Raw genomic sequence first — 57,671 nt, forward strand, 5'->3', positions numbered from 1 at the left:
ACTTCTAAACACTCCCCAAATCGGATTTTCGAGGGGCTTTACCATTACAGTCACCGGAGCAGACTCTATTTCGCTTCTTGTAACTGCATAAAGTTTTACTTCATGCTCATCTGTATCCCCAAAACCTTCCACTTTTAAAGTATTTCCGTAATAAGAAGCTTTTACTTCCATTACGCGCCCTGAGGCCAGGGCATAAACAGCTTTTACATAAAGTAGATTATTATTGTTGGGCAGTGCATAAGTTAAAGTTGCATTACCTGGCCCGGCAACCCATTTCACATTAGAAACGACACCTGGTACATCAGTATTTTTTTCAAGGGGTTCGAGTTCATCAACCTTACAACCTGCTACCAAAACTATCACCATTGATAATAGTAGTGCAAAATTTAATTTCATAGTGTTCATATTTGAAAATGCTATTTGATTCATAAATTACCATCCTGGATTTTGAACCAGCTTGGGGTTTACAGTAATATCATAATTTCTAATTGGTGCCAAATAATCGCGTGGAGCAACAAAATTTTGTGTATAAATCGTCCTTACTCTATAATAATCTAAGGTATTGGCTTGAAAAACGCTCCAACCTGTTATGGTCTGATTGAATACTTCACCTGCTTTCTTCCACCTTTTCATATCCCAATAGCGACTGCCTTCGAAAGCGAGTTCAATCCCTCTTTCCTGATGGATAATTTCTCTCAAACCGTCTTTAGTTGTTGGTTTATTGGGGTTATTGGAAAAACTATTCCACGATTCTACCACACCTGCCAAACCTGCCCGTTTTCTGATCCGATCTACATATTCGAAAACATCATTTACAGGTCCCTGACTTTCGTTTAAGGCTTCTGCATACATGAGATATAAATCTGCCAGTCGTATTTGCGGCCAAGGATAGTCACGATAGGAAACACCATTGGTACTGTTCGTCATGTTCCAGTCTACCAATTTTTTAATATAATAACCCGTTTCATTATAAAAGCCAACGTGTGTAGCGCCTGCTAACTGCGTGTACTTTCCTTCAACAACCCATGTATTTTCATCAGAGTTAGAAGGGCTATCGTATTTGTACCAAACGCCACCATCAAAACCAAGGGCAGCATAAAAGCGTGGTTCGCGATCAAAATTTACACGGGCTGTTTCATAACCTACTTTTATATAAAAGCGTTCTTTATTTACGGCAGTTCTTAAACTGTATCTATTCGAAAAGTTTAATACTTTATCTTCATTAATAGGCACACCATTGCTTGAATAAAACATTTCAGCGATTTTAAGTGGTGCGGCCAACTGCATTCTTGCATCACCGCTTGCCCCACCTGAAGCAAGTTTAGGCATAGCTACCCGCTGTAGCATATTTGCCCTAGTGTTTGGGTCAGCCCAAACATGTTCGGTATTCCATCGTTCTGTAATTGAACTTCTTAATGTTAATTGCAAGTTCGTTGTATCGGAAAGTTTAAAGGTTGATCCCGGGAATTTGTATAATGCGGCACCTGCTTGTTCAGCAGCATCAATAGCTACCTTAGCAGCATCAGCAGCACTTTTCCATTTCGTAGCATTATAAACGGTTGAAATTAGATTTACACCATCATGGTCTTTGAAATTGGTATAATCCTGATTACCGTTAAACAATGGACTTGCTGCAAGTAATAATAATTTTGCCTTTACCGCCAAAGCTATAGGTCTGGTTATCCTTCCCAACTCGGTAGTCCTATCAGTAATAATAGGTGGCAGATTCGTTGTAGATTCATCTATCAAACCAGAAATATAAGCCACACATTCATCAAACGGTTTGCGTTTAATCCGCACATCATCTTCTGGAGCACTGATATCTATATTCTGATCTACTAACGGAATCGGCCCATACATCCGTAACAGGTAATAGTGGTAATACGCTTTTAAGAAAGTAACTTCAGCTATCCAACGGGCACGCTCGTCAGGTCTTAAGTCTCTTACTTTACTTTCATCTTTTACATTTTCTAAAAAGATATTACAATTTCTTATCCCTTTCCATAAACCAAAGTTATCACCTGGTCCTCCGCCTTGATAATTACCATTCCATGCGTTCATATAGGGATTGGCAGCATTTTGCCCTCCCCTTGCACCGCGCCATGCATAAGATACAAAATCCCATTCCTGAGTTGGAACCCAAAGTTCATCGCCAGAGAGTAAACCTACGTTATAGAACGGGTCGCCGTCTTTTGGCAAAAAAGAATAGCAGGTAAACAGGTATTTTTCTGCTTCCGTTCTCATGGTGAAAGCATTATCTATTGTAGCAACGTTATCGGGCACTATATCTAAATATTTTTTACATGCTGGCATGGTGCATATAGCACTTACAAAACACAAAGTGACAACTATACTCCGAACGCTATCTTTAATTTTATTTATCGTTATATTTTTCATTTTACTATCGTTTAAAACCATGTGTTTCTATTTAAAATGAGGCCCTGACACCTAGATTATAAGTTCCCTGAATTGGATATCCCAATCCTCTGCCCCCCATCTCCGGATCCCATGTTTTAAAGCTGCTGATATAACCTAAATTGGTTGCACTTACATATAAACGGAGTGCTGTTAATCCGATTCTTTGCGTTAATTTTTTATTGGCATTGTAAGCGAATTCAACACTTCTCAACCTTAAAAAGTTCCCACTTCTCATCCACCAGGTTGAGGTTTGATTAAGACCGTTGCCTTCCCGGCTGTTATTTCTTACAAAGTTTGGACTTAATCTTGGCCACATGGCGTAAATATTTCTGTTTTCTTCTGACCAATAGCTATCTGAAATGGCTGACAATAATCCATTCTGGCTGCCACCGTTTAAGACAAATGGGGCAATATTTTCAGAATTGATAAAAAATGAAGAGCGGGCAGACCCCTGAAAGAAGAAACTAAAATCGAAGCTTTTATAACCTATTGTACCACCAAAACCGTAAATAATTTCGGGAGAAGTTGGAAGACCAATCGGCACTTGATCCTGATCATTAATCAATCCATCGCCATTTACATCCCGGTATTTGATATCGCCACCTCCGTAGTTTAAGCCAGGAGTTCCATCAAATTGCAAAGGAGAGTTTTTGGCCTCATTATCATCAATAAATAAGCGCTCTGCGATGTATCCAAATCTTTGAGTGGTAGGAAGGCCTACACTTGTTCTGTAATATTCGTTAGCTGGGTACGTTGGCTCATCGTTAATCAGTATTTTACTTTTCGCATATGTAAAATTACCTCTCATCTGAACTGACCATCCATTACCAAAAGATTTATTAAAGGCTGCTGCAAAATCTACCCCTTCATTCTGGGCTTTATTGGTATTGGCCCTAACGGCGGCCTGCAAACCCATTGTGGTAGGAATATAAGTACGTGATGTTAAAATATTAGAACGTGTATTTCGGTAAACATCAATATTGATATCCAGCGCATTAAAAAACCTAAAGTCTACCCCAAGATTAAGTTGTTCTGATCTTTCCCAGGTAATTAATGGGTTAGCATATCTACTCACCAATATCCCATCTTTATAATAGCCATATTGTTCGCCAAAAGTGGCACCATAATTAAAGTTGTTCATATTAACTTCAGACATGTAAAAGAAACGATCATCGTCATTTCCAATCTGATCGTTTCCAACAAAACCATAGGTAGCCCTTAGCTTCATGCTATTGATTACTTTAGTTAATGGCTTGAAAAATTCTTCATTAGACAATACATAACCTAAGCCGAATGAAGGAAAGAAACCAAAACGGTTATTATCTGCAAAACGTTCTGACCCATTGTAACCAAAATTGAATTCGGCTAAATATTTATCGTCGTAACCATATGTTGCTCTACCAGACAAGCCTTGGTTGCGGGCAGGAAGCGATAACTGCAAACTTCCGGCATTACCAGACAGGTAGTTCCGCATGGTTGTTATGAGCATGCCACTTACTGCATGTTTACCTCCAAATGTTCTCGCATAATTCAAGGCCAATTCTGCATAAAAAGTTGAATTTAAGACCTTTCTGCCTTCCGAATAACCCAAATACTCTGTACCTGTTGCACCTATAGAACCTTGTCCACCCGGATTTAGAACCTGTAAACCAACACCTCCGTTTGGCTGTTCGCTGGCTACATAATAAAAAGGATTATAACTTCTGGATACATCGAAATAAGAATATCTTCTGGCATAGGTCATTAAGCGCGCATTTAAACCCTGGGTAAACACCTTTAAATCTTGCTTTAATTCAATCTGGGTTTGTAGGGTTGATGCATTGTATTCAGAATATCCCTTTACCATTTCGGCGTAAGGGTTTACATATAACCCGTTGTTTGGTGTAATTGCATTTCCGAATAAGGCATGGGTAGCAAAAGGAGATAATTCTGCAGGATAAACTGATGGAAACAGCACTGGATTAGACCAGATGGTTTGATTAAAAATACGTTCTCCTCCGTTTTGTCCATTGGCACCTAGTAATGGACCTGAATAATCATCAAATTGCCCATAAACGCGAATTGCAGCTTTCGTTGTTTTGGTTAAATCAAGATCTACGTTAGAGCGAACCGAATAATTTTTCAACTTTACGTTATTGTTGAAATTGTTAAGTCCCTCAACTTTTAGCACGCCATTATCTATATTATATGTTCCTGCAACATAAAACCGGGCTTTCTCACCACCGCCCTGTAAACTAATATTGTTACGGGTATTGATCGTGTAGTCTTTAATTAATTGATCGATCCAATTGTTGCTTGGATATAATAAAGGATTATCTCCCCTGGCTGTACCATCGATTTTGGTTTGAAGATAAGGTAAAGCGGCCTGAGGATTTCGTGTTAGTGCGGCCTCATTTGCCATTCTCATATAAGTAATATTATCTGCAAATTGAAAATTCTTTGTATTTGATGAAACAGCCGTTTCTGATCTGACCGTAAAATTTGTATTACCGGCTTCTCCAGATTTTGTTGTAATTAACACCACACCATTAGCACCGCGGGCACCATAAACTGCTGATGCAGTGGCATCTTTTAAAACACTGAATGAGGCGATATCATCTGCCTGCAAGCGGGCCATATCATTCTGTGTAGATTCTATACCATCAATTAAAATCAATGGATCTTGCTTACCTGTACCGAAAGTACCTAAGCCACGAATAAAAAACTGTGCATTATCTGCCCCTGGCTCTCCACTACGCTGATAGGCGATCATACCTGCTACACGCCCTTGCATCATCGTAGTTAGATTACTTGTTGGGCCTTTCAGTTCTTTTGGATTAATGGTCGTGATAGAACTGACCATACTTGCCTTTTTCTGAGTACCAAACCCCACTACAGCTACTTCATCTAAAGAGCCTACATCACTCACTAGCGTTACGTTAATAATATAAACGCCATCTTTATTTGGTAAATAATCTGCCACGATAACCGTTTTAGGTTTGTAACTAATTCCCGTAAACAGCAATTTACCTGACCTTGCCATTTTAATACTATATTTCCCGTCACCATCTGTAGAAATTCCTTTTAGTGTACCAGATACTTTAACGTTTACTCCGGGTATCCCTCCAGATTCGTCTTTAACTATACCGGTTACGGTTACCTCGGTTTGTGCTGTTGCAGTTAAGCAAGAAGTTATAATTACAAAACAGAATAAAAATTTTAAAATTGACCTAAAGGCAATACTGCGTGGATGGAGCAGTATTTTATTTGGTAGTTTTTTCTTCATAAAAGTGGTTAAAATTGGTTAAGTACTTCAATAAGTGAGATCGTAGCTTACCCCTGCTCAAGACTTGTTGAGCCATTAGGAGTTCGATCGAAAATGTTTCGTCGGTAATGTTTAGGAAATTGCACATGTGGCGCCGTATCCCCTCACATTTCGATTGTTCTACCCTTACCAGCAGTATGGGCTTCCTATTTTTGTTTAGGAGTTTAAAAGAGTGGGGTAGATTTATATTGCTTCATAATTTTGGTTTAGGGATGAATAATTTGTTAAGGGTAATACTGATTTCAGGCAAATCAGCATTTAGTTCGACAGTAATGGGGTATTTTGTTTGTTTGTTTCAATCTTTTCATGATCGGTTAAAGGTTTAGGTTTTACTTCTAAAAAACAGGATGCAGCCGCTCTAAATTTGCTGCATCCATTAATTATTCTAGGTAGTTAATCTCGAATAATCTGGATCGATCTTATATTCTTATACTTGGTTGAAACAAATTAACTATAAAAAATGCCCTCATAGTGAGGGGTAATACGGTAATAAGTAGGGGTTAAATTGTTATTTTCGGGCCTTTTTTGATGTTTTTACACTTTTTAGTCAAACATTAAACGTCAATGCAACGATTATTAAGAAAAATATTTTTAAGCCTTGTTCTAAATACCCGTAGTTTTTACATCTATTACATTCGGGTTCTGAGTAATTTTATTTCTCTAGGAAGTAGCGATATTGTTTGTTGCCTCACATTAAAAAGGCTGTAAACAAAAAACTCTCCGAACCTTTCTTTGCAGAAAGATCCGAAGAGCGGTATTAATCATACTAACCAAAATATGCTAATAGCCTGGGTTTTGCTCTAAGAGCGCATCTTTATTTAATTGAATCTCTGTTAATGGAATAGGTAATAATAAGTTTTTTGCAGTTAAACCTTTTAAAGGTTTCGCAGCATCATTACTGTTTAAATTAATAGCCCGATCAACCAAAGTACCTGTACGCATTAAGGTCATTCTTCTGTTTTCTTCACCAATAAGTTCGCGGGCACGTTCATCCAGTATAAAGTTTAAGTTAATATCCGAAGATTGTACCTGTCCTCGGGTAGGATAGTCGGCAAATGCCCGCTTCCTTAATTCATTTATCGAAGCTGCTGCATCACTCAGTTTCCCTTGTTTAAACTGGGCTTCCGCAAGTAATAAATAGGTTTCTCCAAGGCGCATCAGAATAAAATCTTTAATCATGGCGAAGCCAAAAGTATCGTTAGGATCGAATTGATTCCATTTGGTAATAGAAGGATTAATCTTAAATAAAGTATCTGGTCCTGTGTAAGGGATAATCTGCCCGAATTTGGCATTTGCAGGGTCATTGTAATAAAATCTTCTCTTTACATTGTACTGAGAGTTACGTATATCGCCAGGTTTATATAAGCTGTATAAAAACCAGTTGCTTAATCTTAGTCTCGATAATCCTCTACCACCTAAAGAATCGGCTAACACCATCCCCTGAATGGCATAATATCCTGTTCCCCACACCCTTCTTTGCTGAGGATTATTGGTGATACCCCCTACAACACTGGAAGGATTTTCTTGTTCTAATGTCCAAATAACTTCTTTATTACTTTGAGAGCGGCGCTGATTGCCATAAACAAACAAATCTGAATAGTAATCTCCCGGAAGGCTGGCTTTAACCCCAAACCTGGCTTTGTTTAAACTAAACTTACCGCTGTTTATAATACCTAATGCCTGTTGTTCGGCCAAATCATTTTTACCTGTTCTCAGGTAAACCTCTGCAAGCAATTGCATTGCCATAAACCTGTTTGCCCTGCCATACATTTTGCCTTTTGTATTTGATTTAACAGATTCAATATCTGGTAAATTTGCCACGGCAAACAGCAGATCGTTTATTATAAAATCGTTAACCTCATTTAAAGGAGCTCGAACAAAATCAGTTTTGGGCGCAGTAAGGGCATTTTTAATTAAAGGAACTCTGCCATAAAGTGTAGCCAGCGTATTATAAGCATAAGCCCTAAAAAATTTAGCTTCAGCATTTATTGAAGCTTTACCCTTTGCACTAATTGCACTTACAGATGGGTTTTCTATACCATCGATAATTACATTAGAAAGGTTAATTAGGATGTAATTCCTGTTCCACATGTATGCGGCAGCCCCATCTGTAGGTGTTAACTGGGTATAATCGTAATAAGGCACTTCAACACCTTGCTGGTTTGTTGTTGCGTTGGCTACATCAGTACCTACCTGCCAAACACTTGGCCAGCCCTGCTGATCAGCATAAGAGTAAATAGTACTTACATGATTGTACAAACCAATTAGAGAGGCTTCAAAACCTAACGAATCATTCAAAGTAATTGGAGTATAACTTGAATATGGTTTTTCATCCAAAAATGCTTTTTTGCAGGAAGAATAAAACATTAATGCAACTGCAAGACAAGAAAATAGTATATATTTTAATTTTTTCATGATCTTTTTTTTAGAGATAAATTATTTTAATGAAATATTTGCTCCAAACACAAAAGAGCGTGTTAACGGATAATTATTGGTCCAATCTCCCGATCCGCGGGTTGCATAATCGTTTTCAGGATCCCATCCTATCCAATCGGTAAAGGTATATAGGTTTCTACCACTTGCATAAAGTGTTAAACTGCCAAGATGTAATTTTTCCATAATTTTTGGAGAAAAAACATAACTCACCGTTACATCTTTTATCCGTGTATAACTTGCATCTGATGCATAGCCATACCCTCTGGTATTGTTATAAGATAAAGCTGGGCGTGTTGTACTTGGGTTACTTGCTGTCCAATAGCCAATTTCGGCAGGTGTATTTCTTCTGCCTGTTTCATCTCCATAATTTAAATCAGTGTTATTTCTGGTGATGCCTTGTGCTGTTTGAATAAACACATTTAAATTCCAGTTTTTATAGTGGAAAGTATTGGTTAAACCACCTGTCCATTTTGGTGCACGTTGACCAATTATTTCGCGGTCTTTATCTGCAGTAATTACACCATCACCATTAAGATCTGCAAATTTTAAATCACCAGCTTTTGCTCCTGGATCTTGTTTTGATGCATCTTCGCCAGTTTGCCAAACACCAGTCATTCTATAATCATAAACAACACTAATTGGTTTGCCGATAAACCATCTGTTACCTAAATCATCTTTTCCATCTCCATAGAGATCAACGATTTTATTTTTGTTAGCAGTAAAATTTGCAGAAGTTTCCCATTTAAAATCTCCATTTGTAATGTTTTTAGTATTTATGGTTAGCTCAATACCTTTATTTTCTACTTTACCGAGGTTATCGAGAATTCTTGAATAGCCGGTTATAATCGGTAGACTTCTGTTTAGCAATAAATCTTTTGTTTTGCCACTATAAACATCAATCGTACCACTTACACGACCCCTAAATAATGAGAAGTCTACGCCCAAATTAGCCGTTGTTGTGCTTTCCCAGTGCAGGTTAGCATTCCCTAAATTATTAGGCGCAACACCAATAGTACTTAAACCGTTAAACGGCGAACGCAATGCACCCTCTGTGGTAATGGTTTGATAAACACTAACAGCCTCATTACCCGTTTTACCATAAGAACCTCTTAGCTTAAGGCTGCTTATGAATGGAACGTTTTTCATGAAATTTTCGTTACTAATGTTCCACCCTGCAGCTACCGAAGGGAATATCCCATATTTGGTCGTGTTGGCACCAAATACTGATGAACCATCGCGCCGTGCTGTAGCTGTAAATAAATAACGGCTATCATATGAATAATTAACCCTTACCATCTGAGAATTTAAACGATACTGGTCTGCATAAGAATCACTTGTTTGTGTTGCTCCCGCACTTAATCTATTGTATGAAAGCTCATCATTTACAAAACCTACAGCACCAGCCGTTGTACTGGTGTATTTTCTTTGCTGGGCACTATATAAACCAGTAAAATCGAAATGATGCTTTTGAATATCTTTTGTATAAGTAAGTATATTTTCTAATGTGTAGCTATTGGTTTGGGCGTAAAAAGTTCTGGCAGTACCGAGCATATCATTTGCTTTTCTACCTGTATAACTTGCATTATTTTCAGGAAAGAAAGTATAACCACCATTTAAGCGGTATTTTAGGCCTTTTAAAACGCCAGAGAACTTAACTTCAGCATAACCATTTCCATTTAAGTTGGTATTTCTGCTAATGCGGTCGGTAACTAAACCAAGCAAAGGATTGGTGTAAAGCTGTTCAGGATCCATCGGGTAGATTTTATATTCTCCTTTATCATTGTAAACCGGCGAATACGGGCTCATTGCTGTAGCAAAGAGTAAATTTGCTCTCCCTCCATCATAATTATTTCCGGTGAAAAACAGGGATGTACCCACAGTTAAATAATCGGTGATATTAACATCTAAATTAGACCTTAAACTGGTTCTGTTATATTGGTAACCTTTTACCGGGCCTTTTTGATCCAGGTAGCCACCAGAAATAAAATATTTCACATCTTGACTACCGCCAGAAATACTTAAATTATGATCTTGCATCACTCCGGTTTGTGTAACTTCTTTTACCCAATCGGTAGTTGTGCCTGAATTATAATAAGCAAGCTCTCCAAAATTCGGAACCGGGCTTGTTTGTGGCTGGTTTGTTTGTTTTAAATAATCAGCATATTTTTGAAGGTATTCTGTACCAGTTCTCGGCTCTAAAATATGGGCAATATTTTCTACCCCTGCGTAAGCATTGTACCTAATGGTAGGTTTGCCCGTATTTCCTCTTTTAGTGGTAATAAGAATAACCCCATTAGAACCATTGGTACCATAAATTGCGGTAGATGATGCATCTTTTAATATTTCTACCGAGGCAATATCGTTAGGATTGATATCGTTTAAGGAGCCTCCTGTTTTGCTCAATGGCACTCCATCTACAACCACAAATGGGCCTGTACCTGCAGTAATGGAATTTTGACCACGGATAGAAGCTGCCGGCTGGCTACCTGGAACGGATGAACCACTGGTAATATTTACACCAGCTACAGCACCCTGGATGGCCTGCAAAACATTGGTAACCGGAAGTTGTGATAAACGTTCTTTTGGAACAGATGCCACAGCACCTGTAATATCAGAACGTTTTTGGGTACCATAACCTACCACCACTACATCTTCCAGATTTTTGTTTTTATCTTCTGCAAGGGTGATGCTCAGTTGCGTTTCATTAGCGACTAATATAGTACTCGTTACATATCCCACAAAAGTAATCACTAAACTTTCTCCTTTTTGGGCTGATATTTTAAAGTTTCCGTTGGCGTCGCTGGCTACTACCCTGTTAGTTCCTTTAACGCTAATAGAGGCACCTGGAATGGGGTTACCCTGGTTATCTTTTACTTTTCCTGAAATTGAGATTTGAGCAGTGGTTTGCGCAATGGCATTGTTTGATTTACCTAAGGACAGGATCAAAGCAAACAAAAACATTACCGCATACTTAGATGTGTCTAGTAGTTTTCTTTTCATTTTTTATGATTATTTGGTTAGTTATTTAATTGAATCATTAATGTGATTCAAGGGTAGCTTAGCAAAAAAATATTTGTTAAACATTAATCTGACCTGATGTAGAAATTGTGCATGAATAGGGATGGATTGATTACAACAAAGTAACCATTTAAAGCCCTACGGAGTGAGGGGTAATACGGTAATAAGTAGGGGTTAAATTGTTACTTTCTGTTAAAATTTGGCCTTTCAACCCCTATTTTGAAGTTTTTTAAACGTTTAGTCTACGTTTAATTTTTTTATTGTATTTAAGATTGGTTGATCTATTGCCTTTAAAATATTCTGATCTGGCTTAATCAGTTCTAAAACGGCGATATCATTCTTGCCTTTTTTTAACCATTCTTGAGGGATATATAACGTTTGTTGTGGACCGATTGCCCAATACTTACCTAGGTTGTGCCCGTTAACCCAAACTACTCCTTTTCCCCAATCGGTCATATCTAAATAGGTATCCGCAACGGTAGAAATTTGAAACGATCCTTTTTGTAATGTTGGTCCGTTTCCAGTTTGTTTTGAAGGGGCAGCCTTTGCATTATAGCCATTAATATTATTAAAAGGGAAGCCATACATCGACCAGTTTTTAACCTCGGCGCCATCAAAAGTTACCTGTTCGGTAATTCCTTTTTTGTTTTCTAACAGATACTTTCCAAAGTTTATCCTGCCCATGTTTTCAACAAAAATATCAAGTTGTACTTCGCCTGCCGGAAGATCTAATGCCAAAGTATTTTGGTTTAGCCTGCGATCTAAAATACCTGCCCTTTTCTGGTTGATAAAAATCATCGCATAATCCCGTAGTTGTTTAATCTGAAGTTCGCCTTTTTTACCGCCCTTAATGGTAGTACGGTAGAGCACATAACCATAATCCTGGCTAAGATCCTCGAAAGTTAAAGGTGTTGCATTTTTTACTGCTTTTGGCAGCGCATTAAACAAAGCTACTTTACTCCCCAGTTTAAACGGTGCAATTGCAATACTTGGTTTAGCAGCCGGGATTGGCGGTAAACTTTGTCCTGCAGGAAGATGTTTTTGGATCACACTTCTAAAAGCGCTGAATTTTTCAGTTGCGTTTCCAGCCTCATTTAAAGGCGCATCGTAATCATAGCTACTGGTTTGTGGCTCGTAAGGTGAAATATCTTTATAGTTTGCCCCGTTCATAAAATCGCGGGTTGTACCGCCATGAAACATGTACATATTGATAGAAATGCCTGCTGCTAAAACAGAATCTAACTTTTTGGTGTATTGCGCTGCAGGAACAGTATGATGAGGTGTTCCCCACCAATCGAACCATGCAGGGTACCACTCAGCTATAAAATATGGGCCTTTTCCATTGTGGTTCTCATTTACCAACTGCCTAATTTTTGCCGGGTTATCGATTCCGTTTACGGCTGGCAGTAATCCGTCTAAATGTCCATCTTTTACATCTGCAGCAGGATCGCAGGTATAAAGCAATCCATCAAAACCTGCTTCGATAAACATTTTTCGGTTGATATCTAAATAATTTTTATCAGCAGCGTAAGAGCCGTATTCGTTCTCTACCTGTACCATAATAATATTACCACCATGGTTAATCTGCAATGGTGCCAACTGTTTCCCTACTTCAATAATATACTTCTTATACTCATCTAAATATTGTTTTTCGGTACTTCTTACTACAAGGCCTTTTTCGTTCTGTAGCCAATAAGGATAACCACCAAATTCCCATTCGGCACAAACGTAAGGACTTGGTCTTAAGATAACCCATAGCCCTTCTTGTTGAGCGATTTTTACAAATTCGGCAATGTTATTATTGCCCGAAAAATCGAATTTCCCTTTTTGCGGTTCGTGCAGATTCCAGAATACGTAGGTACCGATCGTATTTAGCCCCATTGCTTTGGCCATTTTCATCCGGGCACGCCAGGCCTCTTTTGGTACCCGCGGATAATGTAACTCCCCAGAGATAATCTGAAATGGTTTTTCATCTAATAGAAAGTCTGTTTCTCCTAGCTTAAACGTATGTTTAGCTTGCTGGCCAAAAGCTGATAAGGAGAAACATATCGCCACCAACCACAATAATTTTGCTTTCATTTTTTTAAAGTTGTTTTAAGATGACCCGAATTTTGGGCAAAAAGAATCCCGCTTGCGCATTTTTACGCAATTCATCATCTAGATTTATATAAAAATTTTGTTTTTTCTCTACTTTTTAAACACGCTCAGATCCCATTCATCTGCCCAGTTTATCGAAATTTTATCGTTCTCAAATTTGATTGGCAACCATAAGTAACGGCCATCAATGGCGTTTTTCGGTTCCCATTTATCGGCCATAAAAATAAATCCTCCTTTTTTGCCTGGTGCTGGCAATACATGCGTACTCTGCCCACCATAGGTTAGCTTAGCCCCTTCGCCCTGGCATGGATTCCCCATATAAGTCCAAGGCCCCCAGATGGAGCTTGCTTTGAACCATCTTGCCGGATTTGGTGCCCAGCCTGTACAGCCCGAACCAACCATGTAGTAAATTCCGTTTTTCTTAAACAAAGCTGGCGCTTCTGTTTGCTGTCCTACATAAATTCTAATAAATTTTCCGGTATGCCCTAAATAATCGGGGGTTAACTCAGCCAAATGCAGCGTAAAATTTTCTTCTGAAGAGAATATATGATAGGCTTTTCCATCATCGTCTACAAAAACGGTCATATCTCTCGCCATTTGTCCGCCAGGTAAATCCCTACAGAAAAAGCCATCGCTTTTATTGGCCGGTGTTTCGCAGTTAACCTTTTCTTTATCAGGAGTTCCTTCTGCATAGAAAGGCATTTTACCTGGATTGGGGCGGTAGCTCTTGATAAAAGTATATGGCCCTGTGGGGCGATCGGCTACGGCAACTCCCGATCTTGCTGCTGCATAACCTTTACCCAAAAGCTCGAGGTGGAACCACATCACAAACTTTTTGGTTTTCTTGTTGTATACCACTTTTGGTCGTTCCAGGATCGATCCTTTAGCAATATCACTTTTCAAATCTTCGGAAACCGGAAGTGCAATGCCTTCATCTTTCCAATTGTATAAATCTTTTGATGAGTAGCAATGCACGCCTACCTGTGCTGTATTGCCTTTTTCACCTTCAATCTTATGCTCACCAAACCAATAATAAACGCCTTTGTATTCGACAATACCCCCGCCATGGGCGTTAATATGAACACCTTTATCATCCTTCCAAAGTTTACCGGGAGTAAAAGAAGTGTATGTTTGTTGTGCTGAAACATAACTATTTAGCCCTAGACTGAAGGCGATAAATCCTAAAACAAAACTGATTCTCTTATTCATCATTTTAATTAAATAATTTTTAACGTTGCAAATACGGTAATTTACTTACATCTTTTCAATTGTATAACAACCTGCTTTTATTTTAAACTGGCACTGTGATCGTTTTCAAAATTCTCCCCACTCCAGATCTTTTGCGCACTCCATTTCTCCGCTGGGTTAGCCCAGAATGGGTCTGCTTCTGGCAAACCTAATGGCAAAAAGATATTTGAAGCAATGTACGGGCTGCCCTGGTTGTTATAAAAATCGCCAAGATTGGGCTGATCGCCATATAAACCGATGGTTAACCAACCATTTTTGTAGGTAGTAGGGCTCTCTAAAGTTTTTTTGATTACGGCGGTTAAAGCGCAACGTACCTGAGCAGAACTTAACTGTTTTGGTAATGCTTTTCTCAAGGCCATATCGGCCAAATGATGAAATACTGCACCACGATAAATGATGGAGCGGCCAGTTGCTGGGTAAGTGCCGTCGGTGTTGATTAATCTTTCCTGAATGATGGCATACCGTTCATTGCGCTTTTTAATCTTTTCGAACATCTCTTTATAACTGTTCGTTTTAGCGCCAATGATATTGGCCAAAGTAGCCAGATAAGGGTGAATAACATAACTATTGTAATAATCGAAAGCAAAGGATGTTCCATCGGCGTACATTCCATCGCCTGCGTACCATTGCTCCATTTGCTGTAGGGCATAATCAACACGCATTGGATCCCAGCTGTAACCGAACTTAGCCAGAAAAGCCTCGTTCATGGCAGAAAACAGTAACCAGTTAGAAAAAACAGGTTTGAATCTTCTGGTGGTAACGATCGATTTCATCATCAGGTCCTGATTTTTCTTATCGAGGTTTTCCCACAACCAAGGTGCACGTACCAAAGCCAATGCAACATAAGAAGCATCTACCAGTTGTTGCCCACCGATATCGAAATTCATAAAATCTTTAGCATTAGAATCTAAAGCATTTTTTAATCCTTGAATGGCCCACTCCCGGTACTGTTTCCTTAAAGCTACTTCTTCTGTCGAACCTCCTTCTAACTGCAACCATGGCGCAATGCCGCTTAAAACCCTACCCAAAACTTCTACATACTGTACTTTAATGCGGTGTTCTTTATTATCAATATGGATAGAAGTAACTTTTGGCATCGCAATACGCAGGCTGTCTTTAGCCAGGTTATACAAAACGGGCTTCACCATCTTATCCATCTGTTGCAACCAAAACTGCCGATCGGTTAAAACCGCATTTTTGGTATTCCTGGTTTTCTTTTGTGCAAATGCCGAACCACCTGCCAAGATGATCAATAAACCCGTAATCAAAATATTTTTAAGTCTCATTTTTTCCTGTAAAAATTAATTTTTGTTTGATAATTGGCGATACATTTCGCACCCCGCCAATAAAAAGGCACCTACTCCGAAATTCGAGGTAGAATTTACATCAACCACCTGACCTGGAATGGCTTTCTCTCCTATAGGCTGTACATACCCCAGTTTACCGTTAGGCTGTAATGCAGTTTTAGCTAAATATCCCCACGCTTTTTGTGCTGCAGGTAAATATTTTTTTTCTTTTAAATAACCGTTGTTTATCCCCCATAACAAACCATAAGTAAAAAAGGCTGTCCCACTGGTTTCTGGCCCAGGGGCATGCTGTGGATCGAGGATACTTCTGGTCCAATAGCCTTCTGGCTGCTGGCTTTTAACAATTGCTTTGGCCATATTCTGGTACTTGCTTAGGTATTCGTTCCGATGTGGATCGTTAAGGGGCAGATCTTTTAACACTTTTGCCAAACCTGCAAATACCCAACCATCGCCCCTTGCCCAAAAATCTTTTTTACCATTTACACTTTTATGTTTTGGATAAACGTATTTGGCATCCCGGTAATAAAGTTTTTCCTTTTTATCGTACATGATGCTGTTGGCATACATAAAATATTCGTAAAGTTTATCCAGGTATTTTTGATCGCCAGTTACTTTATATAGTTTGGTCATAACAGGCATTACCATGTATAAACCATCGGCCCACCACCAATAATCGTTATTGGGTGTGCTCATTTCGTATTCAATTACCTCTTTTGCCCTTGCAATTTTATATTCTTCGGGTTTTAAGTGGTATAAATCGATATAGGTTTGAAAACAGATCTGCCAATCGCCAAACAGTACATACTCATCAGTTTCGCCATATTTATATTTCCAGTTGGATTTATCAGTTGATTTTGCGCCCATCCATTTGTTATAAACGGCCCAATCTTCTGAATACTTACGGTAAGTTTCGTTCTTCGTAATTCCATAAACCTCCATGTTTCCGGTATGGTATGCAGCATGATCCCAAAAAGCACGTACTTCTGGTTTATTATTACTTTGCCAGTAGGCATTTGCACGACCGATCATTTCGAGTACTTCCTCTTTTGAAGTTGAAGTTTGTGCATTTACAGCAGTGCTGATAAAAAACAACAAGAAGAAAAGCGCTTGATACAATTTTAAATTCATTAGTGTATTGGTTTAATGCCGTTTACGGTTGGTACTACAGGTTTAATGGTTCCATCAGTATTAAATTCCATTTTATCGATACAAACCTCGCGGTTGTAGCCTGCAGCACTTCCCATTGAGATTCCTTTTGGTCGGGTAAAACGATGGTAAACCATATACCATTCATCTTTTCCGTTAACTTTGATTACACTGTTGTGCCCTGTTCCGTAAATACCTTGTGTTACATCTTTTGCCAGAATCAGATTATTTTCCGGAATGGTTATTTTTCCTGTAGGCGAATCAGAAAAGCCATAACGTACCCTATAATTTTCGCTCCGGGTATCATCTTCAGACCATAAAAAATAATACTTTCCATTACGATAAAAAACTTCGGTACCTTCTCTAAAACCATTGTTTGGTGTAATAACTTTAATCTCATTGGTATCAATCGAAATCATATCTTCATTTAATGGTGCAACGGCCATGTAACCATTCCCCCAATATAGATAACTTTTATTGGTTTTAGGATCGTTAAATACATCAGGATCAATCTCCTGCCCGCCTTTAATTCCTTTTTGTTTGCTTGAAATTAAAGCCTTACCACTATCTTTGAACGGACCGGACGGATGATCAGCAACAGCAACTCCAATTTTCTGTGCTGCTGTGAAATAATAGAAATACTTATAAGCACCGTTTACTTTCTTTTCGATAATGGTAGGCGCCCAGGCATTCTTTTTCGCCCAAGAAACATCTTTTTCAAGGTCTAATATTTTACCTTCATCTGTCCAGTTAACGAGGTCAGTTGATGAAAAACTTTTAAAATAGGTACCACTCCAGTTATTAAAACCATCGCTGGTTGGATAGATGTAATATTTACCTGTTTTATTGGAATATAAAATTTCCGGATCTGCGTAATAACCTTTTAAAACTGGGTTCTTGGCTACAGCAACACTTACCGAATAAGTTTTAGGTTGTTGATGGGCAATACCTACTTTAATTTTTACAGGGCCTTTAGTAAAATCTAATTTTCCTTTTGGTGTGATACTGATTTGATTAAAGGTATTAAACTGCGGATCAAAAGCTTTTAAATCAGTCCCATAATTTACAGGCAGATAAAGTTTTTGGTTCACGCTATCTAAAACAATATTATTTTGGTTGATTGCCTTATTCTGTGCGCTTTGCAAAACAGATTCGACAGTATACCACTGATTGAGCAACCGGTTTAGCTCTTGTTGATTAATAGGCAAAATAGTTCCGTGCCTTGGGTGAAAATCCATGGTAATATCTTGATCTACTACACTAAAATTTGCCAGATCTTTGCTTTTGGTAAACTGATAGCGGCCTTTCATATATACATCGTACATCAGGATATATTCGTCGCTATGGTTCAATTTAAAAACACCAGCTCCTTCTACAGCCTCTTTTGTCTGTTGTAAATATTTATCCTGCTGCACATAACCTGTGGTGAGCTGATCGGAAACTGCTTTTTTTATGCCGTTGCCATTTCCTTCTGTTTTAAAGAATAAATTGTATTTCCCTTTATCGTAAATAATGTCGCCATCAATACAAGAACCATTAGTTGGGCTAAAAAAGAGCTGTTTTGGAGCTGTTTCCAGATCTGTAAAGCCTGCGTTGGCGTAGGCATAATAGATTTTATCGGGATCATTTCCATGTTTCATCGACCAGTAAACCATATATTTTTTGGCAGTTTTATCGTAAATGGTCTGCGGAGCCCAAACCCGAAGCAGGTTTTCATTATTTGGAAAACGTTTTTGAATATTGATTACACTTGATGTCCAGTGGATCAGATCATTCGATTTCAACAATACCATTGCCCTGTTCGAGTTCCAGCCATTGGCCGAAACCATATCGGTAGCCACCATGTAAAAGGTTTTGCCGTCTTCGCCACGCAAAATATGTGGATCGCGTATACCACCAGTACTACTGATCTTTTCGGAAGAAATGACTGGATTGTTATTGTTTAAAGCCTTGTAATGGTAACCATCGGTGCTCACTGCAAAACGGATTGCTTCTTCTGCTTTCGAATTTCCGGTAAAATAGGTAAATAAATAAGCTATGTTTTCTTTTGATTCGGCTATGCGGCCAATGCGTTTTTTAGGTTGTGCGATTATCGTACTTGATAAAAATATCAACAATAAAAGAATACTATATTTTGTTAATTGATGCTTCATTTCCTGGTAATTCGGTTTATTTTTTAGGTTTCCAATCCAATACCTGCACCTGGGTTGGTACCTGATTTGCTTTCCCTTCGCCATCTATCTGGGTAACATTTTGCAGAAACAGGCTCAACATCCTTTTATTTTTCCAAAGTTCGGTATCGTAAGTGGGTTCCCAATCGCCCATACTTGTTTCGGTAAGGTCTTTAATTTTCCAGTTTTCCGATCCAAGATGATCGTTTAAAGCAATAGATGCCTTGTTTCCACGTTCAGCATCCCTAAACAATAAACCGGCAGCATAATGTCCGCCATTTGACCATACAATAATCTGTGGCCGCGAAATTGGAATCTGTTTTGTACCAGTACCACTTAAGCTAAAAGCCGTTTTTCTAAAATTAAGGTTGCTTACTTCCCAATGGCCATCTGTTTTAAAAACGAGGTGATATTGAGGACCGGTTTCATTCGACCCACGCCAATAACCAGCAATAAATACCTTGCCTTTGGCATCGGCAAACATTGATGTCTGGTTAATCAGCTCACTTTTTTGCGGAATTTTAAGTGCATATTCTGCATTAGCGGCAGTAATGGGAAGACTATATTTTTCATTGGTAGATTTTAACCAGGTTAAACCTCCATCAGTTGATTTGGCATAACATAAATCATGGTTACTGGCTACATCAGGGCTTTCGCGCCACACCCACGATAAATGGATGGTGCCAACCTGATCTACGGCTACCTGCCAATATGCATTTCGCTGTCCTTCGCCATCAATCATCCCATCCTGTACACGTGTCCATTTTTTGGTCTTCAAACTATAATGGTTTATCATCAGGTTTCCGTTTCCAGAGCCACCATCGCGGTAAAAAAATAAGAGATCGCCATTGGCCAGCTTATAAAACTCAGGATAACTGACCTTATTTTCCTTTGCAGAAAGCATAACTTCTTTATTCCCTAAGGTTAATGAACCTGCTGAAACTGATTTGGCATAGTTTAGATTGTTATTATGCTGGCCCCAGGCAATATGAAGGAAACCATCACCATCTACCATGATACTAATTGATTTATGAGCGTCGGTGGCATCGCCTTTATAGGGCGTGGTAACTAATATCCAACGGGTTGAACCGATTTTGCGTTTGGCCAATACCACATTTTGTTCGTGATCATAATAAGCGGCATACTGGCTATCATTAAAGCTGATTAAAGAATTTTTACGAAAAATAACAGTATTTACCGAGTTGTTTGCCCAGCCATTATTGGCAATGGTACTCAGTTGTGTTTCTTGTGCAACACTCATCAGGTTAATACCGATGAATGTGCAGATTAGAAATATACTTTTATTTAGGGATTGATACATTATTCGGTTTAGGCTGCTCGGTTTCTTACATTTAATGAAGCCGAAGTACCGAAATTTTTAAGCTTTACACAGGGGGCTAAATCATACTTTGCAGGGGGCGTTTTAAGATAAACGCCTTTAAAAGCCAAAATAGCGTAACTTTTATGTTGTGGCATTAATATTATAGTATTTATGAAAACTTTTTCGGTGTTTCTTTATAAATTCTGATGGCGTTAATTTAAACAACTTTTGAAACTGTTCTCTAAAGTATTTACTATCATTTATACCTACTCTAAAGGCAGCTTCGTTAATATTTAAATTGGTATTGATTAACAGTTCGGCAGCCTTTCTTAGTCTGATAAAACGGATAAAACCATTTATAGACTGACCTGAAGTGGCCTTGATCCTTTTATAGAGATTAGAATGGCTCATTCCAAGATCAGATGCCAGTGTTTTTACGTTAAAACTGTCTTCCATCAGGTTTTCTTCTATAATGGTAATGCACTTTTGAAGAAAACCCTTATCCTCCTGAGACACTTTATGGGCATCACTTTTCAAGGTAATTTCATTGTAGAAATAAGACTGAAGATTGGTCCTGTTTTTAATAATGCTATTAATTTTGGCTGTAAAAAGCTCCTTGTCGAAGGGTTTACTGATAAAATCGTAGGCACCAACTTCGATTCCCTTAAGTTTTACCTCCGGACTAGGGTCGCCGGTTAACAGAATTACCGGAATATGGCTTAAGGCAGAATCCTCCTTAATCGCCTTACAGAGTTCGATACCATTAAGACCATCCATGTTTACATCAGATATTACGATATCAGGCAAATATTCTTTACAAAGTTTCAGCCCATCTGTACCATTTTCGGCCTTGTAAATTTTGAAATTATCCTGAAAAATATGCTTGATGTAATCAATAATTTCAGGGTTATCATCAATAACCAAAATCGAGTGTAAATCTGAAATGAGCAATTCGAGGTTGCCCACATTCTCGGCATCGTTATTTTCTGCTTCTTCCTCTTGCGCAATGAGCTCGTTTACATAGGTTAATTCGTTTTGGAAAACACCACTTTGCTGCAAGTTTGGCTCCCCAACCGGAATATCGATCAAAAATATGGTACCCATCCCCTGGTTGGAACGGAATGAAATTTTCCCTTTATGCAATTCTACAAAGTTTTTGGCCAGGTAAAGACCAATGCCGAAACCCATCTTCAGCGATTCGTTCGACATTACTTTATAAAATTTATCGAACAACTTTTCACCTACATGTGCCGGTATGCCCGGACCACTATCGCTCACCTCAATCTGCACCCGCATACCAAGGGTTTTAACACTAAATTTCACAAAGCCGCCTTTTGGGGTGAATTTAAGTGCGTTAGAGAGCAGGTTAAAGAAAACAATTTCGAGTTTGTCTTTATCTGCATAAATATCCAATTCTTCTTCCTCACACTCAAAAGTATATTCGATATGGTTCTGCTTTGCCAAATAATTAAAGCAGAGGAAAATCTCGTTTGTAAATTTGTAGAGGTTGATCCTTACAATCTTCAAAGCGTCGTTCTCACTTTCCGTTTTTCTAAATAGTAATAACTGATCTACCAGGCTTAACAAACGCCTCGAATTGCGGTAAACAACATTTAAATCGTTCTTCTCTTGCCCTGGGTCTTTTTTATGGATAATATCTTTAATCGGATTAACAATTAAGGTTAGCGGCGTTCTCAGCTCGTGCGAAATATTGGTGAAGAAATTCAGTTTTTTCTCATTCAGGTCTTTTTCACGCTCCATTTTAAGGTTGGTAATTTCTACTTCGTGTTTTAATCTTCTCTGGCGATTGCGATAGGTTTGAAAAAGATAAAACAGGGAAGACCCTATAATGAGGTAAATGGCATAGACCCACCAGGTACGGTACCACGGTGGTAAAATCTTAATTATTACAATCTTTTCATTGTTGCTCCAAGCACCTTCCGTATCAGTACTTTTAATGTGCAGTTTATATTCACCTTCATTTAACCTGGAATAATAGGCTGTGCTTAATTTGTTTACATAATTCCAGTCTCTATCCCAACCTTCCAGGTAATAGGCGTAAGAAATCTGATCCTGAAAAGAGAATTCTATTGCTGCGTAATCCATAGAAATCACCGCAGCACTAAATGGGATTTCTATGCGTGCTAAATTAACAACAGAGATATCGTTATAACCTGAATCCTGATCGAGCGGAATATTATTGATCCTAAAATCGGTCAGCACCATTTTTGGTATCCGTTTATTTTTCTTAATGCTATCGGGCGAAAACAAGTTGAAGCCACCAATTCCACCAAACAAAAAGTTACCGTTTGCAAGTTTTAATGCAGCATTATAATTAAACTGATTGCTCTGTAGGCCATCGGTAGCATAATAGTTTTTAAAGCTGTTGTGTGCAACATCAAATTTTGACAAACCATTATAAGTACTACACCATAAATTACCTTGGGCATCCTGAAGGATATTGAGCACCGAATTACTTGGTAATCCATCGCTCTGAATGTACCGCTTTATTTTTTTTGTTTCCGGATCAAAAAGCAATAAACCTCCGCCTTCGGTGCCGATCCATATTTGATGATTAAAATCTTCCTGAATGGCCCTAATGGCAAAATTAATCTTCGTATAACGATGCTTTTTGTTTATTGGATCGATTTCGATCAGTTCGGTATAGTTACCTGCCCAAAGCCTGCCTTTCGAATCCTGGAACAAGCTGTGGATATCCTTTAGTTTATGGTCAAAAAGTTCAAATTTATCGGCGCTTTTATTGTAACGGTACAATGCACCACCTTTTGTGGTACCTACCCAAATATTTTGCTGTTTGTCTTGATAAAGCTTCCAAATATTAATGTCATCAACGCCTTTATAGGTATTATAACAGTTATAGTGGACAAACTTACCTGTTGTTTTATTAAAACGATCTATCCCGCCGCTAAAACTGGCCACCCAAATATTATGATCTGCATCGTTTAAAATACTGGTAACGAAATTACTTGTTAAAGAGTTTGGATCGCCGGTTTTGGCATAATTAGCAAAAGTATTTTGCTTTCTGTTCCAAACACTTAAACCGCCTCCATCAGTCCCGATCCAAATATTTCTGTTTTCATCTTCGCCAAAGGAGAGTACAAAATTGTCAATTAAGGAATTGCTTTTTAATGGATCATGTTTAATAGTGGTAAACTGCTCGTTTTCTGGGTCGATGATGTTAACCCCACCACGTAAGGTTGCAATCCACTTTCTAGATTCGCGGTCTTCGTAAACCTGGGCAACAGAATTACTGCTCAGTAAGCCTTTTTCTTTTCCTGCAGATAGGTAATTTGTTTTTTTATTTTTTGTATTATAAACAGCAATTCCTCCCCCATCAGTCGAAATCCAGAGTTTTTGTTGCCGATCAAACAACAAACTCATAATATTTTCATTGCTTAAATGCTGGTTAAACCTGGTGAGGCTACTATTGGCTTTATCCAATTGAAAAAGTCCGTGCTCTGTTCCAACCCAGAGTGTTTGGTTAGTGCCTTTTGCAATGCATGTTACAGAGCGTATGGCAGCAGTTACTAAACGAAGTTTATGTTTATCATTATCATACCTGCAAAGCCCTACATCTTTTATAAAAAGCCATAGGGTTTCTTGTTCATCAATATATAAAGCCTTTACAGTGAAATCGAATTTTTTGCCATATGGGATCCGTTCTGCTATGCTGCTATTCTTTTCGAGCATAAACAGGCCTTTTTCTTCAGTAGCCACATAAACAGCTAAAGCCTTACTTACTGCAATGGAATTAATAGCATAACTTACCTCTTTTTTTCTTCCCTTGTTTAGATATATCAATTGATGAAACTTGGAATCGGCATAATCATAATAAGAAATGCCCTTTTGCGTACCTACCCAAACCCTGTTTTTAGCATCACCATTCAGTACCGTAATATGGTTATTTACTAATGAATGTTCATCTCCCCAGCCATTTCTAAAAACCTTAAAATGATAGCCATCGTAACGGTTTAATCCATCATAGGTACCCATCCACATAAACCCAAAATGATCTAAATACAAAGAGTTTACCACATTATTAGACAGGCCACTTTCTACCCCCAAATATTTAAGGCGAATAGTTGAAGACTGGGCAAAACAAACAACTGCGCCCATCCATAAAAAAAATATGAAGCAAACAGTTTTTTTCTGAATAAGGAGCATAGAGAAACCGTACCGTGGTATGCATGGCAGGAAACGAATATACATATTTTCCTAAAACTCAGCTATCGGCAATTGTTTAGGATTAAATAGTAAAAATCGTAAGATTTCTCTTACAATAAGGCAGCACTCTCCTGTCCTATTTTGATATTTTCCACCTATATATCAACAACTCGTCTACAATACCTACTCATTTACAGACAGAAACCGTATTATTTATTATTACACATAAACGTGAATTGCATATTTTGACACAAAAATCCTATCTAAAAAAAATATATTGGTTTATTTTTGTTAGTATGACACATATTGATGCATTGACTCCCATCCACAGACTAGAACAACTCAAAGTTGGCGATCTTATTTCTGACACATGGGGCAGTTCTGGCGCCATTAAAACCATTGAAGTTTTAAGAAGCAAAACTTCTTTAACCTACTATTTCAGAATCAAATCAGGCAAACTGATCTTGGCTTTAAGATAACAATTTACTAAAATCCTGTTAGCGACTGAGATGATCATGTAGCCTACCAACTATTCGGTCAATTATTTAAATCCCTAAACTTAAATGTTAGCTATTTAACATCAGAATGCCCAAGGTTCAAGGTTGGATTCACTTCATCACGAATAAGCTGTTTTAACTCTTTAATTTCAGGAAAGCGTTGCATCTGCTTTCTATCGAAAATTAGTTTCTCGCTAACATGAACAGTAAAAACGCCCGATGTTTCACTTGGAATTAAAGTTACCCCCTTTATCTCGTCTACAAAAGTGGTTAAAATTTCTTGTGCCATGTAAGCCGAACGTAACATCCAGCCACATTTGGGACAATAGGTTATATTAACAAGTGCTTTCTCCATTTTTATTTTTTTACAAGGGTACAAAAAATATCGAGGGATGGAAAATGGAGATGTTAAATGGCTGTTGAAACCAATTAAGCATGGTCAGATGTCTCTTCTCTTTTGTTCTTTGCTGTAAAACACTTTGTTATTAATTTCGGATCAGACAAACAACATTGAACAAAATGAACTAAACAAGTTCACTGCTCAAAATGTTGTCAAAAGAGAAAAGGGTAGCCACATCCATGTTTACCCCTTTCCAATTACTCCCGTGTTAGAGGAACTATAATTACACCAATGAGGCAATTTTTGTTTGCTTTATCTAGATAATCATACACCTTTAGCCTGAAAAACAGATATAAAAATTGCTGTTTTCTAATTTAGTTTTCTTTTAAATTTCTGCTCAAATCACCTCTAATTTTGTCTTTAATGGCCACTTAAATTGTACGTACGGGCAGTTATTTTTATAAAAAATTAAAGCGCCATGGATTTTAAGAATACTTTAACTGCCAGTATTCAGATATATAAGCCCATTAATCTGGTTTGGAAAATCTGGAATGAGCCTGAACATATTGCCAAGTGGAATGCGCCATCAGACGAATGGATCAATAAGAAAATTGAAAATAACCTGGTAGAAGGAGGTGGTTTTTTATACGTTATGGCTAAAAAGGACGGATCCGAAAATTTTGATTTTAAAGGAACTTACACCGAAATTATTGAGCATGAGCGACTTGCTTATACCTTAGACGACGGTAGGAAAAGCATGATCACCTTTACAGGAAATAATCCAGTTACACTTATCGAAATCTTTGAACCCGTTGCAGGTCTTGATTTGACCATGCAACAGGAATTCTGTCAATCAGGACTTAACCAGCTTAAAGCATATGCTGAACAGATTACTTAAAATGGCTTCAAGCTCTAATACAGAACCGGCTTCCCTACGATTTAGGTACCATTATCAGGTTTAAGCGAATATTAACCGATTATGATCAGATAAAAGCTATTCCAATGTTACAGGCACACTATTTACCCATGGATAAGAACAGGTTTCGCTTTCCTGGGCTTTTTCCTTTTCTTCCACCAGATGATAAAACCTGTAATTGGCAAACTCGCTGCAACCAAAGCTGCTAAAAAAGAAAGAATTTTATTTGGAAGGCCCAAAAGTCTGCCCGTATGCAGATCGTAATTGGTGGCTTCTATTAAATCGGCGCCGTTAAAATCCTTATACAGCTTAGCTCTAGTCATTGTGCCTGTAGCCTCCTCATAAAAAAAGGTATTCTGGTTGCGTGCCCAACGGTACGGATAGATCATCCTTAACCGCAGTTCACCTTTACCACGCAACGAAAGACTAGTGGAAATAGCTCCTGGATATTTAACTTTTGTTTCGGTATAAATTTTATTGTAACGTGCAGGTATGGAATCGATATGCGTAGGTTTGGCTAAAACGATGGCTTTGCCTTGCCCTAATTTACTCCCGGTAAAAAAGCTGGCTGCATTTTTTACACTTTTAAAAGCGAAATACAAACCACTCAAAGCGGTAATCAATAGCACAACTGATGCATAAAAGCCTAATACGTTGTGTAAATCGTAATTTAACCGTTTAAATGAAGCTTTTCTTTTAATGGTTAACGATTGTTTTAATAACCGCATTTGGCCAGGAAACCAGAGTATCAGTCCCGTTATCAGCATCAGCACGAAAATAATCACCGACCACTGCATAATAAACTCTCCAGTTTTACCTAGCAATAGGGAGGTATGGATATGTTCTACAACCTGGAGCCAATCTTCGCCACCCTTTTTTACTAATGTGGCATCGTAGGGGTTAAAATAGTAAACCATCCCCTTTTTACTGGTAATTTCTACCGTAGCGTTTGAAAACCCATCTTCAATTCTGATCAGCCTTAACTGGTCGTTGGGCGATAATTTTTCAAAGTTGGAAATGATTTGATCTAAACCTACAAAAGGCTTCTGTTGAAGCCCTACGTAGCGGAAATCTTTTTGTGTAAAATCTCTGATCTCTTCTTCAAAGATATACAGCGCGCCAGTTACACTAATAATAAATACCACCAGGCCAGTCGCCAGGCCGAGCCAGAGATGAATGTTCCTGATGGTATTTTTAAAATTCCTGCTCTTCATTGTCTAAAAAGCGTAACCTAATGATAGGTTAAATCTGCGCCCATTCCCTCTTACATAATTTACATTGCTGCCATAAAACTGAGAAATGGCAGGATAATAAACTTTGTTCAATAAATTCTCTACACCTACCGATAGTTTTAAAGGCTGTGTAATCTGATATACTGCTGCAACATTAAATAAGTTGAAAGCTTTTACCGGACCTTCGCCGATTAAATATTTACCTGCTGCATTGGTTTTAAAGCGGTCTCGATTTCCTACGCGCATCCAGTTTACATCTAAATTTAAGTTTTTAATACCTGAATATTTAAGGTAAACGGTGGTTTTTGATGGTGGGATACGGGTTGTGTTTAAATATACATCTTTCTCTCCGTTAAAATTGCCATCATCATCCACATCACCTTTTCCTTCTACCTGTGCATAATTACCTCCAATGCTCAAATCACGTAGAACCTGATAATCTGCCTGGATTTCAAATCCATATACACGCTCTGGGATACGTTGAGAGATGTAAGTTCCATTAACTTCTAAAAGATTGGCGCCCAGTTTAGAAGTGCTGTAATAATAAGCAGCACTGAAATTCAGTTTACCTACGGTACTGCTAAAACCAGCTTCGTAATTGTTTACAATGATTGGTTTAGTTTCCAATTGCGATAAGGTATTGCTTTTGGCTGCCCTTAACACCCTACCCAGCTCGAACACCGAGAACGACTGCGCATAACTGATAAAAGGGTTGAAAAACTTGAATTTAGAATAACGTGCACCAGCATTAAATACTAAAGCATTGTAATTTAACTTACCGCCCTGCACCGCTATACTTCCTGCACCATTTGCACCGGTAGCAAGGGTATTAAAATCGTCTACATCAATATTAATATTTTCTACCCTTAAGCCTCCCTTTATTGTTAAATCATTAATTAAAGTTGCAGAAGCTTGTAAGTAAGGTGCAAAGTTCACCATATTCATATTAGGTACCCATAAACGGCCATCAGTTAAGCTTTGAGCAGTTTTATCGTTCATTAAATCCAAACCATAGTTCAATTGCATTGGTACCTGATCTGTAAGGTTAAAAGGCGTATTCAGGTTTACCCTTGCACCCTTTTTTGTTGAAGTAATAGCCGATTGGCCGCTGCCGAAAAATGACGCTGAGTTGGAGTAAATGGTATAAAAGTCCTGATAATATATATTGGCCGTTAAATCAGTTTTACCGAAAATCTGCTGATTGGTGTATTGTAAATTAGCATTATGGTTAAACCTTGTTCCTTCATCTTCACCCAATCTTGTTCCATAAATACCAATAGCCGGCGATTGACCATAAACACCATCTTTGGTTAAATATTTAGAATGCTGCCTGGAGCTGAAATAATTATACATCAACTGCAAACGCTGTTTTGGAGTAAAGTTATAACCTACTTTTACAAAACCATTATAAGATTTAGTCTCGCCTAAACCATACTCAGGCGAAATTACCAGGCCTTCAGCATCGCGGAAAACGCCAGTTTTTTCGAACATGCCACTTACTAGGTAATCGAACTTACCTGTTTTGCCGTAAAGCTGTTGCGAAAAGCGGTAGCCTATGGTACTATCGCCTTTTAAGTTCCCTGTAATTCCGGCTTGAGAATAACCTCCGAATGATTTTCCTTTATCGGCTTTTTTAGTAATGTAATTAATCAAACCACCTTCTGCACCATTACCATAAATGGCGGTGGCACCTTTAATAACTTCAACACGCTCTATAACCGAAGGATCAATACTGCGGATATCCCTTCCGCCTGCTCTTAATGGTGTAGATTGCGGAATACCGTCAATTAATACCAAAACATTTCTACCGCGCAAGGTCTGCCCAGAGTTACCCGTTTGGTTGGTAGAAAAACCCAATCCAGGTACGCTGTATGAAAGGATATTGGCTAAATTCGGACTAATTGTAGATTGTGTATTCAATTCCTTCGCTGTAAGCACCGTTACCGAAGAGGGTGTTTGCGATAATGATTCCGGCCTTCTGCTTGCCGAAACAATTACATCATTTAATCCTTCGCTTTGTTCTTTTAAAATAAATGTTAACTGAGTTGTATCGTTTGCAGTAACTGATACCGCCTGTTCCAATTGATCGTAACCTGTAATCGAAATCCTGATCTGCTGGTTTCCAACAGGAACAGCAGTTAATTTAAATGCACCAGTTTTATCTGAAGTGGTTTTAAGCTTCTGTTTTTTAACCTGTATGTTAGCAAAAGGTATACTATTCCCTAACGAATCGACAACTTTTCCACTGATTGTTCCTTTCCCTGTTTGTGCAAAGAGGGTTACTGAGGATAATATAATAAGAGCAGTGGCGAAAAATTTTATGTATTGGTGTTTCATTCAATTTATAAATTTCGGCAAAGCTAGCATTATTTAGACTTGTTAAAAATAATAACTCAAAAAAGATACCTAACTGGCGTTTAATCATGCACCATTTTAAAATAAATAAGGCATAAGATTTAATTTATTTGATATTTCCGTTAAACCGTATGGAGTAAAAAGATGTTGGAAACAAAGATTAAATACGCACTGCTAACTGGAGCGAGCAAAGGTATTGTAAAATAAATTTATGTTATTTGCCCTATTGTTTACTTACCTGGTCAGATCGGGGAAGCTAAAGCGAATGACTGATTATTCTAAAGGTATTCCAAAGAAGATACCATTTCTATTTTAATTTCAGGTACCCTTGGCGGGATGGTTAACTTTTGTATTAACCGTTTTGGGCTTTTAAAAGTAACGATGGTTATTGCAGTTCCACAAGCGGGCAGTTAATTCGCTTTTTTACCGTGGTTTTGGGCAGTATCTCATTAAAATCAGCAGGTACCTATTTATTGCACCGAAGTTTAAATCTGGATTATAAACTTGGCAGGCTTTTAATTGATAGTATTGTTTCTTATGGCTTTAACTATCCGCTAATGAAGTATTGGGTATTTAAAATTAATAAATTAGGCATTTCTGAAGCAGAAGAAGAAGAAGATTATTTTGAAACACCTGGCGAAGAACAAAGGGTTTAATGGCCTGCTTCTGCCCTCTCGGTATGTGCAGTATAATTTTCTATATCAAAATACATTAACAAACGTTTGCGCGCCATCTAACAGGAGTATAATCCGTTAATGGAAGGAATAAGAAATGACTATAAAAAGGTAAGAGGAATGTCCAGCCCAAACGATGAAGCATAAAAACTGAACACCTTGCCTTTACCTTATTAGTTTAATATTGTTTTAGAGTTGCTTACTCTATTTTCATTAATCTTCTTAATAATTTCTTCAAATTTAGATTCTTTGGCAATGTATTTATTCAATAAATCGATCTGATTTAATCCCCTTACTAAATTGTGTTCAAGATAATTGGTTTTATAGTAAATATCGCCGTTTAAAAAATCAGCTATAAACCTTACTGCCTGCATGTAAATCATAAATTTACCCGAATAAATAAAGAACTGTTTTTCGGTAAAGGCCAAAACCTGGTCCATTTCTTCCATGTAGCCTTTATGTATTGCGGCAAAAACGTCTTCTCTAATGGCTATTTTACTAAAATCCTTCTCTTCTTCATTGGCTTCTGAGAGATAAGTACGCATCATATCGCCCACATCGCTGATAAAGTATCCGGGCATTACGGTATCTAAATCGATTACGCATAAACCCACGCCAGTTTCGGCCTGTAGCAATACATTGCTAATTTTGGTATCGTGGTGTACAACACGTAAATTAAGCGCACCGCTATCTACCATGTGTACATACTGCTCTTCTATATCGTAATGTCTGATAATCTCTTCTATAGCAAACTTTGCCTCGTTAATCCTTTCATCGCTAGCTTGTTCTAAAGCTTTTTTAAACTGCTCTACACGTAAAGGCAGGTTATGAAAATCTTCGATAGTGGGCTTTAATTTTTGCACGTTAAAGGCACAAAGCATCCTGGTAAATTTACCAAACTGCTTAGCAGCGTGATAAGCCTGCTCAGGCTGATGTACAAAATCAACAGAGCAAGAATTTTCTACAAATGGAAAAATCCTGTAAAAATGATCGTCAATAACCACAAAATCATCTCCATTTACGGCCGTAATTGGGGCAACAAATAAATATTTAGGGGCTGTTTGATCAAGATATTTTTTTATTGTCTCAATATTTTGAGCAATATTTTGAGGCTGGCGAAAAACCTCCGTATTCACCTCCTGCAAGATATAGGCTAATCCCTCACCGTAAACTTTCCAGGTATGGTTAATTAAGCCCGAGCCGAAAGGTTCAATTTTAAATTTTTCTGCGTTAAGTCCATAAGCACCTAAAACTGCTTGAAACATAAGATGTTAATATATATTTGAATAAAAATTGTTCCAGGCAACCATTTGATCAACCTGAATAAAGTTGCGTATTAAAATATGCGGGTACGCCATAAGCAATACCCGCAACCGAGACTAAAAACCGCTATCGTCTAAAGCGAAAGTATTTTTTCGATCTTTCCATTTTCCTTTTGTAAAATCAGGGAATTTTTGTGGCATATTTCCTTCTTTTAACGATTTGGTAGAAAGTGGCATAATTACACTCATTGTAACTGAATCATATACGTCAATAGGTGTTTGTTTTTTCTGTTTTACCGCCTGGATAAATCCATTAAATACAAACCAATCCATACCACCGTGGCCTGCACCTACAGCTTCTGCTTCATATTTTTTCCAAAGTGGGTGATCGTATTTAGCAAACCATTCATCAGCTTTATCCCAGGCATGATCTTTCGATTTATGCTCAATGTGCACTGATTTGTTTACATCCATCCAAAGACCCTTTGTTCCCTGTACCCTGAAACCGATAGAATATGGCCTGGGCAGGTGGGTATCGTGACTTAACAATACCGTTTCGCCGTTTGCACAGTTGATCATCGTAGTGGTAACATCACCATTTTTATAATTAATTTTAGCGTTAGGGTGGCCAGGAGAAAGTTCTTCTACGTAAGCAGCCAAACCTCTTGCTTTAGAACTGAACGATACCAGACTGGTAAAGCTATTCCCTCTGTTAATGTTAGCATATTGCATTAAAGGGCCAACACCGTGGGTTGGATATAAATCGCCATCCTGATCGATGTTAAACTGCGTACGCCATTGTGCCTCGCTCAATGCTTTTGGCCCGTACTCTACCCCACCGCCGTAATAATCTTTACCGTTGTTAAAAAGTACGTTTCTTAAGTTATGTTGGTAACCACCTTCAAGGTGCACCAATTCGCCAAAAAGGCCTTGTCTAACCATGTTTAAAGCCGCCATTACATCTCTACGGTAACAAACGTTTTCTAAAGTCATGTAAGGCATACCTGTTTTTTCTGAAGTGTTTACAATATCCCAGTGATCTTGAACACTTAAACCTGCAATTACTTCGCAGCCTACATATTTACCAGCTTTCATGGCATCAACTGCCTGATCGCGGTGAAACTGCCATGGTGTTGCTATAATTACGGCATCAATATCTTTACGGTCTAAAAGTTTTTTATAAGCATCTAAGCCACCAGTATATTCTGTTGCTGCTGGCCTGCCTTTTTTGGCAATAAAATTACGACAGATTTTAAGTGAACTTTCCTGGGTATCGCAAATTGCAACAATTTCTACATCGTCTCTTAAGGCACCTTCAGAAATATGGCTCATACCACGTGCACCCACACCGATATAACCTACTCTTACTTTTCCACTGTCTGATGATGCAAATAAACTTCCGGTTGGCAGGATGGTTAAACCAGCAGCCGTAAATGCACCATTTTTGATAAAATCTCTACGTTCCATTTGTGTTATTTAATGTTTATTGTTTAGTTTTTTAATTGATCCGGTTAATACTGAACAAACGTTTTACTTGCTATTCTTTCGTACTTTTTTGCTCCAAAACCTATTCATCTACAGCATCTTAATGGGCTAAAGGTTTTTAAAAAATTTTTAACCCAGGTAAACTGATCAGGCTGTTTTTCGTGCATATTCCAAAATAAGTAAGCACAAACCGTATTTAAACCCATTGCTTTGGCCCTTTGCAAACGTTGTTTCCACCCGGCTTTTGGTATACGGGCAAAATGCATTTCGCCACAGCGTATTACATATGGCTTGCCATTAAGCTCAAAAGATTCGGCACCTATTGCCCAGGTGTTTTCTTTTTGGGCCCGGCTATTAATAGATAAGCTTATTAATAGCCCTAAAACAAGTGGTTTTGTAAGAAAATGGGTACGCATTTGTGCTGGTTCTTTTCGGTTTTGTTGCTTTGTATTTTTTAAAAGTAGAACAAGCAAATGAGCATTACAACTAAATGTCAGCGCAAACGATTGACTAATTTTTACGTTACCAATTATTTAAGCCCAAAGCAAATCATCTATTTACTTCGCCTATTTAAGCTATGCTGTAATGCCTTTGCCATATACGCCTGTTACCTGCCAAATGGTAATTAAAGCTTTCCGCATTAGCCCTTTTAACGCTGTTTTAAAAGCGAGCTAAGGCTTTATTTTAACAAAAGCCATACTGTAGAAATAATAAAAAATATGAGGAAGTATTTCCAAAGGCAGCGCAAATTGGGGAAATAAGGCAAAAACCTCTACAGTTTTATTCACACACATATAATAACGCATATGTTATTTTTTCACTTAATCATTACAGCTTAAATCAGGGTTTTCGAACTATTTGAGAGGGTTCTAAACGAAATTTGACGGTAGGCATATTTGCTTTCCTATTTAAGATTACCAAATGAGAAATTTGGGCAAGGTTTTGTTTACTACGTTTTAAAGGATGATTTTAAATATTCTCCTTCAATTAACTCAAATATCTACCTCAATTAGAAAAGCTTATGGCGAACAAAGAAAGTGGCTACGCGAAAAATGCCGCCAATTTAAAAGATTTAGTTATCCGTTTAAAAACCCTTGGGGATGATTATAATCCACCCAAACCTAAACTCTCAGTGGAAGCCTTAGAAATCTTATCTAAAAACGCAGACGACGCTACCCGCGCCCTTAGCTTGGTTTTGCCCGTTTACAGTAAAGCTGTTGATGAACAAGAACTCATTTTGCGTAAAATTTGCAATAAAAAGATTGGAGTGCATAACGGGGCTGCAGCACCCACGGAGACATACATGTTCGTTTTCAAGTAAAAATGCATACACTAATTGTAGACTACCCAAACCTACCCATGAATTGGCAAACAACATATAAAAAGGAGGAACAAAAGCTACAGGCCCAACACCAACAAACCCGGTAGCAACGGAAATCCTTTTTATTGCATAAGAGCCATCCCTCCTATTCTTGCTGCCGTTGCGTAAAATTTACAATAAAAAGATTGGAGTGAATAACGGGGCTGCAGTATCCACGGAAGTATGAATATTCGTTTTCAAATAAGTATAAACGTATATTTGCAACCCTCTATTTGCTGATGAAATCGGCATAAACTATCCTTAAAAACAAGGGGGAGAGTTAATTTATAGAATTAAATATTACACCACTTTCTAAGCCCGAAAACAGGTTTAATTAATATCAGTAACGGAGAGAACCTTCGAAAAACAACCGTCTATAGATCGATAATAGCGAAGATTAATAAAGTGTTGAGTGCAATATTTTAACTATACCTTTAAACACTAACCAAACTTCAGGATTCCTTCACAATTGAAAACTAACTTCGCCAATTATTAAACAATTGGCAAGTAAAATTCAAGCTTTGGATCCATCATTAACCATGAGCATTAACGAAAAAACAAATAAATTACTCCATCATAGATTTGGACCAGTTATTTTAGTTACAATATTATTATCTGCCATATCACTGATTACGAGGCTCTCTTTATTAATTTATAGTGCATCATCTGTTGATTGGTCGATACTTAACTTACTTAAAATTTTTGTTATCGGTCTGTTTTATGACCTTGCCGCTGCATCCTTTGTGGTAATTCCGATTGTAATTTACCTATGGCTGCTTCCTTCAAAATGGTACGCCAGCAAATTCAACAAAATATTATTGTTCATTTATTTTTTCTTTGTTGTTTTCACGCTAATCTTCAATGCCATTTCAGAATGGTTTTTCTGGGAGGAATTTTCAGTCCGTTATAACTTTATAGCTGTGGATTACCTGGTATATACCACAGAGGTTATTGGAAATATCCGCCAATCGTACCCGATCAACAGTATTATGGTAGGCTTAGTAATCGTTACAGTGCTAATTGTTTATTGCTTAAGAAAGTTTATTACTGCATCTACCTCCGCTAAAACCGGTTTTGGCAGGCGGACAAAAATTGCACTAGTCATTTTGTGCCTGCCTGTTTTTACTTATTTTGGGGTAAGCCATAAATGGAAATACCACAGCAAAAATCAATATGTAAATGAGCTTTCGGGCAATGGCATTTACGATTTTGGATTTGCCTTTTGGAACAATCAGCTCGATTACAATACTTTTTACAAAACTCTTCCGGTTAAAAATGCCGAATCTATTCTGAGCAATTTGCTTCAACAAGATTCTACTGCCAAAAACAGAGCATTTAAAAATACATTCAGAGCGATAAATAACGCAGGCATCGAAAACAAAATGAATGTTGTGCTGATTAGCGTAGAGAGCTTAAGCGCTGAGTTCTTATCTGCATTTGGCAATACACAGCATATTACACCTCAACTCGATTCGCTTGCAAAACAAGGTTTGCTCTTTAACAATTTATATGCTTCTGGAACACGGACGGTGCGTGGCCTGGAAGCACTTTCACTTTGCATCCCACCTACCCCTGGGCAATCGATCGTAAAACGCCCCGATAATAAAAACCTCTTCACCTTAGGTAGCATATTCCGTTCGAACGGCTATAACAGCAGGTTTATTTATGGCGGTTATGGCTATTTTGATAATATGAACGAGTTCTTTTCAAATAACGGTTACCAGGTAACAGACAGGAGTTCACTTCAGGATTCAGAAATCCATTATTCAAATATCTGGGGTGTTGCCGATGAAGATTTATTTACGCTTTCGTTACGCGAACTGGATAAAGATTATAAAGACAAGAAACCCTTTTTCGCACAGATTATGACGGTTTCGAACCACCGCCCATATACTTACCCCGAGGAGAGGATTGATATTCCATCGCACACTGGCAGAGAAGGTGCAGTTAAATATACCGATTACGCTATTGGTAAGTTTATACGGGAAGCAAAACAGAAACCCTGGTTTGCGAACACCTTATTCGTTATTGTTGCAGATCACTGTGCTTCGAGTGCGGGTAAAGTACAGTTACCGGTAGATAAATATCATATTCCCATGATTTTTTATAGTCCGGGGCATATTGCACCAGGCAAATTTGAGAAACTCACCGCACAGATTGATATCGGTCCCACCATTTTGGGTTACCTGAATTTCAGTTACGACAGTAAATTTTTCGGTCAGGATGTATTTAAAATGAAAGATAGCGAAGAAAGGGCGTTTATAAGCACCTACCAGAGTTTAGGTTACATTAAAAATAATAAGCTGGTTATTCTCGATCCGAACAAAAAAGCAACTACTTACAAACCCGATTTTACTAACGGAAATGCTGTAGCCATACCAGCAGATCAGAAATTGATTAATGAGGCTATATCCAATTACCAAATGGCTTCATACCTGTATCAAAATGGGTTGTACGGCTTCGAATCTAAAAAGAAACCCTAATAATTTTAACAATCAGTATAAATATTACCTGCAGCCCCTTCATTAAAACTTAACAGGCTGCAGGTATTATTAGGTTTCCACTTCTCCAGCAAAAAATATCTGTAGAAGATTTATCGACCAGGTTTGCGGTTGGCAGGAGAAATTTTGATAGAAGATTTATCAGCGCAACCGGAAACACCACAATAGAATATTTACAAGGCGCCAAAATAGAATCGGCTAAGAAAGTCCTGAAAACGAGTAGAAAAACGGTTAACGAAGTGATGCATGAGGTGGGTTATGCAGATTTTTTATGTTTTTCTGCAAGTTGATAATGTGCCTGTTCCAATCTATTTTGAGTAAGCCATCTTTGTGGAGAGCGGTTAAATGCCTTTCTAAAATCGAGGTTAAAAGTCTGTAGATGTGACATCAAACTCTGCCCTTTGGCTTTTGGAATGCACCGTTATAATTATCATTTTCCATTACTTTTATTGTTTTATTTCACAACAAAAATAATGGACTGCAAGAGGCTTAGTTTTGTTCAAAACGTCAACCTTACTTTGTCTAAAATGTCAGCATTTAGCAAAATAAAACAAAGACGGCCAGCTTATTCATATTTTAAAGCTTCAACCGGATTAGCCTTCGCGGCTTTATAAGCCTGAAAACCAACCGTTAAAAATGCTATCACTGCAGTTCCAATTATTGATATTAGAACAATTGATAACGATATAGTTGTTCTGAACTCAAAATTGGTAAGCCATTTACTCATTAGATAATAAGCTAAGGGCGCACCAACACATGCCGCGACAAATACCATTTTCAGAAAAGAAACCGAGAGTAGTTTCATGATATTGCTCACTGAGGCGCCCAATACACGGCGCACACCAAACTCTTTCGTACGTTGTTCGGCACTATAAGTTACTAGGCCATAAAGCCCCATGCAGGAAATAAATATAGCTATGCTGCCAAAGAGGTTGGCCAATATGCCCAGGGTTTTTTCAGACTGCAGTTTTTGAGCGAACAGATTATCTACAAACTTAACGTCGACTGGATAACCCGGATTCAGCCTTTTTGCCACTGCTGAGATCAATTCCACGTTCCGGCTCAAGCTGTTAGATGGATTCAGACGCATGTTGATGTTAAAACCTGCGTCCCTGTTAAAATTGATGATCATTGGTCTTCCAGACTGATATGGTGAATCCCAAATGAACTCTTTAAACACCCCAATTACCTTCAATTCGTTGCCATGAAGTTTCACCATAGTGCCCAGCGGACTTTGTAGATTCATCACCTTCACCGCCGAGCTGCTCAGCAAGACCCCTGCTGTATCAGAGGCAAAGTCTTTAGAAAAATCACGTCCAGCAACCAGTTCCACACCGCTGGTCTTCACAAAATCGTAAGTTGTTTCCAAACGGTTAAAAACAATCTCCCGCCCTCCTGGAGCCTGATTAGGCCATTCGAAACCCAAAAACCAATTACTCACGCTGGAAAAACTGCCAGAGGCTTGATTGACGGCGGTGACGGCACCTGTTTTCAAGACCTCCGATTTAAATACTTCAAATTTGCGGGCAAGCTCGCCCTCCTGCGGCATTTCTGCCAGCAGATTTGCCTGGTAGCCAATCGGCCTGTTTTTGATGAAGCTAATCTGTTTGTAGATCACCAGCGTAGCGATGATTAGCATAATGGCAAAGCAAAACTGCCCAACAACCAACACCTGCCTCAAATTAACAGGGATTGACTTTGCCCTTGCCGCCTTTCTTTTTAAAGTTTGAATGGGATTGAAAGCAGAGAGGAACAGCGCAGGATATAAACCAGATAGCAATCCAGTTACCAATACCACCCCAAAAATGACCAGCCAATACCATATATTGCCATAATCTATAGAGATTTCTGTACCAAGCAAATTGTTGAAAATGGGTAAAGTAAGTTCGACAACAGTTATAGCCAGCAAAACACTTCCTATTGTCAGCACCATTGCTTCGGTAAGGAATTGCATAATTAATGAAGCCCTTGTGGCACCAATGGTTTTCTTGATGCCCACTTCCTTTGCCCTACGCTCGGATTTCGCAGTCGCCATATTCATAAAATTGATGCAGGCAATCAATAGGATGCCAAAGGCCAGCCCAATGAACAGATAAATTCTTTCAATGTCACCCCCAACACTCTTTCCGTTAACGAATTTGCTATAGAGGTGTGTTTTGGCGAATGGAAATAAGAAATTCTCGCCTTTTGTATCAGGAGTTCTCTCATTAAATATGCCCTTGATCTTGCTGTTGATCAGATCGACTTTTGAGGGGTCGTTTACCTTTACCATCACTAGCCAGCTAAAGCTTGCCCAACTCCAGATTCTGGCATTTTCATTTACCTGTTCATGGAAAGACCAGGGCAAGATATAATCGAACTTGATGGAAGTATTGCCCGGAAAGTCTTTGATCACACCAGTAATGGTCAGATCTCTTTCGTTTTTGTATTTGATGCTTTTGTTAAGCACATTGACCCCGCCAAACAACAGTTTTGCGGTCTGTTCTGTTATAACAATAGAATTCGGTACATCAAGGGCTGTAGCGGGATTACCAGCTATAAATTCGTAATTGAAGATCTTCAGTAGCTCTGGGTCTGCAAATACTCCAACCTTTTTGAAACTTGTTCTGCCGTTGGCAATTAGTGTATTCCCGCCTCCGGCGATACGTGCTACCGCATCAATTTCCGGGATCCGTTTTCTGATTGCTCCGTCGACGCCATTTCCAGGAGCACCATACGTACTGGTGATCTTTCCTGATGCATCCTGAAAATTGATCATCACCTGATAAACCTTGTCGGCACCTTTGAATCCCCTGTCAAAATTCCATTCGTAATTCACGTACAATAACAGTAAAAGGCAGGAAGCCAGACCTATTGCCAAACCAATAATATTAATAACAGAAGAAGTCTTATTTCTCCAAAGGTTTCGTAAAGCTATTTTTAAATTGAGTTTGAACATGGCGGCAAAGGTTTATCGTTAATATGAGATTGAATTGTAATTTACTAAGTTCGTGCCAACAGCCATAGAAAGAAACAAATTACTGATAATCATTAACTTACATAAAAAACATCTACAATACTGTCCGTTACCGAACGATAAGTGTACACTATCGAACAATTGGTATTAAACACCAAACTGCCTTAAGTGATGATCGGCGTGCTTATAAGAAAAAACGCCTATTTGCTCCTTGGTCATTCGACCAAAAAAATCGTGGACAAAATCTGGGTTATCATAGTTTTCAAATTCTTCGATGCACTTGATCAGAATAATTTGCTGTTGTTTCAGGTCTCCTTCTTTTTCTTTAATAGCAAACTTCCCTGCAGGCATGTTTTTACCTATCGGTTTATCATCTTTCGTATTGCTTTTAAGCGCCATCCGACCGAATATCTTACCTAAAAAATCGACTCTGTAAACTGGTTTATCTTTGCCTAAAACCCATTCGAACCAGATGGTACAATGTTTTGCCATTTGGTAAACATTCATTTTACCCCAAAGCCGGTTATTGTTTTCGGTCAGTGAATTAACCCTATCAATTAATTCACTTCTTGTTGATTGCTCAAATACTGTTTTCATTACCAAAATTATTTAGCGGTTGCAATGAAAAATAGTTTCCTGAATCATCTTTAAATAAAGCCTCAGTTCCATAAAACTCTTTGGTTGGCGCTTTTATGAATTCAACTCCTTTAGCTTTTAATTCTTCGTATGTTGCGAAAATATCGTTGCAGGTAAGCACGCCACAGCCGAAAATCCCTTTTTTGATCAATCCTATCAATGTTTCTGCTACATCCTTTGGAAATATTTTACTAACGGTAACAGGAAACAATACTAGCTGCAAATCGGGCTGCTCTGGTGGCGACACGGTTAGCCAACGGCTTTCTGGCCCCATCGGGATATCATCCACAAGTTTAAAGCCCAATTTGTTTACATAAAAGTCATAAGCACTATCCTGGTTCAGGACATGAATGTTGGTGATGGTCATTTTGGTAATCATGGTTCTCAGTTTAATTTTATAAATGTTGAACCAAATCTCCGCAATGATTTAAACAATCACTTCTTCATAATTGCTATTTTTCAAACCAGCCATGTTGCAGGGCAAAGCAACTTGGCACGAAAGAAACCGGAGATTTTTTAATGGCTAATTTTAATTGCTGCATCTGTGCCTGATAACTTGAAGGAGATACACCTACATTGCGTTTAAAAAGTCCGCTAAACGAAGTTAAGCTATCAAATCCTACCAGGAAGCAAGTTTCAGAAACGCTTTTATCTTCACGCAATAGCTGCTGGGCTTTTTCAATTCTTACCCATGTAAGGTATTGATGTGGTGTTTTAGCATAAATGGTTTTGAAAAGCCTGGTGAAATGAAATTTAGAAAAACACGCTTCATCAGAAATGTAACTAAGATCTATTCTTTCAGCATAATTTTTATCGATGAAAAGTTTTGCCTGAACAATCCGTCGATATAGGTAAACTTTTGGATATTGCTCCATAATCGGTAAACGGTCTAATTTTTCGGTTTTAGAAAGTTACGAAAATTTTAAGCGCTACCTGATACAAATGATGAAAAGAATAGATTTGGCAGGTATTGTTAAATAAGAAGAATTTTTTTTTAATGCAATAAGCCTCACATTTCTGTGAGGCTTATTGTGATCCCGCTGGGATTCGAACCCAGGACCACTACATTAAAAGTGTAATGCTCTACCAGCTGAGCTACGGAATCATTTTGTCCCTTTCGAGGCTGCGAAGTTAGAAATTAAATTCATTCCCGCAAAGAACAAGGTCAATCTATTTAATAAAAACTTAACCTTAATTAAACAAAACAGCGCTAAATATTTAGAGATCATGTTGTTAAATACGATCAGAAATTTTATTATTTATTTATTTTTCCACCCTCTTTGTCATCAAAACCGATATATAACATAAAAATGATGTTTTAACACCTCAAAACCTATTTTGCATCTACCCTCGTTTTTCACTACAAAAGCATAGATTGAAAACAATAAACATATCAAACGTTTGCGCGGAGTTAGCCATGCTTTTAGACAAAACCTTAAAAGAATGTGGCGTACAAATGGCTATAGAAAAAGTGACAGGAAAAGTAGTGCCTTTTCCTGATGAAATTTTGAATAAATAAATGCATTTATATAACAATGAAGAGCAAAATCCGTCTCTTAAACAATAATTTATGAGACGGATTTTTTTCTTACACCTTATAAACCCCAGCCATATCTGATACGGGTTAATCCCGATTGATTGGTAGTTGTTAAGGTAATATTTGTTCCGCTTCCGCCACGGTTCTGAATACTGTAACTATCATTATCTCTAAGCCCTGGCCAGTACACACTGGCAACTTTATCGTTCCTAAATACATTGGTAGAACCAACTATATAGGCAATTTCATTATCGCTACCAACCGAACCGGTATAATTTTTACCCGTAGTCATGGCTGCACCATATTCGGTAACCACGGTACGGCTTGCATAATTACCGAAACGGCTTCGCCAGTCAGCTTCCCAGGCCGATTGTGTTCTGGTAGACCAAAATGCATAATTATGCAGGGATAAGAGGCAGCTCGAAAAGCGGCTATCTGCACCAACAGCTGTTACATTTTCCGAATAGCCGGTACCACCTAAAAGAATCCGGCCTTTGCTTACATTGGGGTAACGGGAAAGCCATTCGGCATAAATAGTGGTTAGTTGGGCCAATGTATAACCATGCGGCTCATTCATGGGCTCGAAATACACGTTTGCATTACTTCCATATTTGTTAACTACAGTTTGCCACATGGCCCAAAACTGAGTAGTGTCATCGATAGTGCCATTACGGGAAGATGCACTCTCCCAATAAGCCAAAATCACTTTCATGTTTTTGCTTAATGCACGATCTATTGCGCCAGTATATGCATCCCACCACGAATCGGATACACTTGGCGGATTAATTGGTAACCTTACTGTATTTACACCTGGCATGTTATTTTGAAAACCCGTTAATATCGCATTTGCCTTTGCCGATACGGTGGTGTAATCATCACCAGCGGTTAAGCCTGAGGGGATTACCCAGCCATCAACAAAATTGTCGCGGCCATCCGCCCAATTTACGCCTGCAATGCCTGCAGCACCAACCGATTCTACATTTAATTTCTGAGCATCTGTAACATCCGTTTTATCAATTTCGAGCGGAGTTTCTGTAATTAATTCTTTTTTTTCACAGCCCATTAAGCACACGCTTAACATAACAGCCATTGTTGCAATTGACGTTTTAATTTTCATAGGTAATGATTTAATATTTGGTTAGTGGGGCGTTAACCAGAAGAAAATCGAAATGTGATTTATTTTTTTAGTTCATTTAAAATAGCTTTATCTAAACTGCTTAATGTATCTTGTTTAGGTTTAAGCAGTTCGAAAACTACAATTTCATTCTTTCCCTTTTTAAGCCATTCTGCAGGCAAATAAATGGTCTGTTGTGGCCCGATAGCCCAATATTTACCTAAATTATGTCCATTAACCCAAACCAGTCCTTTTCCCCACTGGCGCATATCCAAATAAGTGTCGGCAACTTTCGTTAAATTAAAGGAAGCCGATTTAAGCACCGCCGCAGACTGGCTATTTACTTTTGGCTGTATTTTTTGGGCATTTATTTTATCAAATGGCAAGGGATATATTTTCCATGATTTAATCTCTTTACCATTAAAAGTTACATTTTTGGTAATCCCTTTGTTGTTTTTAAGCAGGTAAGGACCAAAATTAATTCTACCCATGTTTTCAACTAAAATATCAAGTTGTACATTGCCAGCGGGAAGATTAACGACCAAACTATCTTGATAAAGTCGTCTATCTAAAACACCCGCAAGTTTTTTATTGATATATACTAATCCATAATCGCGCAGTTCGTTGATTTTAATCACACCTTTGCGCCCACCTTTTATTGTGCTGTTGTATAATACAAAACCATAAGGTTGGTTAAGGGCTTCGAAGGTTAGTGGTTGTTCACTTAATTGAGGTTTCCCAACCAGGTTAAAGATATTTGTTGATTTAGTAAAAGTAATTACTGGCAATGCAGCTGCCGGCTTGGCGGCAGGTACAACAGGAAGTGTTTGGTTTGCTGGCAAATTCTTTTTAATCGCTTCGCGGAAAAGCATAAATTTTGGCGTTGCATTACCTGCCTCATCTAATGGTGCATCATAATCATAACTACTAATCTGCGGTTCGTAAGCTGTAGAATCGTTATAATTTGCCCCATTCATAAAACCTCTGGTTGTACCGCCATGAAACATGTACATGTTAATAGAAATCCCTCCTTTAAGTACGGTATCTAATTTATCGGCATACGTTTTTGGATCTACCTGATGGTGTTTTGTACCCCACCAATCGAACCAGGCCGGATACCATTCTGGCACAAAATAAGGTCCGGTACCATTGTTATATTTATTGATCAGCGTTCTGATCTGAGCAGGATTATCGATGCCATTTACACCTGGAAGCAAACCAGCTAAATGACCACCTTCTAATGCAGGAACAGGATCGCAGGTAGAAAGTACGCCGTCAAAACCAGCATCCTTAAAGAGCTGGGCATTGATCTTCAGATATTCTTTGTCATTTCCGTAAGAACCATACTCGTTTTCTACCTGTACCATTAAGATGTTTCCTCCATGGTTAATCTGCAATGGCGCTAAACGTTTACCAATCTCTGTAAGGTATTCTTTATATTCTTTTAAATATTGTGCTTCTTTACTCCTTACCTGTAAACCTTTAATGTTCTGTAACCAAAATGGATAACCACCGAACTCCCATTCGGCACATACATATGGACTAGGGCGAAGCAATACCCATAATCCTTCTTCTTTTGCGATACGTACAAATTCGGCAATATCATTATTACCAGAAAAATCAAACTGATCTTTCTGCGGTTCATGTACATTCCAAAATACATAGGTACCAATGGTATTTAAGCCCATCGCTTTAGCCATTTTCATTCTATCACGCCAGGCTTCTCTTGGTATGCGGGGATAATGCATTTCACCTGAAATGATCTGAAAGGGTTTATTATCCAGCAGAAAAACAGAATCTGCAAGTTTAAAAGTGTGCTGAGCCTGTGCAAAGACACCAAAGCTGGAAAAACAAGTAATTAAAATTACTGCAATCTTCAGGAATTTGAGGGTAGGTTTCATTTAAGATATATTTAATATTTAAAAAGTTAAAAGCATAGTTTTCCCATATCGATTTGTAAAGTGCTTTTCAGCTCAAAACAAAATGATTGAGATAAAAAATAAAGAGCTGTATAATTACAGACTAAGAAAATTAATTACTAAGTATGGTGGTTACAGATTTAGCAGGAACACGAACACGTTTCGTATCCTTATATTGTTTATAGGGTGATAAATTGTATTCGGCTGAAGTAACATAGGTTTGTACAAAACTTTGCTTATTCCCTTTTACATCGATATCCAGATCAAGATCGTTTTCTGAAGGGTTAACGGCTACCGTTACGAGCTTTTTATTTTGGAGGTAAGACGATACATACACCTGTGGTACTTTTTCTTCAATTGTTTTAACCTGAAGCCGCTTACTACCAGCACCAATAAAACGGCTATAATTGCCTAAAGCCCATAACATTTTACTATCGTACACCTGCCCGTCGGTTTTATTTTTATCGATATAAACCAGTCCGTCTTTATAATCGCCTGTTGATACGGCTAGCCACCATTGCCATGATGTAGCATTGGATATCACCAGATCATGATGGATTAACCTTGCAATAAACAAAGCGGTTACCATACCCAGATCGCGCTTTTCGCCTTTCAGCACATCATCACCCAACACACAATATTCAGACATCCAATACCTTAAACCTGGTATCTGGGCTACTGCTTCCGCTGTTTTTTTACGGGTATTTATAAATTTTTGTTCAGGGCTTGTTGTAAAATAGCTATGAGCAGAAATAGATTGATCTATGTTAGAAAGATTGCCAACATAATTCGGAGATGCAGCATTAAAAAACTGATACACCTGATTTCCCTTTGCCTCATTTCCATTATCATATAAATAATCAAGCTGACCTGCTTCTCCTATCTGTATTTTGGTTTTGATCTTATTTTTAGCGAAAGCATCATTTACACCTTTATAAAGCTGGGCCAATTCGGTATTGTTATATGGGCAGCCTTCCTGTTTGTGCTCATTCCATTTCCACTGTGGCTCATTTGCAGGGCTGAGGTAATCAAGTTCTATGCCTGTTGTTTTTTTTATTCCATTAATTGTAGCTACGAGATCAGCAGAAAACTCGGGAAGTTTATCAAAATTCAGGTTGCAGTTACCATCGGTAGAATATGCTTTTCCGTTTTTGGTAAAAAGCACATGTGGACTGTTTACGAAGCCAATAAACTGTTTTACACCACGGGTTTTAGCAGCCTTTAAAAACCAGGTTTGTCCTGGCATTGCGTTCCAATCATAACTACCATCTGGTTGCAGAAAAGCATATTGACGACGCCATTCGTCGCCAATATCGCTTGCCTTACCTTGGGCGGCACTGCCACCACCAATACTGAAACGCCACATGTTAAGGCCAATGCCAAGGGGCTGACCTGTTTTGATTAGTTGCGTACTAAAAAGCAAATCAGCCATCTTATCTTTTTTCGCTGCTGGCCATAATCCGGCAAATTGACAAGTCCATGCATCAGAAGCACCGAAGCCTTCTATTGATTGAAATTGAACCAATGGGTCAATTTCAATCTTTACAGTTTGTTGTGCCTCAGCATTACCATAGCAAAACAAGGAAATGCAAGTAAGAAAGTAGCCGATTTGTTTATAATACTTTATCATTGATGGTTAAATTGTCTTATTAATAACCTGGGTTTTGCTGTAATTTACCTCCAGAGGCTAAAATCTCGGCCCTTGGTATTGGCAACCAATAATGTTTGGTTTCAAACTTACGCCCATCTAAAGCAACTTTAGGTGTATAAGTAAACGCAGTACCTGTTTTGGTAATAATCATTCCAGCAGCAGGTTTGTTTTCAGTTACATCTGCAATTTTCCATCTTCTTACATCGTAAAAACGATGCTCTTCGAAAGCAAGCTCTACCCTACGCTCATAACGAACCGCATCGCGCATTTGTGTTTGGGTAAGCCCTACGGCCAATGCAGGCATATTCACACCTGGCCTTGCTCTTACCATATTAATAGCCTGCCTTGCCGACATTGTTGATCCGGAAGGAACAGCATCAGGGCCATAAGCTTCGTTTGCCGCTTCTGCATAATTAAGCAAAATTTCTGCATATCTAAAATAAATCCAAGGCTGAAACCCTGCATTACCCCAAGGGTTTTGCAATGGATATGCATCATTCATGAATTTTTTAAGGTAATAACCTGTTTTGGTTGTATTCCAGTTATCATTTCCATCTTTACTATCTTTTCCTCCCGGAATAAAGGTTTCTACATTACGTTCACGATATGCTGCGCCATTGTATAAAATGGTTGCTGCAAAACGCGGATCACGGTCTTTGTAAGGTTCGTTGCTATCGTAACCAGATGTAGGATCGGTAATGGCTTTACCATTGGCCATTTCGTAATCATCTACCAGGTTTTGCATTGGAAGATTTCCTCCCCAACCGCCATAACCGTTTGGCCCGTTGGCAATTTCTAAATGGGTATGGTTTGCATTTTTTGTAAACAACCTCGCAAAAATAATTTCATTGCTTTGGTCGGTTAAGAATAAATTTCCATAACCGCCCGTGTAAATTCCATATTTATTTAGAGAAATAACTGCTTGAGCTGCCGTAACAGCTGCCTGCCAGGTACCCGCATTATACAACGGACTAGCAGCATATAAAAGCAAGCGGGATTTTAGCGCAAGTGCAGCGCCTTTTGTTGCCCTTCCTACCATCCAGCTACTGCTATTATCCAAAGGTAAATCTGCCGCGGCCTGATCTAGCTGTGCCGCTACATAATCTATAGATTCTTTAATCGACGCGCGCTGAAACAGTGCTGGATCCTGTAAATTATCGGTCAGGTTCGTTACCTTATCGCCCATTAAAACTACGCCACCATAATTCCTAATTAAATCCTGATAACGGAAGGCCTTAATAAACTTAAGCTCCGCAACTAATTGTTTTTTATGTGTTGCACTCATTCCAATTTTACCAAGCACTTCGAGTGCATAATTACATTCTCTGATACTTTTGTAGCTCCTTCCCCAATATACACCAGCACTGCCTAAATTTTCAGGTGCCAGCTGTCCTCTTTGAATCAACCAGGTGGCATCATCATTATTATAAATAGATTCATCGGTAAATGAGCTCCACATGCTATATTCAAAACCTCTGCCAAAACCAGGTGCAGAGCCGTCGGCTTCTTTATCCTGTAATCTACTGGCAATATAGCGATTGGTTACATAAGCCTCAAAAACAGCCGTATCTGTTTCTATTGCAGATGTAGAGATCCGATCTGTTGGTTCTACATTTAAAAAATCTTTTTTACAGCCTACAATACTCGTTGAGATAAGAGACAGGCCTAAAAGTGATATATATATTGATTTGTTCTTCATGGTGTTTAGAATTTAATGTTGGCGCCCAAATTAATAATGCGTTGCTGTGGATAAAACTGCCCACTGCCACTGGTTCCTTCAGGATCGTAATCTTTTACTTTAGAAATGGTGAACAAGTTAAATGCACTCGCATAAAGCCTTAATCCCGAAACATTGATCCGATTTAAGAAACTGGCCTTAATGTTGTAAGCAATTTCTACATTTTTAAGCCTTAAAAACGAGGCATCATTTAACCAAAAAGTATTGTTAAACTGCCCACCGCTAATGGCGTTTGATGCACGATCGGTTACTCTTGGATATGTTCCGTTCGGATTAGATGCACTAAACCGGTTATCGGCCCAACTGCTGTAAAAGTTACCGATACTTCCAGATTCTGGCAAAACGTATTGGCTTACCTGGGTTTGCCCAGCCAATACCATCGATACATCAAAGTTTTTATAAGAAGCACCAAGCGTAAAACCATAAGTAATCTGAGGGATATTACTATATGGTGTTCTGGTTTGGTCATCGGCGGTTATTTTGCCATCATTGTTATAATCAAGGTATTTAAGATCGCCAATTTTAGCGCCACTTACATGTGGGTAAGCATCTAACTCTTGTTGTGTTCTAAATATGCCAATACTATTGTAAAGCAGGTTTGCATTTAATGGTCTGCCGGTTTGGCGTTGATAATCTAGTGTACCACTGGCTTCATCAATAAAAATCACCTTACTTTTTGCGTAAGTGATATTGCCTGATGCATTCCATTTAAAGCTTTCGCCATTGTGATTATAACCTAAAGTAGCTTCAAAACCAGTATTATTAACTTTACCAATATTTTCTGAAGGTACCAGCGGATCAGAACCGAAAGGGTTTACAATTCCTGAAGAACCTGGCAATGATGCATTACGGGTAGCCAAGATATCAGATCTTTTTTGTTGAAAATAGATGGCTTCGATACTGAAGTTTTTAAATATAACGGCATTGAAACCGATATCAAGTTTTTTGGCTACTTCCCAGGTAATATTCGGGTTTGCAAGTTTAACTAAGTTTACACCCGGCTGTATTGTTGATGATGTTGCACCTGGGCTTTGGGCTACAAATCCATTTCCAACAAGAACATAATTATCAAAGTACTGGAAACCATTTACGTTATCGTTACCAAGCGCTCCGTATGAAGCACGGATTTTTAAATTATCAACGAATTTAATATTTTCATTAAACCACTTTTCTCTTGAGATTACCCACCCTGCAGAAACTGAAGGAAAATAACCATACTGTTTACCCTGAGGAAAAATTGATGACCCATCTACGCGCAACTGCCCTTCAAAAAGGTATTTATCATCATAACTGTAAGCCAAACGACTAATTATACTTCGGCGGTTATAATTTGTGCTATAGCCTGAGTTTAAGAAATCCGTAGCGGCAGTACCTCCCTGAGAAAGTTCAGGCAAAGAAGTAGAAAGGAAATTAAAACGTTGTGCATCGAAATATTCTAAATGATTTTCACTTTGTTCGTAACCCACAAAAGCATTAATATCATGCAGGTTAAACTTACGTGCGTAATTTAGTTTGATATTTGTGGTAAGCAACGATTCATTTTTATGGCTTTCGGTCAAGGTAGCTTTTTGGTTATTGCCACCAACAATCACGCTATTATAGTTTTTAGATGTAGGATCGTATTGGTAGAGCAGGTATGGTTTGCTGAAACTTTTGCTAAATACATTGGATTTATCAGCAGAAAAGAAACCATCAACAGAAAGCCCCTGTACTCCAGGAATAATAAAACTAGCTCTCAAAATACCATTTAAAACCTGCGTTGGCGATTTGTTTGTACCGCCGATATCTGTAACCTGTACGGCTGGATTTGCATTTTCTATACCAGTTGTTGGTAAACCATTTGGATAATAAGCCGACACAATAGGTTTTGCCCTATAAATGGATCTGAAAACATCGCCAGCCCCTACCTGAGGAAACAGACGGTTTTCTTGCCTGCCTGATACCGATAAGCCAACTTTAAGGTATTTAGAAACGTTGGCATCTATATTTGTGCGGAAATTATATTGATTGTATTTGGTTACCCCATTTTTATACAAACCATCTTGAGAAACGGTACCTAACGACATGTAGTATTTTACATCCTCGCTGCCCCCGTTAATAGAAAGACTGTGTTGGCTTTGCAACGCAGTTTTTTCTAAGGTTTGGTCAATCCAATCAGTATTGGGATATAACAGTGGATCGGAACCATTGCGAAATTTCTCAATCTGATCTGCAGTGTACGACTGATTAAGGCCGCCTGCAGGATTTGAATCGAAATTAATTTCATTCATAATCTGTGCATAGGTTGTCGCATCAGCCATATTAGGTAATCTTGTTGGCGAGCTAAACCCCTGGTTAAAACTATAATTGATAGTAGGCTTACCTGTTTTTCCCCTTTTCGTAGTCACTAAAATTACACCGTTGGCTGCCCTGTTACCATAAATGGCGGCAGAGGCATCTTTTAGTACCGAAACACTTTCAATATCATTTGGATCTAGGCGTTCCAGACCACCAATTTGCCCGGGTATTCCATCTACAACAACTAATACACTGTTGCTCCCGGTTGTAGCCAAACCCCTGATGGTGATGTTTGAGCCATCAAAACCCGGCTCACCGCTTCTATTGTTAATTACCACCCCAGAAAACCGGCCGGCTAATGAATTGGATAAATTCGGTTGCGGACTCTTAACCAAGTCGGCCCCTTTTACCTGCGAGATTGAACCGGTTAATGTTGCTTTTTTCTGTGTTCCGTAGCCAACAACCACTAATTCATTTAGCGTTTTGGTATCGGCACTAAGCTGAACATTAATGGTTGTTCTATCACCAACCGCTTGCTCCTGGTTGGTATAGCCTACAAATGAAAAAATAAGTATGTCAGTTTTAGCCGAAACATTGATGCTGTATTTACCATTCGCATCTGTTTGCACCGCTTTTTCTGTTCCCTTAATTTTAATCGCTACACCTGGAAATGTAGCACCTGTTTCGTTTGTTACGGTACCCGTTACCACAATTTCTTTAAGCTGGCTTTTACCTGTTTTAACAGAACTTAAAGATGCCATTGCCGGTAAACTGATGGATACGATAAATAGAAATGCCAGTGTTTTAATTGTAAAGAATTTTGGCAAAAATCCTTTCAGAACTTTTCTTCTCATATTGGTTTGCAAGTTTAATATTTGGTTAGCAGATCAATTTTTATAACCTACCCAACAGAACCCTCTATCGGAATCGCGATTATAGCACTGCTTTATGGAAGGCTAAATTAGCGCCAACAAACAACTCCCATGGGGTACAAACAATCCAAATTAGAGGGGTAAACAAACCGAAAAAACCCCAAAACAATACTTTGGGGCCAATTATTAAAAAATAACAGATGAATGGCTACTTGCTATTTACCTTTTTTAACTGTGGTATTAATGTTATTGGAAAACGGCTTGCGGAATTTTTTAATGTACTGCGATGGGTTCATGTTAAAGAGCTTATAAAACTGCTCTCTAAAATATTTCGGATCGTTAATACCCACCATGTAAGAAGTTTCCTGAATGGTTTTATCGGTATTGATAAAAATTTCGGCAGCTTTCCTTAACCTGATGAAACGGATAAAGCCATTCGCTGACTGACCTGAAATGGATTTTATTTTGCGGTAAAGATTAGATCTCGACATACCGATAACCGCAGTAAGTATATCGATATTAAAATCGGGATCGATCAGGTGGTCTTCTACAATACGGATACAATTATCCAAAAACTCTTTGTATTCTGCAGAGATTTTGGTGTTGTTAGAATTAAGAGTAATCTCGTTGTAAAAGTATTTTTGCAGCGCATTTTTACTCTTTAGTATACTGGCCACCCTCGCTTTTAAAAAATCTTTATCAAAAGGCTTGCTAATGTAATCATCGGCCCCACCCTCTATTCCTTTAAGTTTAACCTCGGGCGCAGAAATAGCGGTTAACAGGATAATAGGAATATGTGAAACGGCTACATCTTCTTTTATTTTACTACACAGTTCTATCCCGGTTATACCATCCATCATTACGTCACATATCACAATATCGGGCAATAGTTCTTTTACCATATCGTACCCGTCTTCTCCGTTGCTCGCTTCATAAAGGTGGTAATCCATTCTGAAAACCTGTTTCAGGTATTCTCTGATCTCGATGTTATCATCAATAATCAAAAGTGTTTTCAAATCCACAGCGAGCTGACTATCAATCAATGGTTCTTCTGCTGCTTTTACAATATTATTTGCCGTTATTTCATCCTCTATTAACTCTTTAAATAACGATGAATCGGTATCTACCAGTTCCTCCTGCAAAATTACCGCATCTTTAAAATGGCTTATTCCTTTTAATAAAGCAATATTAAATGCCGTGCTTTTATTTTCAACGCTGGTATAACTTATCGCTCCACCATGCATTTCTATAAAATTTTTAGCCAGGTACAAACCAATACCAAAACCTCCTTTTGCTGATTTATTTCCTGGATCCTGATAAAATTTTTCATAGAGTTTTTCTCCTGCAAAGCTGGTAATACCACAGCCTGTATCTTCTATAAGCACATTTATATTTTCCTGGTTACTTTTTACAATCATTTTAACCGTACCGCCTTCGGGCGTAAATTTTATGGCATTTGCAAGGAGATTAAAAAACACAATCTCTATTTTTTCCCTATCAGCATAAAATGGGATCAATTCATCGGCGCATATAAACTCAAATACAATATTTTTAGACCTGGCCTGGTGCACAAAGCAAAGAAATACCTCTTTACTCAAACTCACCAGGTTTACCGGAGCTACTTTTAATTTCCCGCCATAGGTATCGGCTTTTCTGAACAATAACAATTGATCTACCAAACTTAAAAGCCGTTTTGCATTCCTGTAAACAATATTTAAATCAGTGGTATCAACATTTTTATCGTTCTTGTATAAAAGCTCTTTAACCGGATTGATAATTAGTGTAAGTGGCGTACGAAACTCGTGTGATACATTGGTAAAAAAAGAAAGTTTCTTCTCGCTGAGTTCTTTCTCTTTTTCACTTTCTACATGGGCCAGTTTCACCTGAAATTCGAGGTTTGTGCGATGCTCACGGTACTTAAGATAAGCATAAATCATCCCAAAGAAAGCCAAGCCATAAATACAAAAAGCCCACCAGGTTCGGTACCAGGGTGGCGTAATGGTAATGGCGATAGAATTGCCCTCCAGATTCCAGATGCCATCGTTATTTGACGCCCTTACTTTTAGCACATACTTACCGGGGTTTAAATTGGTATAGGTAACCTTATGCTCACTGCCACTGTAATTCCATTTCTTATCGAAACCTTCTAGAAAATAAGCGTACTTGTTTTTTTCGGAAAGCGTATAATTGAGTGCTACAAAACCAAAAGAAAGCACGCTTTGGCTGTAGGGCAAAGTAATCTCCTTAGTCATGTACACCGGTAATTTTAATGGAGAATCATCACCAGGTAGAATTAATTTATTGAAAATAGAAAAATCGGAAAAATAAACCGCCGGAGCTGTTTTATTATATTTTAGGTGTTGTGGATTAAAATAAACGATACCTTTACTTCCTGCGAGGTAAATTTCTCCTTTTGCATTTTTGCAGATAGCGGCATTGGCATAAACACCGTCTTTCTCATCGTAATTTTTCACCATTTTGGTTACAGGATCGAAGAGTGATATCCCCTGTTCGGTTGTTACCCATAACCTGCCATTATTGTCTTCTACCAGATCGGTAAAAACATTGCTTGCAAAACCGTTTTGCTTTGAATATATTTCGAAAGTGTTGGTTTTAGCTATATATTTATTCAGGCCATCGCGGGTGCAGATCCAAACATTTTGGTGCGAATCCAGATAAAGGCTATTTACAATGTTATTGCTAATGCCACCTTTTCTTGAATTATCGATCATGTAATTGCTAAACTTTCTGGTTTTAGGGTTAAAGCGGCTGAGCCCACTTCCGTATGTACCTATCCAAACATTACCCTGCGCATCTTTTAAAAGGCAGTACAAATGATTATTACTTAATGAAGCCTGGTTTTTAGGGTCGTTAAAGTAATGTGTATAACTGCGGGTTTTATCGTTGTACACTTTCAAACCAGCATCGGTAGCCAAATAATATTCGTTATGGTTTACCTCAATCAAATCTCTAAAAACATCTTCATTAAAAAAACTACCAAGTGCCGAACGGTGATGGTGGTGAATAAATTTATTCTCTTTCTCATCGTAACGATCGAAACCATTTTCGCCCATTACCCACAGTCTGCCATTTAAATCGGTAGATAGGTTAATAATGTCAGAACTGGATAAACTATTTGCATTGCTGGTATGCAGCAGTTTATTTACTGAACGATTATCGGGATTATATTTAAACAAACCCTTGTTTGTGCCTACCCAAAAATTCTTACCATAACTGATGATGGATTTGATGTCGGCCTGCCCAAAAGGAAGGGAAATAAAATTAAATTTATATTGGTTAAAGTCTATTTTACTGAGACCATTTTTACCACAAACCCATATCATTCCTGTTTTATCGCGGTATAGCCCCCCATTGGCAAAAAATTCGAGTTCTTCTATTTTCTCCCATTTATTTAATTCGGTGTTTACCCAAAATAATCCGGAGTTTCCGCCAACCAGCATTTTTTTTGCGCCTAAATTTAACACACTAAATACTGAAGCATTACCAGTGCCTTTACTACTGTAGGTGTTGAATTTCCCTGTTTTCGGATCGAATCTGAACAGATCGCCTTTCCAATAACAACCAACCCATATCATGCCATCGGCATCTATACTAAGTGTCCAGATATCGTTTGGATTTTTTTCGCCCGCTATTTCCTTTTGTGTGTAATTGGTAAAGCGCTTGGTTTTTTGATCAAATTTATTTAGTCCTTTGCTCCAATTGCCTAACCATAAATTTCCTTCTTTATCTTCTGCAATGGCATTAACCGATTTTCCTTTAATGGCATTTGGATTTTTAATGTCGGGCTGATAAACTGTAAAAGACGCTGAGCTTTTGTTAAAAAGGTTAAAACCATCGTCGGTACCTACCCAGAGCTTATTTGTTCTATCAATGAGTAGCGACCATATTTTATTGTTGCTCAACGATGTTCTCTTATCTTCTTTATGATAAAAACGCTCAAATTTTTCTGTTACAGGGTTGAATTTATTTAAACCGTTCATGGTAGCCACCCAGAAAACACCATTCTGATCTTCTACAACAGCATTGATATAGTTATTGGTTAGTGACGTGGTATCGCCGGGGATATTTACATAAATTTTAAAAGAATAACCATCAAACTTACACAAACCGTTTTCAGTACCTACCCATATAAATCCCCTCTTGTCTTTTAAAGCGGCTGTTGTACTTTTTGAGGGTAGTCCTTCATTTATGCCATAGGTTTTAATTACATAATGGCCTGCTATTACAGGCCGTTTATCGACATGGGATACCTGTGCTTTAACATGAGTAAAGAGGAAAAAAAATTGCAGAATAAAACAAGTTAGACTAATTAATCTCATAGTTGAACAACAAAATTTGATGGGAGAATGCCTTAGCTAAACCCTGCCTCTTTTGAAATAGACGAGTTGTAAAGATACAATTTGCAAACTTATTACCGAATCTATTCTGGTGTTCAACTTAGTGCCAATAAAAAAGAGGCCGGTTAAAAACCGACCTCTTCGCAAAACTAACTACTACTAACTAAAATTTAACTGAATTGAGATTCTTATCTACTAAAATACCTTCACTAAGTTTAAGGCCGAACTGTAGTTTGCGTTTTGCCTTTAATTTCAGGATAAACAGATCGGAAGTTTCGTTTAAAGCATCTTTGTTGCCAATGTTTACAAAGGTTGGATACAAAACCTTAGCGCTACTGGTGTGCAGGCGATCGTTGGTCAGGTTATCCATCTGTTTGGTATTTAAAAGTTGAACACCTACAAAATCATAATCCTGTGCATTGTATGGTAGGGCAAAACTTAAAGCATTTACTGACTTCAGGTTTATTCCCTTTACTTTGATTTCGATGATTTCGTCTTTGTTATAAGCTTGTTTAGCCGTACTGATTTCCAGTTTACCTGCAACTTTATCAATTTTAGCTTTTTTTATACCTCCTTCAAGTTGTGTAGCCACAACTGAAATATCGAAAGCATCAATCAAATTGTTTTTATTGATATCGCCATTGCTGATATAACCTTCAAAATCAGCATCACCTTTTCTTAAACCAGTATAATTGATGTAAGAAGTTAAATCGTTCTTATCAATTAAACGGTCGTTATTGATATCGCCGGGAAGATAACTTTCGGTACCAGGAACTTTAAATACATATAACTCTCTGCCTGAACCAAAACCACCTACACCATCAGCAACAGCAATTTTGAGGTAACGTGCAGCAGGATGCGCAGTAAAATTGAACATTTTAATTTCGTCGTTATTGGCCCATTCAAATGCACCAGCTTCTGTCCAGCTTTCTTTATTATTGCTATAAAACACTTTACCTTTTAATAAAATTCCGTTCCCTCTTCCTGTGCGTGGCAGGTAGTGGAATTTATCCAGTTGATTGATCGATTTCAGATCAATAATCATATCAAAAGGAACGGCTTTAACACCCCATTTGGTATGCCAGGTATTACTTTCATCATAATCGAACAATTTATTGATACCAGAGCCTCCTTGGTTTTCTACCGTAGTTTCGGCAGCAATACCCTGGATAGCAAATTCTAAAGGATTGGTTTTGGTTGTTGCTTTAATTTCTGTCCAATCAGAATAGCCATCTTTGTTTACTGCACGCAATTTAAAGGTATAAGCTGTTTCGGCCCATAAGCCATCAAATAATAAAGCAGTGTCGCGGATAGTAGTATAATGCATATCGTTAAAATCG

At 38.2% G+C, this 57,671-nt stretch carries 36 protein-coding genes and 1 tRNA gene (2 of these 37 cut by a window edge); 7 read left to right on the plus strand and 30 right to left on the minus strand.

From position 1 onward, the window contains the following. From EYS08_RS14955 to EYS08_RS15010, 12 genes are all read right to left on the minus strand, one after another. Nucleotides 1–396 carry the 5' portion of a DUF5000 domain-containing lipoprotein gene (locus tag EYS08_RS14955; RefSeq protein WP_165456470.1) on the minus strand. It extends 792 nt beyond the left edge of the window, so 396 of the gene's 1,188 nt are visible here — the first part of the coding sequence; it begins with the start codon at nucleotides 394–396; its stop codon lies beyond the left edge, outside the window. A 36-nt stretch (nucleotides 397–432) separates the two neighbouring features. Then, complete coding sequence (locus EYS08_RS14960; protein ID WP_208745863.1) at nucleotides 433–2,397, minus strand: RagB/SusD family nutrient uptake outer membrane protein; 1,965 nt, start codon at nucleotides 2,395–2,397, stop codon at nucleotides 433–435. Nucleotides 2,398–2,428: 31 nt separating this feature from the next. Next, nucleotides 2,429–5,683: a SusC/RagA family TonB-linked outer membrane protein gene (locus tag EYS08_RS14965; RefSeq protein ID WP_131030808.1), complete on the minus strand. Its 3,255-nt coding sequence runs from the start codon at nucleotides 5,681–5,683 to the stop codon at nucleotides 2,429–2,431. An 819-nt stretch (nucleotides 5,684–6,502) separates the two neighbouring features. Next, nucleotides 6,503–8,137, minus strand: coding sequence for a RagB/SusD family nutrient uptake outer membrane protein (locus EYS08_RS14970; RefSeq protein WP_131030809.1), 1,635 nt, complete (start codon nucleotides 8,135–8,137; stop codon nucleotides 6,503–6,505). Between the two features lie 21 nt (nucleotides 8,138–8,158). Further along, nucleotides 8,159–11,158 carry a SusC/RagA family TonB-linked outer membrane protein gene (locus EYS08_RS14975; protein ID WP_131030810.1) on the minus strand — a complete coding sequence of 1,000 codons (3,000 nt, stop codon included), beginning with the start codon at nucleotides 11,156–11,158 and terminating at the stop codon, nucleotides 8,159–8,161. Between the two features lie 255 nt (nucleotides 11,159–11,413). Then, entirely contained in the window at nucleotides 11,414–13,255 is a 1,842-nt protein-coding gene (locus EYS08_RS14980) for a glycoside hydrolase family 35 protein (protein ID WP_131030811.1), read from the minus strand. 108 nt (nucleotides 13,256–13,363) lie between these two features. After that, nucleotides 13,364–14,485, minus strand: a complete 1,122-nt coding sequence (locus tag EYS08_RS14985; protein WP_208745864.1) for a glycoside hydrolase family 43 protein — start codon at nucleotides 14,483–14,485, stop codon at nucleotides 13,364–13,366. A gap of 74 nt (nucleotides 14,486–14,559) precedes the next feature. Beyond that, a complete protein-coding gene (locus tag EYS08_RS14990) occupies nucleotides 14,560–15,807 on the minus strand; it encodes a DUF2264 domain-containing protein (protein ID WP_131030812.1) in 1,248 nt (415 codons plus the stop codon). 15 nt (nucleotides 15,808–15,822) lie between these two features. After that, nucleotides 15,823–16,956 carry a glycoside hydrolase family 88/105 protein gene (locus EYS08_RS14995; RefSeq protein WP_131030813.1) on the minus strand — a complete coding sequence of 378 codons (1,134 nt, stop codon included), beginning with the start codon at nucleotides 16,954–16,956 and terminating at the stop codon, nucleotides 15,823–15,825. Continuing rightward, complete coding sequence (locus EYS08_RS15000) at nucleotides 16,956–19,127, minus strand: family 43 glycosylhydrolase (RefSeq protein WP_131030814.1); 2,172 nt, start codon at nucleotides 19,125–19,127, stop codon at nucleotides 16,956–16,958. Before EYS08_RS15000 ends, EYS08_RS14995 begins: the two co-directional genes overlap by 1 nt. 16 nt (nucleotides 19,128–19,143) lie before the next feature. Then, nucleotides 19,144–20,406 carry a BNR repeat-containing protein gene (locus tag EYS08_RS15005; protein ID WP_131030815.1) on the minus strand — a complete coding sequence of 421 codons (1,263 nt, stop codon included), beginning with the start codon at nucleotides 20,404–20,406 and terminating at the stop codon, nucleotides 19,144–19,146. A gap of 201 nt (nucleotides 20,407–20,607) precedes the next feature. Further along, on the minus strand, nucleotides 20,608–24,603 hold the full coding sequence (locus EYS08_RS15010) for a two-component regulator propeller domain-containing protein (protein ID WP_165456472.1): 3,996 nt from the start codon (nucleotides 24,601–24,603) through the stop codon (nucleotides 20,608–20,610). Nucleotides 24,604–24,947: 344 nt separating this feature from the next. Here EYS08_RS15010 and EYS08_RS15015 point away from each other — a divergent pair, with 344 nt between their 5' ends. Beyond that, complete coding sequence (locus EYS08_RS15015; protein WP_131030817.1) at nucleotides 24,948–25,130, plus strand: hypothetical protein; 183 nt, start codon at nucleotides 24,948–24,950, stop codon at nucleotides 25,128–25,130. Nucleotides 25,131–25,221: 91 nt separating this feature from the next. Here EYS08_RS15015 and EYS08_RS15020 read toward each other — a convergent pair whose 3' ends face one another. After that, on the minus strand, nucleotides 25,222–25,503 hold the full coding sequence (locus tag EYS08_RS15020; RefSeq protein ID WP_131030818.1) for a SelT/SelW/SelH family protein: 282 nt from the start codon (nucleotides 25,501–25,503) through the stop codon (nucleotides 25,222–25,224). Nucleotides 25,504–25,966: 463 nt separating this feature from the next. On the opposite strand from EYS08_RS15020, the gene EYS08_RS15025 reads away from it, so the two are divergent. Next, nucleotides 25,967–26,386, plus strand: coding sequence for an SRPBCC domain-containing protein (locus tag EYS08_RS15025; RefSeq protein WP_131030819.1), 420 nt, complete (start codon nucleotides 25,967–25,969; stop codon nucleotides 26,384–26,386). Nucleotides 26,387–26,508: 122 nt separating this feature from the next. Here EYS08_RS15025 and EYS08_RS15030 read toward each other — a convergent pair whose 3' ends face one another. After that, a complete protein-coding gene (locus EYS08_RS15030) occupies nucleotides 26,509–27,618 on the minus strand; it encodes a PepSY-associated TM helix domain-containing protein (RefSeq protein WP_131030820.1) in 1,110 nt (369 codons plus the stop codon). Nucleotides 27,619–27,621: 3 nt separating this feature from the next. After that, nucleotides 27,622–29,973: a TonB-dependent receptor gene (locus tag EYS08_RS15035; RefSeq protein ID WP_131030821.1), complete on the minus strand. Its 2,352-nt coding sequence runs from the start codon at nucleotides 29,971–29,973 to the stop codon at nucleotides 27,622–27,624. A gap of 431 nt (nucleotides 29,974–30,404) precedes the next feature. Between EYS08_RS15035 and EYS08_RS15040 the strand changes: the two genes are divergently transcribed. Further along, a complete protein-coding gene (locus EYS08_RS15040; RefSeq protein WP_394343113.1) occupies nucleotides 30,405–30,647 on the plus strand; it encodes a GtrA domain-containing protein in 243 nt (80 codons plus the stop codon). 191 nt (nucleotides 30,648–30,838) lie between these two features. Here EYS08_RS15040 and EYS08_RS15045 read toward each other — a convergent pair whose 3' ends face one another. From EYS08_RS15045 to EYS08_RS15055, 3 genes are all read right to left on the minus strand, one after another. After that, nucleotides 30,839–31,930, minus strand: coding sequence for a phosphotransferase enzyme family protein (locus tag EYS08_RS15045; protein ID WP_131030822.1), 1,092 nt, complete (start codon nucleotides 31,928–31,930; stop codon nucleotides 30,839–30,841). Nucleotides 31,931–32,044: 114 nt separating this feature from the next. After that, the gene (locus tag EYS08_RS15050) at nucleotides 32,045–33,394 is read right to left on the minus strand and encodes a Gfo/Idh/MocA family protein (protein ID WP_131030823.1); all 1,350 of its coding nucleotides are present in this window, start codon (nucleotides 33,392–33,394) and stop codon (nucleotides 32,045–32,047) included. Between the two features lie 104 nt (nucleotides 33,395–33,498). Beyond that, nucleotides 33,499–33,828, minus strand: a complete 330-nt coding sequence (locus tag EYS08_RS15055; RefSeq protein WP_131030824.1) for a beta-galactosidase — start codon at nucleotides 33,826–33,828, stop codon at nucleotides 33,499–33,501. Between the two features lie 605 nt (nucleotides 33,829–34,433). On the opposite strand from EYS08_RS15055, the gene EYS08_RS15060 reads away from it, so the two are divergent. The 3 genes from EYS08_RS15060 to EYS08_RS26355 all read left to right on the plus strand — a co-directional run bounded on the left by EYS08_RS15060 (nucleotide 34,434) and on the right by EYS08_RS26355 (nucleotide 37,563). Continuing rightward, nucleotides 34,434–34,733, plus strand: a complete 300-nt coding sequence (locus tag EYS08_RS15060) for a hypothetical protein (RefSeq protein WP_131030825.1) — start codon at nucleotides 34,434–34,436, stop codon at nucleotides 34,731–34,733. Nucleotides 34,734–35,272: 539 nt separating this feature from the next. Further along, entirely contained in the window at nucleotides 35,273–37,255 is a 1,983-nt protein-coding gene (locus EYS08_RS15065) for an LTA synthase family protein (RefSeq protein ID WP_244215967.1), read from the plus strand. 95 nt (nucleotides 37,256–37,350) lie between these two features. Beyond that, nucleotides 37,351–37,563: a helix-turn-helix domain-containing protein gene (locus EYS08_RS26355; RefSeq protein WP_394343114.1), complete on the plus strand. Its 213-nt coding sequence runs from the start codon at nucleotides 37,351–37,353 to the stop codon at nucleotides 37,561–37,563. A 275-nt stretch (nucleotides 37,564–37,838) separates the two neighbouring features. Here the strand turns inward: EYS08_RS26355 and EYS08_RS15080 are convergent, their stop codons facing one another. From EYS08_RS15080 to EYS08_RS15100, 5 genes are all read right to left on the minus strand, one after another. Then, on the minus strand, nucleotides 37,839–40,211 hold the full coding sequence (locus tag EYS08_RS15080) for an ABC transporter permease (RefSeq protein WP_131030826.1): 2,373 nt from the start codon (nucleotides 40,209–40,211) through the stop codon (nucleotides 37,839–37,841). A 165-nt stretch (nucleotides 40,212–40,376) separates the two neighbouring features. Continuing rightward, nucleotides 40,377–40,826 carry a DUF1569 domain-containing protein gene (locus tag EYS08_RS15085; RefSeq protein ID WP_131030827.1) on the minus strand — a complete coding sequence of 150 codons (450 nt, stop codon included), beginning with the start codon at nucleotides 40,824–40,826 and terminating at the stop codon, nucleotides 40,377–40,379. Continuing rightward, nucleotides 40,810–41,244, minus strand: a complete 435-nt coding sequence (locus tag EYS08_RS15090; RefSeq protein ID WP_131030828.1) for a VOC family protein — start codon at nucleotides 41,242–41,244, stop codon at nucleotides 40,810–40,812. Before EYS08_RS15090 ends, EYS08_RS15085 begins: the two co-directional genes overlap by 17 nt. A 73-nt stretch (nucleotides 41,245–41,317) precedes the next feature. After that, a complete protein-coding gene (locus tag EYS08_RS15095; protein WP_131030829.1) occupies nucleotides 41,318–41,740 on the minus strand; it encodes a helix-turn-helix domain-containing protein in 423 nt (140 codons plus the stop codon). Nucleotides 41,741–41,897: 157 nt separating this feature from the next. Next, nucleotides 41,898–41,970: transfer RNA gene (locus EYS08_RS15100), tRNA-Lys, on the minus strand. 270 nt (nucleotides 41,971–42,240) lie between these two features. Here EYS08_RS15100 and EYS08_RS25770 point away from each other — a divergent pair. Continuing rightward, complete coding sequence (locus EYS08_RS25770) at nucleotides 42,241–42,384, plus strand: hypothetical protein (protein WP_165456473.1); 144 nt, start codon at nucleotides 42,241–42,243, stop codon at nucleotides 42,382–42,384. Nucleotides 42,385–42,460: 76 nt separating this feature from the next. Here the strand turns inward: EYS08_RS25770 and EYS08_RS15105 are convergent, their stop codons facing one another. The 7 genes from EYS08_RS15105 to EYS08_RS15135 all read right to left on the minus strand — a co-directional run. Further along, the gene (locus EYS08_RS15105; protein ID WP_208745865.1) at nucleotides 42,461–43,519 is read right to left on the minus strand and encodes a cellulase family glycosylhydrolase; all 1,059 of its coding nucleotides are present in this window, start codon (nucleotides 43,517–43,519) and stop codon (nucleotides 42,461–42,463) included. A gap of 59 nt (nucleotides 43,520–43,578) precedes the next feature. Beyond that, entirely contained in the window at nucleotides 43,579–45,417 is a 1,839-nt protein-coding gene (locus EYS08_RS15110) for a glycoside hydrolase family 35 protein (protein ID WP_131030830.1), read from the minus strand. Between the two features lie 130 nt (nucleotides 45,418–45,547). Continuing rightward, nucleotides 45,548–47,065, minus strand: coding sequence for a glycoside hydrolase (locus EYS08_RS15115; protein ID WP_131030831.1), 1,518 nt, complete (start codon nucleotides 47,063–47,065; stop codon nucleotides 45,548–45,550). Between the two features lie 19 nt (nucleotides 47,066–47,084). Beyond that, nucleotides 47,085–48,785: a RagB/SusD family nutrient uptake outer membrane protein gene (locus EYS08_RS15120; RefSeq protein ID WP_131030832.1), complete on the minus strand. Its 1,701-nt coding sequence runs from the start codon at nucleotides 48,783–48,785 to the stop codon at nucleotides 47,085–47,087. A 5-nt stretch (nucleotides 48,786–48,790) separates the two neighbouring features. Then, nucleotides 48,791–51,955, minus strand: a complete 3,165-nt coding sequence (locus EYS08_RS15125; protein ID WP_131030833.1) for a SusC/RagA family TonB-linked outer membrane protein — start codon at nucleotides 51,953–51,955, stop codon at nucleotides 48,791–48,793. Nucleotides 51,956–52,188: 233 nt separating this feature from the next. Beyond that, on the minus strand, nucleotides 52,189–56,313 hold the full coding sequence (locus tag EYS08_RS15130; protein ID WP_131030834.1) for a hybrid sensor histidine kinase/response regulator transcription factor: 4,125 nt from the start codon (nucleotides 56,311–56,313) through the stop codon (nucleotides 52,189–52,191). 181 nt (nucleotides 56,314–56,494) lie between these two features. Further along, a protein-coding gene (locus EYS08_RS15135) for a TIM-barrel domain-containing protein (protein WP_131030835.1) crosses the window boundary here: on the minus strand, nucleotides 56,495–57,671 show its end. The gene runs 2,714 nt beyond the window's last position; 1,177 of the gene's 3,891 nt are visible here — the last part of the coding sequence; its start codon lies beyond the right edge, outside the window; it ends in the stop codon at nucleotides 56,495–56,497.

It is taken from the genome of Pedobacter kyonggii (genome assembly GCF_004310665.1).
In the GTDB taxonomy this organism is placed as follows: Bacteria; Bacteroidota; Bacteroidia; order Sphingobacteriales; family Sphingobacteriaceae; genus Pedobacter; species Pedobacter kyonggii.

Coding starts and splice junctions, on each gene's coding strand:
- EYS08_RS15050 (WP_131030823.1), bottom strand. CDS start 33,394: ATGGAACGTAGAGATTTTATCAAAAATGGTGCATTTACGGCTGCTGGT.
- EYS08_RS14985 (WP_208745864.1), bottom strand. CDS start 14,485: ATGATGAATAAGAGAATCAGTTTTGTTTTAGGATTTATCGCCTTCAGT.
- EYS08_RS14960 (WP_208745863.1), bottom strand. CDS start 2,397: ATGAAAAATATAACGATAAATAAAATTAAAGATAGCGTTCGGAGTATA.
- EYS08_RS15120 (WP_131030832.1), bottom strand. CDS start 48,785: ATGAAGAACAAATCAATATATATATCACTTTTAGGCCTGTCTCTTATC.
- EYS08_RS15030 (WP_131030820.1), bottom strand. CDS start 27,618: ATGAAGAGCAGGAATTTTAAAAATACCATCAGGAACATTCATCTCTGG.
- EYS08_RS15015 (WP_131030817.1), top strand. CDS start 24,948: ATGACACATATTGATGCATTGACTCCCATCCACAGACTAGAACAACTC.
- EYS08_RS15045 (WP_131030822.1), bottom strand. CDS start 31,930: ATGTTTCAAGCAGTTTTAGGTGCTTATGGACTTAACGCAGAAAAATTT.
- EYS08_RS15085 (WP_131030827.1), bottom strand. CDS start 40,826: ATGAAAACAGTATTTGAGCAATCAACAAGAAGTGAATTAATTGATAGG.
- EYS08_RS15025 (WP_131030819.1), top strand. CDS start 25,967: ATGGATTTTAAGAATACTTTAACTGCCAGTATTCAGATATATAAGCCC.
- EYS08_RS14990 (WP_131030812.1), bottom strand. CDS start 15,807: ATGAGACTTAAAAATATTTTGATTACGGGTTTATTGATCATCTTGGCA.
- EYS08_RS15010 (WP_165456472.1), bottom strand. CDS start 24,603: ATGGGCGCAGTTGTTTGTTTTGCCCAGTCTTCAACTATTCGCCTTAAA.
- EYS08_RS14970 (WP_131030809.1), bottom strand. CDS start 8,137: ATGAAAAAATTAAAATATATACTATTTTCTTGTCTTGCAGTTGCATTA.
- EYS08_RS14975 (WP_131030810.1), bottom strand. CDS start 11,158: ATGAAAAGAAAACTACTAGACACATCTAAGTATGCGGTAATGTTTTTG.
- EYS08_RS15080 (WP_131030826.1), bottom strand. CDS start 40,211: ATGTTCAAACTCAATTTAAAAATAGCTTTACGAAACCTTTGGAGAAAT.
- EYS08_RS15115 (WP_131030831.1), bottom strand. CDS start 47,065: ATGATAAAGTATTATAAACAAATCGGCTACTTTCTTACTTGCATTTCC.
- EYS08_RS15060 (WP_131030825.1), top strand. CDS start 34,434: ATGGCGAACAAAGAAAGTGGCTACGCGAAAAATGCCGCCAATTTAAAA.
- EYS08_RS15090 (WP_131030828.1), bottom strand. CDS start 41,244: ATGATTACCAAAATGACCATCACCAACATTCATGTCCTGAACCAGGAT.
- EYS08_RS15125 (WP_131030833.1), bottom strand. CDS start 51,955: ATGAGAAGAAAAGTTCTGAAAGGATTTTTGCCAAAATTCTTTACAATT.
- EYS08_RS15005 (WP_131030815.1), bottom strand. CDS start 20,406: ATGAGTGTTGCACAAGAAACACAACTGAGTACCATTGCCAATAATGGC.
- EYS08_RS15130 (WP_131030834.1), bottom strand. CDS start 56,313: ATGAGATTAATTAGTCTAACTTGTTTTATTCTGCAATTTTTTTTCCTC.
- EYS08_RS15105 (WP_208745865.1), bottom strand. CDS start 43,519: ATGAAAATTAAAACGTCAATTGCAACAATGGCTGTTATGTTAAGCGTG.
- EYS08_RS15110 (WP_131030830.1), bottom strand. CDS start 45,417: ATGAAACCTACCCTCAAATTCCTGAAGATTGCAGTAATTTTAATTACT.
- EYS08_RS14965 (WP_131030808.1), bottom strand. CDS start 5,683: ATGAAGAAAAAACTACCAAATAAAATACTGCTCCATCCACGCAGTATT.
- EYS08_RS15000 (WP_131030814.1), bottom strand. CDS start 19,127: ATGAAGCATCAATTAACAAAATATAGTATTCTTTTATTGTTGATATTT.
- EYS08_RS14980 (WP_131030811.1), bottom strand. CDS start 13,255: ATGAAAGCAAAATTATTGTGGTTGGTGGCGATATGTTTCTCCTTATCA.
- EYS08_RS15095 (WP_131030829.1), bottom strand. CDS start 41,740: ATGGAGCAATATCCAAAAGTTTACCTATATCGACGGATTGTTCAGGCA.
- EYS08_RS15055 (WP_131030824.1), bottom strand. CDS start 33,828: ATGCGTACCCATTTTCTTACAAAACCACTTGTTTTAGGGCTATTAATA.
- EYS08_RS15020 (WP_131030818.1), bottom strand. CDS start 25,503: ATGGAGAAAGCACTTGTTAATATAACCTATTGTCCCAAATGTGGCTGG.
- EYS08_RS15035 (WP_131030821.1), bottom strand. CDS start 29,973: ATGAAACACCAATACATAAAATTTTTCGCCACTGCTCTTATTATATTA.
- EYS08_RS14995 (WP_131030813.1), bottom strand. CDS start 16,956: ATGAATTTAAAATTGTATCAAGCGCTTTTCTTCTTGTTGTTTTTTATC.